Source organism: Inquilinus limosus (assembly GCF_002195995.1).
In the GTDB taxonomy this organism is placed as follows: domain Bacteria; phylum Pseudomonadota; class Alphaproteobacteria; order DSM-16000; family Inquilinaceae; genus Inquilinus; species Inquilinus limosus_C.
The window spans coordinates 1-56,887 of record NZ_NHON01000033.1 but is presented as its reverse complement, the minus strand read 5'-3'; the positions used below and the strand labels follow the sequence as shown (position 1 = coordinate 56,887).

The following is a 56,887-nucleotide window of genomic DNA, read 5'->3' as shown; positions in this document are numbered from 1 at the left end:
CACCGCCGACGACGTCAAATGGTCGATCGAGCAGATCGCCGCCGAGAACTCGACCGCCTATATGCGCACCCAGTTCCAGGGCATCGAGCGCATCGAGATCCCCGATCCGCAGACCGTCCGCCTGGTGACGAAGACGCCGACGGCGACGCTGCCGACCTGGTTCGCCAACTACAACACCTTCGTGCTGTCGCGGAACTCGACCGCGCGCGAGCCGATCGGCGCTGGCCCCTTCCGCCTGACCGGGCAAGAGCGCGGCACCTCGCTCGAGCTCACCGCCTTCGACAAGTTCTACAAGCCCGGCTTCCCCAGGCTGAAGGGGATCAAGTTCACCGTCTATGCGGACGAGAACCTGCGCATCGCCGCCCTGCAGAGCGGCGATGTCGACATGATCGAATACGTCCCCTGGCAGTCGATGGCCACGGTCGAATCCGACCCGCGGCTGAGGCTCGACGCGGTCGAGGGGCCGTTCATGTGCGTGCTGTTCAACGCCACCCGGCCGCCCTTCGACGACCCGCGCGTGCGCCAGGCGGTCGCCTTCGCCGTGAAGCGGGAGGACATCGTCAAGGCGGCCTTCTTCGGCCGCGGCAAGCCGATGGCGGGGCTGCCGATCACCGCCGGCACGCCCTGGTATGACGAGACGCTGGCCAATGGCTGGGCCTATGACCCGGCCCGCGCCAAGGCGCTGCTGGCCGAGGCCGGGCATCCTGACGGATTCCAGACCACGCTGATGGCCACCGCCCAGTACGGCATGCACAAGGACACCGCCGAGGTGGTACAGCAGCACCTGGCCGCGATCGGCATCCAGTGCGAGCTGCAACTGCCGGACTGGTCGACCCGCGTCGCCCGCGGCACCAAGGGCCAGTACGACATCTGCATCCACGGCCTGTCCGCCGACAACAACGATCCCGACGGGCTGACCGGGGTGATCGACACCTCGCTGGCGCCGACCCATGGCCGCTCCTTCGGGCTGAAGGCGCCGAGGACCGTCGAGGCGCTGGCGCGCGGCCGGGCCGAGTTCGACCAGGCCAAGCGCGTCGAGATCTACAAGGAGATGCAGCGCGCCGCCCTCGAGGAGGTGCCGCTGGCCGGCCTGGCCTGGCGGTCGCAGGGCTACGGCCTGGACCGGCGCATCACCGGCTTCACCAACCTGCCCGGCGCGCTCACCGGCTTCTCCGGCGCCACGCTGGAGGAGACCAGCTTCGCATGATCGCCGGGCTCCTCCGCCGCATCGCCACCTCGCTGGCGCTGGCCTGGATCGTGGCCACGATCGTGTTCCTGGCGCTGCACATGGTGCCTGGCGACCCGGCGGAGCTGCTGCTGTCGACCGGCGGCGTCGCGCCCGATCCGGGCGCGGTGGCCGAGCTGCGCGAGCGGCTGGGCCTCGACCGGCCGCTGTCCGACCAGTATTTCGAGTTCCTGTCCGGCCTGCCGCGGGGCGACCTCGGCAACTCCCTGGTCGACGACTATCCGGTGGCGCAGGAGATCGCGCTGCGCCTGCCGCGCACGCTGGAGCTGATCGGCGCCGGCGCGCTGCTGGCCGTGATCTTCGGCATCCCGGCCGGCACCTACGCGGCCACGCATCGCGGCGGCACCTTCGATCGCATCGCCTCCGGCCTCGCGGCGCTGCTGCTGGCCGTCCCGGTCTTCGTGGTCGGCACCCTGCTGATCCTGGTGCTGGCCCAGGCGCTGCGGATCATGCCGGCCGGCGGCTTCGTGCCGCTGGCCCAGGACCCGCTGCAGCACCTGACCCTGCTGGCCCTGCCGGCGATCGCCATCGCCAAGGGCCTGACCGCGATCGTGTTCCGGATGACGCGGTCCTCGGTGCTGGACGCCCTGTCACGCGACTATGTCCGCACCGCCCGGGCCAAGGGCCTGTCCCCAGCCCGCGTGCTGGTGCGCCATGTCGTGCGCAACGCGCTGAGCCCGGTGCTGACCGTGCTGGGCCTGCAGATGGGCACGATGCTCGGCGGCACGGTGCTGGTCGAATACGTCTTCAACTGGCCCGGCCTGTCGACGCCGCTGCTGCACGCGGTCGAGGCGCGCGACTACCCGATGGTGGTTGGCATCGTCCTCACCGTCTCGGGCCTGTTCCTGCTGATCAACCTGGCGATGGACCTGCTCTACGCCGTCCTCGACCCGCGGATCCGCGCAGCATGAAGCGCCTGTGGATCCCAGGCGCGCTGGTCGCCGCCGTCATCCTGCTGGCCCTGCTGGCGCCGTGGCTCGGCCTGGCGGACCCGGTCAAGCAGGATATCGCCCAGCGCCTGTCCGGGCCGATGCCGGGGTCGCCGCTGGGGCGTGACGAGTTCGGCCGCGACGTCCTGTCCCGCCTGATCTGGGGCGCGCGCACCAGCCTGGGCGTCGCCTTCGCCGCCGCCGCCATCGCCGGCATCGTCGGCACCCTGCTCGGGCTGGTCGGCGGCTGGTTCCGCGGCCTCGGCGAGCTGCTGGCGGTGCGCAGCATGGACGTCATCCTGTGCTTCCCGCCGGTGCTGCTGGCGCTGCTGGTCGTCACCCTGCTCGGCCCCGGCGCCGGCACGCTGATCCTGGTGCTGTCGGTGCTGTACCTGCCCGGCTTCGCCCGGGTGACCTATGCCGAGGTGCTGTCGGCCCGCAGCCACGACTATGTCGAGGCGGTGCGGGCGCTGGGCGCGCCGACCGGCCGCATCCTGCTGCGCACCGTGCTGCCGAACATCGCCGGGCCGGTGCTGGTGCAGCTGTCGCTGGCCGTCGCCGCCGCGGTGGTGCTGGAGAGCGGCCTGTCCTTCCTCGGCCTCGGCGTGGTGCCCCCTGCCCCGTCCTGGGGCCTGATGATCCGCGGCGCCCGCGCCACCATGGAGCAGGCGCCGCTGCTGCTGTTGTGGCCCTGCGCGGCGCTGAGCGTGACCATCCTGGCGATGAACCTGCTGTGCGACGCGCTGCGCGACGCGGTCGACCCGCGCACGCCGGCCGCCCGCCCCCGGCCGCGGCTGATCGACCGGGTGCTGCCCGGGCTGCTGCCGCCGCCGGCGCGGACCGACGCGGTGCTGGATCTGCAGGGCCTGACCGTCGAGATCGCCACCCCGCGCGGCACCATCCGGCCGGTCGAGGATGTGTCGCTGTCGGTCCGCCCCGGCGAGACCATGGCCATCGTCGGCGAGAGCGGCTCCGGCAAGTCCGTCACCGCCACCGCCCTGATGGGCCTGCTGCCGCCGGCGGCCCGGCCGGTGGCCGGTGCCGCCTGGTTCGGCGACCGCGACCTGCTGCGGCTGGACGAGCCGAGCCTGCGGGCCCTGCGCGGCGGCGCCATGGCCATGGTGTTCCAGGACCCGATGAGCAGCCTGAACCCGGTGCATCGGGTCGGCGACCAGGTGGCCGAGGCGATCCGCGCCCATCGCCCGATGCCGGCCGCGAAGGCACGGGCCGAGGCCTTGGCCCTGTTCCGCCGCGTCGGCATCGCCGACCCGGAGCGACGGCTGGACGCCTGGCCGCATGAGCTGTCGGGCGGCATGCGCCAGCGCGTGATGATCGCCATGGCCTTGGCCAACCGGCCGGGCCTGCTGATCGCCGACGAGCCGACCACCGCGCTGGACGTCACCGTCCAGGCCCAGATCCTGGACCTGCTGGCCGAGTTGCAACGCGAGACCGGGACGGCGATGATCTTCATCACCCACAGCCTGGGCGTGGTCGCCGAGATCGCCGACCGGGTCACGGTGATGTATGCCGGGCAGGTGGTCGAGCAGGGCGACGCCGCCGCGGTCTTCGCGGCGCCGCTGCACCCCTACACCCGCGCCCTGCTGGCGGCGACGCCGGACGGCGACGGCCAGCCCGCCGGCATCCCCGGCGTGGTGCCCCAGCCCCATGCCTTCCCGGCGGGCTGCCGCTTCGCGCCGCGCTGCGGCCATGCCGCCGCGGCCTGCGCCGCGGCGCCGGTCCCGCTCGACGAGGCACGGGACGGCCGGCTGACGCGCTGCATCCGCTGGTCGGAGCTGTCGAACGGAGCGGAGTGCGCGGCATGATCCCCCCATCGGCGACGCCGCTGGTCGAGGCCAAGGGCCTGTCCAAGATCTTCCACACTGGCGGCCTGTTCCGGCGCGGCCGCTTCGTCCAGGCCGTGCGCGGGGTGGATGCCGGCGTGGCCCGGGGCGAGGCGCTGGGCGTGGTTGGCGAGAGCGGCTCCGGCAAGAGCACGCTGGGCCGGATGATGCTCGGCCTGATGCCGGCCAGCGCCGGGACGGTCAGCTTCGACGGCCGGCCGCTGGGTCGCCCCTCCGGCCGCGACTGGCGGGCGCTGCGCCGGCGCATGCAGATCGTGTTCCAGGACCCGTATGGCAGCCTGGACCCGCGCCGCCGGGTCGGCGCGCAGATCGCCGACGGCCTAGCCATCCACCGGGTCGGCACCACGGCGGAACGTGCCGGCCGCGTCGCGCAGCTGCTCGAGCGCGTCGGCCTCGACCCCAGCCACGCGCAGCGCTATCCGCACGAATTCTCCGGCGGCCAGCGCCAGCGCATCGGCCTGGCCCGGGCCCTGGCCAGCGGGCCGGACTTCCTGGTGGCGGACGAGCCGGTCTCGGCGCTGGACGTCTCGATCCAGGCCCAGATCGTGCAGCTGCTGGGCGAGCTGCGGCGCGACCTGGGCCTGGCCCTGCTGTTCATCAGCCACGACCTGCCGGTGGTGCGGCATCTCTGCGACCGGGTGATCGTGATGTATCTCGGCCGGGTGATGGAGGAAGGCCCGGCCGAGGCGGTCTTCACCAGCCCGGCCCACCCCTATACCCGGGCCTTGATCTCGGCGACGCCGCAGCTGCATCCGGACCGCCGCGCCGACCGCATCCTGCTGGCCGGCGACCCGCCGAGCCCGTCCAACCCGCCCTCCGGCTGCGTCTTCCGCACCCGCTGCGCCCATGCGCGGCCGGCCTGCGCGGAGGCGGTGCCGGAGCTGCGCCCCCACGGCGAAGCCCGCCGTGTCGCCTGCATCCGGGCCGAGGAGATCGCCTGAATGACGATCCGGCCCGACCACCGACCTGCCGACAAGGAGTAGAGCTTTGGCCGCGAAGACGGAACCGAAGGTGCATATGGGCACCATCACGGGCGGCGAGGCCCGCGAGACCCTGGCGCAGAACCCGGTGATCCTGCTGCCGATGGGCAGCCATGAGGACCAGGGCCCGCACGCGCCGATGGGCGACTATCTGCTGGCCGAGAAGATCGCCGAGCTGGCCGCCATCCGCGCCAGCGAGCGCGGCGTCCGGACCCTGGTGGCGCCGGTGCTGCCCTATGGCGGCGTCGACTGGTTCGGCCCGATGATCGGCGGCATCGCCCTGAGCCAGGCGACGCTGACCAGCGTCATCGCCGACATGGTCGGGTCGCTGCACAGGAACGGCCTGACCCGCATCGTCGTCATCAACGGCCATGGCGGCAATGTCGGGCCGATCGCCGAGGTGGCGCGCGGCCTGTACCTCCGCGACGGCACGGTGCTGCCCAGCCTGTATCTGTGGCGCATCGGCTACGGCCTGCTGCCCGGCATCGTCGGGGCCGAGAACTCGGCCAAGGTCTCCGGCCACGGCGCCGACCCGCTGACCAGCATCGGGCTGCACCTGTTCCCGGAGCTGATGCGCCCGGAGATGATGCCGACGGAGCGGCCGGCGAAGCGCGACCCGGTGCTGGACCTGCCCTTCACCGGGCTGGGCACCGCCAGCTTCGAGGGCGCCGAGGTCGGCCTGCCGAACCAGTATGACGAGGTCTACACGCTCGGCGTCGGCAAGGGCGACCCGCGCCTGTGCTCGGCCGAGACCGGCGCGGCGCTGACCGAGAAGCTGACCGAGATCTGCGCCCGCTTCGTCGCGCATTTCGCCGGCAAGGTCCCGGCCTGAGGCACCCCCGGCCGGTGCGCCGCGCCGGCCGGGCCAAGATCAATGTCGCCCCGGACGGGGCCAACAAAGGGGGCTTCCAGATGCTGACGCGCCGTCTCCTGCTCCAGACCGGGGTCGCGACCCTCGCGGCCCCGGCGATCCTCCGGGCCCAGTCGCCCGCCGGCCAGATCCGGCTGATGTCCTATGCCGACGGCACCTTCCAGGACAATTACATCAAGACCGTCATCGAGCCGTTCCAGCAGGCCTTCCCGGGCGTGCAGGTCGTCTACGCGCCGGGCGGCAGCTCGGCCGAGATGCTGGGCAACATCCGCGCCCAGAAGGCGGACCCGCAGATCGACGTCATCATCCTGGACGTCACCGCCTCGAACATCGGCAACGCCGAGGGCCTGTTCGACAAGCTGACCCCGGCCGAGGTGCCGTCGCTGGAGGAGCTGCTGCCCGAGGCCCGCGCCGCCGGCGGCGAGTTCGGCCCGGCCGTGACCTTCGACCATCTGGTGCTGGTCACCGATGCCCAGAACCTGAAGCCACCGCTCGCCAGCCTCGCCGACCTGTGGCGGCCGGACCTCAAGGGGCAGCTGGCGATCAGCGCGCCGCCGAACATCCAGGGCCTGGCCTTGACCGTGATGGTCGAGAAGATGCTGGGCGGCGACTACCGGCAGTCGGTCGATGCGGCGATCAAGAAGCTGGCCGAGCTGGCGCCGTCGGTGAACACCTGGAACCCCAACCCCGACGGCTACTCCCTGATCCAGAACGGCATCGTCCGCGTCGCCACCGGCTGGAACGCGCGGTCGCAGCGCCGGATCGACGAGACCCAGGGCAAGCTCGGCGCGCTGCTGCCGCCGGAGGGCTCGGTGTTCCAGATCAACACCATCAACCTCACCGCCGGGTCGAAGAACCGCGCCGCGGCCGTCGCCTTCATCAACCACGCTTTGTCGCAGCAGGCCCAGAAGGCCTTCACCGAGCAGGTGTTCTACGCCCCGACCAACGCCAAGGCGCAGATCGACCCCAAGGTGCTGGCCCGAACCGCCGCCGGGTCGGAGAACCGCAGCCGCATGATCGACGTCGACTGGGCCGAGATCGTCAAGGTGCGCGACAAGTGGAACAACCGCTGGCGCCGCGAAGTGATCTCGGCCGGGTGATCCGATGAGCTATCTCCAGCTGCAGGGCCTGGCCAAGCACTATGGCAGCTTCGTCGCGGTCGACGACGTCTCGCTGACCGTCGGCCGGGGCGAGGCGGTGGCGCTGCTCGGCCCGTCCGGCTGCGGCAAGACCACGACGCTGCGGATGCTGGCCGGGCTGATCGCGCCGGATGGCGGCAGCATCCGGGTCGACGGCGCCGACATCACCCGCGAGCCGGCGCATCGCCGCAACATGGGCTATGTCTTCCAGTCCTACGCGCTGTTCCCGCATCTCAGCGTCGCCCGCAATGTCGGCTTCGGACTGGAGGAGCGGCGCGTGCCCCGCGCCGAGGCCGCCGCCCGGGTCGAGGAGGCGCTGTCCATGGTCCGCCTCGGCGCGCTGGGCGGGCGCCGGCCGCGCGAGCTGTCGGGCGGCCAGCAGCAGCGCGTGGCCCTGGCCCGGGCGCTGGTGATCCGGCCGTCGGTGCTGCTGCTCGACGAATCCCTGTCCAACCTCGACGCCAAGCTGCGCGACGCGATGCGCCACGAGATCCGTGACATCCAGCGGTCGCTCGGCATCACCACGCTGTTCGTCACCCATGACCAGGTCGAGGCGCTGACGATGTGCGACCGGATCGCGGTGATGAATCGCGGCCGGGTCGAGCAAGTGGGGGCGCCGGAAGACATCTATGAGCGGCCGGCGACCCGCTTCGTCGCCGATTTCGTCGGCCGCGCCAACATCCTGCCGGCGACCCGCGGCGCCGACGGGCGCCTCGCCCTGTGGGGCACGGCGCTGCCGGTCGCGGCGCCGCCGGCCGGCGAGATCGACATCTTCGTGCGGCCGCAACGCATCCGCTTAGCCTCGGTCTCCGAGCCGGCGGCGGAGGGCGTGGCACGGATCCGCGGCCAGGTCTCGCACAGCGTCTTCATCGGCGACCGGATCGAGGTGGTGGTCGAGGGCGCCGGCGGCCAGCTGAGCGTCGAGATGCCGTCCGGCCAGCGCCCGCCGGCCGAGGGCATGGAGGTCGCGGCGATCTGGCCGGCCGAGGACACGCTGGTGTTCCCACGCGAGGCGCCATGACCGACGTCCCGCACCCCCTTGCCGCCGAGCGCCCGACCCTGCCGCGCGGCTGGCGCCTGCCGCTGCCCCTGCTGGTGCTGCCGGCGGCGCTGTTCGTGCTGCTCGTCTATCTCTGGCCGACGCTCGGCCTGTTCCGCACCGCCTTCAACGAGGTCGGGCCGACCGGCGCGATGGTCGAGGCCTGGTCGCTGCAGACCACGAAGGACATCTTCGCGGACTCCTTCACGGCCGAGCTGACCCTGAATTCCCTCTGGCTATCGCTGGTGGCGACCGCCCTGGCGCTGGCGCTGTCCTACCCGGTGTCGCTGTTCCTGTTCCGCACCAAGTCGCGCTTCCGCGGCCTCTTGGCCGTGGTCGCGATCATGCCGATGCTGGTCTCCGGCGTGGTGCGCATCTTCGGCTGGCTCGCCATCCTCGGCGACCGCGGCCTGGTCAACGGCATCGCCCAATGGCTGGGCCTGATCAGCACGCCGATGCGTCTGGTGTTCAACTGGACCGGCGTCACCATCGGCTTGGCCGAGAGCATCATGCCCTACATGATCCTGGCGCTGCTGGCCGGGTTCGGCCGCCTGGACCGGACGCTGGAGGAGGCTGCGCGCAGCCTGGGCGCGACGCCGCTGCGCTGCTTCCTGCGCGTCACCCTGCCGCTGAGCCTGCCCGCCATCGCGCTGGCCGCCGGGCTGGGCTTCGTGCTGTCGATGTCGTCCTACATCACGCCCAGGCTGATGGGCGGCGGCCGCATCTTCGTGCTGGCGACCGAGATCTACGAGCAGGCGACCACCAACACCAACTGGCCGGTGGCCGCGGTGCTGGCGATCTACACCCTGGTGCTGCTGCTGGCCCTGGCCGTGGTGGCCCGGCTGGCGGCACGGAGGCTGCAGCGATGAACGGCGCCGGCCGCGTCCTCTCCACCCTCGCCGGCATCGTCTACGCCATGATCCTGGCGCCCATCGTCGTGGTGGTGGCGCTGGCCTTTTCCGCCGATGACTTCATCGTCTTCCCGCCCTCGGGCTATTCGTTCCGCTGGTTCCAGGCGCTGGCCGGCAACGGGCCGCTCCTGGACGCGCTGCTGCTGAGCGCGCAGATCGCCTGCGTGGTCACGGCGCTGTCGCTGCTGCTGGGCGTGCCGGCGGCCCTGGCGCTGAACAAGGGCGGCTTCCCGGGGCGCGAGACGCTGCAGGGCTTCTTCCTGGCGCCGCTGCTGCTGCCGACGCTGATCATCGGCCTGGCGCTGCTGCTGTTCTTCACGCCGCTGCGCCTGACCGCCACCCTGCCCGGCCTAGTGCTGGGCCATATGATCGTGACCGTGCCCTTCGTCATCCGGATGATGACGACCGCCTTCTCCACCCTGCCGGACGACATCGAGGCCGCGGCGGCCACGCTGGGCGCCACGCCCTGGCGGGTGGTGCGCCGGGTCACCCTGCCGCTGGCCGCGCCCGGCCTGGTCGCCTGCGGGGCCTTGTCCTTCCTGCTGTCCTTCGACGAGACCGTGATCTCGCTGTTCATCGCCGGGCCGCGCGCCTCGACCCTGCCGGTCGAGATGGTGCGCTATGTCGAAGGCCGCACCGACCCGCTGGTCGCGGCCCTGTCGGTCGTGCTGATCGCCGCGACCCTTCTCGTCGTCATTCTGGTCGAACGTCTCGTCGGCGTCGCGCGCGCCGTCGGCAACTAGGGAAAGCCACATGCCCGATTACCGCATCGCCCCCATGCCGCAGCAGATTCCGCCCGCTTTGGTGGAGAAGCTGCGCCGGGTCGAGACCGCCACCATCGGCCATTCCCAGCATTGGGGCTTCATGGACCGGGGCATCCAGCCGCTGCTGCGCGGCAAGCGCATCGCCGGCGCCGCCGTCACCCTCGCCATCCCGGGCCAGGATTCGACCCTGCTGCACCACACGCTGGGCCTGCTGCGGCCGGGCGACATCCTGGTGGTCGACCGGCTGGGCGACGACAAGCACGCCTGCTGGGGCGGCGGCGTCACCATCGCGGCCAAGGCCGCCGGCGCGGTCGGCGGCATCGTCGACGGGCCGTGCACCGACCTGGCCGAGATCGAGGATTCGGACTTCCCGATGTGGTGCCGCGGCATGTCGCCGATCACCACCCGCCTCTACAATCTGGGCGGCACGCTGAACCTGCCGATCTCCTGCGGCAACGTCCCGGTCAAGGCCGGCGACGTGATCCTGGCCGATGAATCGGGCGTGCTGGTGCTGCCGGCGGACCAGGCCGAGGCGATCGCCGACGCGGCGCTGGTGCGGCAGGAGCGCGGCGAGCGCAGCCAGGAGCGGGTCAAGGCCGGCGAAAAGCTGGGCGACATCTCCGGCGCCAGCCGTATGGTTCTCGAAGCCCTGAACCAGGCGAGCTGAGGCCAGCATCGTGACCGACTCTCGCGCCCCGCGCGTTACCGACTTCGCCTGCGAGAAGCGGCCGGCCACCGGCTCGCGCGGCATGGTCGTCACCAACCATCCGCTGGCTTCCGCGGCGGGGTCGGAGATGCTGCTGGCCGGCGGCAACGCCGTCGATGCGGCGGTCGCTTCCCTGTTCACGCTGACCGTGGTCGAGCCGATGATGGTCGGCGTGCTCGGCGGCGGCGTCGCCCATCTCCGGCTGGCGGATGGGCGGCACCTGGTGCTGGACGGGCTGTCGACCGCGCCGGGCCGCGGCGGCGCCACCATGTACGAGCCGCTGTCCGACGAGATCGGCAAGGCCCGGCTGGTCCGCGACCGCGAGAACGAGGTCGGTCCCAAGGCGGTGGCCGTGCCCGGCGCGCTGGCCGGCTGGTGCGAGGCGCTGGCCCGGTTCGGCACGCTGCCGCTGGCCGATGTGCTGGCGCCCGCCATCCGCCTGGCCGAGCGCGGCTTCATCGCCAGCCCCTATCTGTCGGACGGCATCGCCGACTGCGCCAAGGACCTGGCCCGGGACCCCGGCCTGTCGGCCCTGTTCCTGCCCGGCGGCCAGCCGCTGCGGCCGGGCGACCGGCTGGTGCAGGGCGACTATGCCGCCAGCCTGCGGCTGATCGCCGAGCGCGGGGCCGCCGCCCTGTATGACGGGCCGCTGGGCGCCGCGCTGACCGGGTTCATGGCGGCCAAGGGCGGGCTGATCGACCAGGCCGACCTCGCCGCCTTCCGGGTGATCGAGCGGGCGCCGGTGCGCGGCACCTATCGCGGCTTCGAGATCCTGGGGCCGCCGCCGCCCTCCTCCTCCGGCGTGCACATCGTGCAGATGCTGAACATCCTGGAGGGCTACGACATCGGCGGGCTGGGCTTCGGCTCGGCCGACGCGGTGCACCTGCTGGCCGAGGCGCTGAAGATCGCCTTCGCCGACCGCGCCGTCGCCACCGCCGACCCGGCCTTCGTCACCGTGCCGGTCGACCGCCTGATCGCCAAGGCCTATGCCGAGGAGCGCCGGTCGCGCATCGACCTGCGCCAGACCCAGGCCTGGACCGCCGGGCTGACGGGCGGGGAATCGGCCAACACCACCCATGTCACGGTGGCGGATGCGGCGGGCAACGTCGTCGCCACCACCCAGACCATCAACGGCCTGTTCGGCGCCTGCACCCAGATCCCCGGCACCGGCATGCTGACCAACAACTACATGTACAATTTCGACCCGCATCCCGGCCGCGCCTTGTCGATCGCGCCGGGCAAGCGGGTGTTCACCTCGATGGCGCCGATGATGGCGCTGCGCGACGGCAAGCTGGCCTTCGCCCTGGGCCTGCCCGGCGGCCTGCGAATCTTCCCGTCGGCGCTGCAGGCCATCGTCAACCTGATCGACCACGGCATGACCCTGCAGGAGGCGGTCGAGGCCCCGCGGGTCTGGACCGAGGGCGGCGTGCTGGAGCTCGAGCAGGCCTTCCCCGATGCCGTGGCCGAGGACCTGGCCGCCCGAGGCCACCAGATCATGCGCATGCCCCGCATCGCCGGCGGCATGAACGCGATCGGCTTCGCCGCCGACGGCACCCTGACCGGCGCCGCCTGCTGGCGCGCCGACGGCACGCCCGTCGCCATCTCCGGCGGCCTGGCCCGTGCCGGCGTCCGCTTCACCATCTGACCGCAACCCGACTGGAAGCCCGACCGTGACCGAAACCGTCGTCGTCCTGGACCCGATCAGCGAGGACAGCGTCACCCGCCTCCGCGCCCTGCTGCCGCCCGGCCTCGTCCTCACCCATGGCACCGCCCGCGGCGACGATCACCTGAAGGAGATCATCGCCACGGCCGAATACGCCATCGCCGGCCAGGTCGGCGTCAGTGGCGAGGTGCTGCGCGCCGCGCCCCGGCTCAAGCTGCTGCACAAATGGGGAGTCGGGGTCGACAACCTCGACCTCGACACGGCGCGTGAGCTCAACATCCGGGTGGCCCGCACCACCGGCAGCAACGCCGTGCCGGTGGCGGAGTTCACGCTGGGCCTGACGCTGGCGGCGCTGCGCTGCATCGCCTTCGGCCATGCCGAGCTGAAGAAGGGCCATTGGCGCACCGCCACGGCGATGCCGATGCAGACCTTCATGCTGTCGGGCAAGACCGTCGGCATCATCGGCTTCGGCGCCATCGGCCAGGCCTTCGCCCGGATCCTGAAGGGCTTCGGCTGCACCATCCTCTATTCCAAGCGCACGCCGCTCTCCGCCGCCGAGGAGGCCGATCTCGGCGCCCGCTTCGCCACGGTGCCGGAGATCCTGGCCCAGGCCGACGTGATCACGCTGAACTGCCCGCTGACGCCGGAGACGAAGAACCTGATCGACCACAAGGCGCTGGCGGCGATGAAGAAGACCGCCGTGCTGGTCAACGCCGCGCGCGGCGGCGTGGTGGTCGAGGACGACCTGATCGAGGCGCTGCGGTCGCGCACCATCCACGCCGCAGCCATGGATGTCTACGAGATCGAGCCGCTGCCGCCGGACAGCCCGCTGCTGACGCTGGACAACCTGGTGGTGACGCCGCATCTGGCGGCGATCGCGGCCGACAACTTCGTCAAGACGGTGAACCAGATGTTCGACAACATCGCCTGCGTCGCCCGCGGCGAGCCGGTGCCGGAGCGCGACCTGGTGGTGTGAGCTGCTGCGGATGAAGCGATACTCTCCGGGTAAGCTTCTGGGGTTGTGAACAGGCCCCATATCTCAACCTTCATTGTCATTGCCGGGCTTGACCCGGCAAACCAGGGGCCACCGAGAACCACTCTGGAAAGCCCCTGGATCCTCGGGTCAAGCCCGAGGATAACAATAAAATGGAAAGGGGGCGGGCCGCTTCCGGCGGCCCTGCCCCGCCTCCTCTATGCCGCGGCCCGGCCGGCGTGCCGCACCAGGAACATCGGGCCGACGCGGATGCCGGTGCGGCCCTCCTCGTCCCGCGCCGCCAGCTCCAGCGTCTCGCCCTCATAGAGGATCCCGTGCATGCGCCAGCTGCCGTCCGGCAGCTGCTCGCAGTCATGGGTGCAGAAATACTCGATCAGGCATTTCAGCCTGCCGTCGGCATAGAACAGGTATGTCGGGTTGAAGTCCGGGCCGTAGACGCCGAGATGCGGCGCCAGCTCGGCCGGCGTGTCCTCCTGCACGGTGTTGCGCCGGGTCCAGGCCTTGCCCTTCCAGCCCAGCACGCCGTCGGCGCCGAAGGTCAGGTCGAGATGCGGATACTCCGCCTCCTCGCCATAGATCCGGCCGTCGATGGTGAAGGCGTCGCCGCCGCGCCATTTCAGCTCCAGCGGCACGCCCTCGCCCATCAGGTACAGCCGGCCGTCCTTCTCCCGCAGCTCGACGCTCTCACTGCCGTCCGCGGCCTGGTAGAGGCCCGGCATCGCCGCCAGATGGGCCGCGGTCAGCGGCGGGTGCTTGGCCGGTGGAGCCGGCGACCGTCCCATCCTGCGCGATGCCAGGGCCAGCCGTAGCGCCCGCCGCGCCAACCGGGTGCCGATCTGGTTGGTGAAATCGAGGGTGCTGAAGGTCAGCACCGCCAGCCCGGCCTGAGGCAGCGCCACGAACTGGGTGGCATAGCCGTAGACGGCGCCGCCATGGCCGACCGAGGTCCAGCCGTCGAGGTCGGCAATGCCGAAGCCCAGTCCGTAGCCCCGGCTGCCGCTGTGGCCGGCGGCCGGCCGGCCCACCACCGTCCACATCTGCCTCAGCCCGGCGGGCGACACGACGGACCGCCCGTCGGGGGTGAAGCCGCCGCGCAGCATGCAGGACGCGAACTTCGCCATGTCGGGCGCGGTGGAGACGATGGCCCCGGCCGGCGAGCCACCCAGGTCGAACACCGGCGCCGGGAAGTCGCGGTCGACATCCCACATCCAGGCCGGGGCCAGCCGGCCCATCAGTCCGGGCGTCAGCGACGCGCTGCTCTCTGCCATGCCCAGCGGCTCGAAGATATGGCGGGCGACGTAGTCGGCATAGCCCATGCCGCTGACCCGCTCCAGCACCGCGCCGACTACGGCGATGGCGGCGTTGGAATAGTGCACGATCCCGACGCTGGGATCCTCCTTCAGCACCGAGGTCTTCAGCCCCTCGACCGTCACTGCCAGCCCCGGCCGCCGGTCGTCGAGGTAGTGGCCGTCCTTCGGCTCGCGCACCAGGCCCGAGGTGTGGCTCATCAGCTTGCGCAGCGACACCTGGGAACCGTACGGGCCGCTCTCGCGCCCGGCGAAGGGGTTCACGGGGCGGAAGCCGGGAATATAGGCGGACACGTCGGCGTCGATGTCGACCAGCCCCTTCTCGGCCAGTTGCATGATGCCGATCGCGGTGAACATCTTGGTCAGCGACCCGATGCGGAACAGCGAATGCCCGTCCAGACGGTGGCCGAGATCGGGCCGCACCACATGGCCGGTGGCCAGGAGGCCGTCGCGGTCGACCACGGCGTAGGAGATCGAGGGGAGGGCCTTGTCGCCGACCTCATGCGCGATGGCTTCCTCCAGGCCGGCGGCCAGGGCACGGTCGTCCATTTCGATGTCTCCTCTCAGGTCCGGAGGCGGGGGTCGAGGATGTCGCGCAGGGCATCGCCCAGCAGGCTCCAGGACAGCACGAACAGGAAGATCGCGGTGCCGGGGAAGACCAGCGTGTACCAGTAGCGGAACGGGCTGTCGCCGCGGCCGACGATCCAGTTGCGGGAGTAGCTGATCAGCTGGCCCCAGTCGGCATAGCCCGGCTCGACCCCGACGCCGAGGAAGCTGAGGGCCGAGGCGGTCAGCACCATCGACCCCGTCATCATCGTGGCCAGCACCAGCACCGGGAAGAAGGCGTTCGGCAGGATGTGCCGCAGCAGCAGCCGGGCGTCGCGCGTGCCGTATGACCGCGCTGCCTTGACGTAGTCCAGCTCCTTCACCCGCAGGATCTCGCTGCGGATGACGCGGGCGTAGTTCATCCAGCCGAAGGCGGTCAGCGCCATCGTCATCGGCCCGATGCCCTTGCCCAGGAGCGTGGTCAGCACCATCGCCGCGATCAGGAACGGCACGGCCAGGAAGACGTCGACGATGCGCATCAGCACCTCGTCCACCATGCCGCCGTAGAAGGCGGCGATCGCCCCCACCACGGCGCCGATCAGGGTCGAGATCAGGACGACGCCCAGGCCGATCTTGAAGGCGGTGCGGGTGCCCCAGACCAGGCCGTAATAGATGTCGAACTGCCCCTCGGTGGTGCCCAGCAGGGCCCGGGCGGAGGGCGGCTGCGGCGTGGCGCGGAAGCCGCTGCGCGGGATCTCGTAGGGCGAGGTCTGGTACGGCTCCGGCGGCGCGATCACCGGGGCCAGCGCGGCAACGGCCACGAAGCCCACGAGGACCAGGATGCCCAGCAGCGACAGCGGGTTGCGCAGCAGATACCCGACGACCCTCATGCCAGCCTCACCCGCGGGTCGAACAGGGGGTACAGCAGGTCCACCACCAGGTTGAGTGCCACCAGCACCAGCGAGAAGTAGAGGGCGAAGCCCAGCACGGCCGGGAAGTCCAGGTTGGCGGCCGCGTTCGCGGCGAACTGGCCGAGGCCGTGATAGTCGAAGATCGTTTCGGTGATGACGACGCCGCCCAGCATCGCCGCCACCTCCATCCCCGCGACGGTGACCACCGGCAGCAGGGCGTTGCGCCGGGCGTGCCGGTTCTGCACCACCCGCTCGCTGAGGCCCTTGGCCCGGGCGGTGCGGACATAGTCCTGGCGCAGCGATTCCAGCATCGAGGTGCGCATGATCCGGGTCATCGACGCCAGGTTGACGTAGCTGAGGGACACCACCGGCAGGATCAGGTGGCGCAGCGCGTCGAGGAAGACCGGCAGGTTACCGTTCAACAGGGCGTCGACCGTGTTCAGCCCGGTCCAGCGCCGGAAGCCGTCGCCGCCGACCTCGACCAGCGCCCATTGGCTGAGACGGCCCGGCGGGAACCAGCCGAGCGACCCGTAGAACACCATCAGCATCACGAGGCCGAAGACGAAGACCGGGAACGACCAGCCGAGCACGGTGAACAGCCGGATGCCGTGGTCGACCGGCTTGTTCAGGTGCACGCCGGCCCGGCTGCCCAGCCAGATCGCGCCCAGGATGCCGGGCACGAAGGCGAACAGCACCAGCTCCAGCGTCGCCGGGAAGAGCGAGACCAGCGCCTCGGCCACCGGCATCCGGGCCGTCTCCGACCAGCCGAGATTGCCCTGCAGGATGTTGGTGATCCAGTGGCCATACTGCTCGTGGAACGGGTCGTTCAGCCCGTATTTCTCGATCAGCGCCTGCACCTGCGCCGCACCGCCCTTCAGCGCGTCCGGGCTGCCGACATAGGTGATCACGCGCTGGGTGGGCGTCAGCATCATCTGCATCGCGAAGATCATCAAGGTCAGCGCGAAGAAGACGATCGGGACGAAGGACAGGCGTCGGATCGCATAGGCCAGCATGGGCAATCCCGGACAGTGGCAGGGGTCGAGCGGCACCGGGGCGGGGCGCGGCCGGCGCCCSCCCCGGCGGCCGGCCTATTTCTCTTTCTTCGAGATGGGATAGAAGTCCCAGGCACCGTACTCGATCATGTTGTGGACATAGCCGTCGACCCAGTCGCGGGTGACGATGAAGCCGTACTCCTCCCACAGGAACTGGGTGGTGGCGTATTCGTGGCTCATGTCCTGCAGCTTGGCGTAGATCTTCTCCCGCTCCGTCGGGTCGACCGTGGTCCAGGCCTGCTTCAGCAGCGGGTCGAACTTGTCGCGCATCAGCTGGCGATAGCCCTCGCCGACCATGCCGCCGACCAGGCCGGTGCTGGACAGGTAGTAGGTCGCGGCGCCCAGCGGCCCGCCCGGATCGGAATAGTCGGGCCCCCAGCCCATGATCGCCATCGGCGCGCTGGGGTCGGCGCCGCCATAGACCTTGTCGGCGAAGGTGGCGGCCTGCAGCTGCTGGATCTTCAGCCGGAACTTCGGATTGATCCGGGCCAGGTTCTGCTGCAGCACCGACAGCGCCGAATGATAGGCGGTGTTGCCCTCGCTCATATAGGCGGTCAGCTCGAAGCCGTTCTCCCAGACCTGGCCGCCCCAGGCCTTCTTGAAGTGCTCCGCCGCCTTTTCGGGATCGAAGGAATAGACCGGGCTGTCGGGCCGGTAGCCCATGATGCCGCGCACGGTGGGCCCGCGCAGCTGCACGGTCTTGCCCAGCAGGACGTCGTCCAACAGCAGCTGGTAGTCCTGGGCGTAGTTGAATCCCTTGCGCACGTCGATGTCGCTGAAGAAGTCGGGCGGGATGCCCTTGCCGTCCAGCTTGCCGCTGCCGATCGCCGGGTTGTCCACGGCGGTGACCGGCCAAATGTAGAAGATCGAGCGGCCGAACACCTGGGGCAGGCCCTCGGTCACCTTGATGCCGGGCTTCGCCGCCACCTCGTCCAGGAACTCCACCGGCGTGGTCACCACATCAGCGTCGCCGGCCTCGAGCTGCAAGAGGCGCGTGGTCCATTCCGGCACCGAGCGCAGCACCACGCGCTCCAGCTGGGCCGGGCCCTGCCAGTAGCCGTTGAACCGCTTCATGGTGATCTTCTTCTCGGACCGGTCCCAGGCCTCGACCATGAAGGGGCCGCTGCCGTTCTCGACCTCGAACAGCTTGTCCTCGCCCAGCTCGGGCTTGTGGAACGCCTTCCATGTGCCGGCGGCGCCGTCCCAGTCGCCCTGGTCGCGGGCCCATTCCTGGTCGATGATCGAGGTGGCGAAGGGCAGCGCCATGATGCCCAGCGTGGCCGGGAACGGCGCGTCCAGCACGATCGTCACCCGGTCGCCGTCGACTTTGATCTTCTGCGACAGCGCGTCATGCACCTTGGCCAGGCCGGCGGCATCGACCTCGGCGAAGGTCTTCACCCCGGCCAGGTCCATGGCCCAGGCCTCGATGTTCGGATACTTGCCGGCGGTGATCATCTCGGTCACCGCATTGGCCATCCAGCTGTCGCCCTGCAGGATCGCGCGCATCAGCGAATACTTGACGTCCTCGGCCGTCAGCTCGCCATAGCCGGGGACGATCGCCGCCTTCTCCTGGTCGGTCAGCTCGTCATACAGCTTCCAGGTGATCGCGCCATCCGCGCCCTTCACCCCGACCCGGTGGGTGTGGACGCCCTTGCGGATCGGGAAGGTGTAGCTGATCGACCCGTTCTCGCCCGGCTTGATCAGCCCGTTCTCCAGCGACGGCACCTCGGTCGACAGGGCCGGCACGAACTCCGAGATCTCGCTGCCCTTGTAGTTCAGCAGCCGCATATAGGTGTTGATCGAGACATAGGTGTTGGGCGTGTCGGCCATATAGGCCGGATCCAGCGTCCGGATGTCGCTGGTCCACAGATAGACCAGGGTGTTCGGGTTCTTCAGCTCGGCCTGCGCCGCGCCGGACAGGGCCAGCAAGGCGATGCCGAGGCCGGGTCCGATCCAGTTTTTCATCGAGAAGCCTCCTGCTGCCGGGCGTTTCGCCCTTATGGGGTCGCCTGGAACGGCGATCTGCGGGAAGTGTGACCGAGGCACGGCGAGAAGGCCATACCGAATACGCCCAAATTTCCCGCTTTCGAAAAAACTTTAGCGCATCGGAATATAACCCCAGGTCATGGGCGGCGCCTCTCAGGCCTCCGCGCGGACGAAATGCCGGTCGGACACCTGCAGCATCGGCAAGAGCACCGGCTCGTAATCAGGGGCGCGCACGGCGCTCGGGATCTCGTCGGCCAGTAGCAGGCGGTTCTCCGGCCGCTGCCGCGGATCGGCGACGGGGACGGAGGACAGGAGCTTGCGGGTGTAGCTGTGGCGCGGCTTGCCGAACACCTCGCGCCGGCTGCCGATCTCGACGATCTGGCCGAGATACATCACCGCCACGCGATGGGCCATCCGCTCGACCACCGCCATGTCGTGCGAGATGAACAGGACGGAGATCCCGGTCTCCGCCTGCAGGTCCATCAGCAGGTTGATGACCTGCGCCTGGATGGTGACGTCGAGCGACGCCACCGCCTCGTCGGCGATCACCAGCCTGGGCCGGGTGCTGAGCGCCCGGGCGATGCAGATGCGCTGGCGCTGGCCGCCGGAGAAGGCGTGCGGGTGCCGCCGCGCATGCTCGGGCGACAGCCCTACCCGCTGCAGCAGCTCGGCGACGCGGGCCTGGACCTCGGCGCGCGACAGGCCGCCATGCACCAGCATCGGGTCGGCGATCGCCTGCCCCACGGTCATGCGCGGGTTCAGCGAGCTGAAAGGGTCCTGGAACACCATCTGCACCTGGCGGCGCAGGGCCTGGATCGCGCGCGCCGGCTGGCCCAGCGTCTCGCGCCCCTCGAACCGGATCGAGCCGGAGACCGGCCGGTCCAGCTGCAGGATGCTGCGGCCGATGGTGGACTTGCCGCAGCCGCTCTCCCCCACCAGGGCCAGCGTCTCGCCCGGGAATATCTCGAAGGACACGTTCTCGACCGCGTGGACGCGGCCGGTCACCTTGCCGAAGACGCCGGAGCGCAGGTCGAAGCGGGTGGTCAGGTTCTCGACCGCCAGCAGCGGGGCGCGGCTCATGCCGGCACCTCGACACGCGCGGCGTCCTGCCTCTCGGCCGGGCCGGAGGCGTCGACCGCCTCGACCAGCGGGAACCGCTCCGGCTCGTCCTTGCCGTCCATGCTGCCCAGGCGCGGCACCGCGGCCAGCAGGGCTCGGGTATAGGCGTGGCGCGGCGTCTCGAACACCTCGTAGACGGTTCCGGTCTCCACGATCTCCCCCTTCAGCATGACGCAGATGCGGTCCGCCATCTCGGCCACCACGCCCATGTCATGGGTGATGAACAGCACCGACATCCCGATCTCGCGCTGCAGCGCCCGCACCAGGTCCAGGATCTGGGCCTGGATGGTGACGTCCAGCGCCGTGGTCGGCTCGTCCAGGATCATCAGCGACGGGCGGCAGCACAGCGCCATGGCGATCATCACCCGCTGGCGCATGCCGCCCGACAGGTGGTGCGGATACTGGTCCAGCCGCTTCTCCGCCTCCGGCACCCGCACCAGCTTCAGCGCGTTGAGCGCGATGGCGCGCGCCTCCGCCGCGCTCTTGCCCTGGTGGCGCATGATCGCCTCGCTGATCTGGAAGCCGATGCTGAACACGGGGTTCAGGCTGGCCATCGGGTCCTGGAACACCATCGAGATGTCGGATCCGCGGACGCTCCGCATCCGCTTCTGCGGCAGCCGGGCCAGGTCCACCACCTCGCCGCCGCGCAGGCGCATGCGCACCGAGCCGCCGGTCAGCTTCGCGCCGTCATATTCGGCCAGCCGCATGATGGTCATCGCGGTGACCGACTTGCCGCTGCCCGATTCCCCGACCAGCGCCAGCGTCTCGCCCCGCCCGATATGGAACGAGACGCCCTTCACCGCCCGCAGGGTCTCGCCCCCGCCCAGGGAGAACGATACCTGGAGAGTCTCGACCTCGAGCACGCGATCGTCCTGCATGGCGGCTCCGATGCTGGGACAAGAAGAAATTTCCTATACGCTAAAAAATACCGTATGCAACAATGGTCGCCCTCACAAGCACCAATGAACCCGCCGGGAGGAAAAGCCATGCGCCTCTACATCTCCGCCGACATCGAAGGCATCGTCGGCGTCGTCACCCGCGACCATACGAGCCCCGAGGGCTTCGAGTACGACCGGGCCCGCGACTGGATGACCGACACGGTGGTCGCCGCCTGCGAAGCGGCGCAGGAGGCCGGGGCGACCGAGATCGTGATCAGCGATTCCCACGGCAATGGCGAGAGCCTGAAGATCGACAGGCTGCCGGAGAGCGTGCAGCTGGTGCGCAGCTGGCCGCGGCCCCTGACCATGATGCAGGGGATCGAGGTCGGGGCGTTCGCCGGCGCGCTGCTGATCGGCTACCATGCGGGCGGCAGCAACCCCTCCGGCGTGCTGGCGCACACGTTGACCGGCGGCTTTCAGGAGGTTCGGGTCAACGGCCAGGTGCTGAACGAGGCCGGGCTGAACGCCGCCATCGCCGGCCATTACAGCGTGCCGGTGATCTACGCTTCGGGCGACGACGTGGCGACCGCCGAGATCCGCGACATCCTCGGCGACATCGAGACGACGACGGTGAAATGGGCGCACGGCACGCGCTCGGCCCGCACCCTGACGCCGGCGGCGGCCCATAAGGCGGTGCGGGACGGGGTGAAGCGGTCGATCGCCCGCATCGGCGAGGCCAGGCCGTTCCGGCTGAAGGGCCCCCTCGCGCTCGAGATCCGCTTCCGCGACCGCCAGAAGGTCGAGCACCTGGCCTATCTGCGCTTCATCACCCAGGTCGACACCTACACCATCCGCTACGAGGCGGAGGATGCGGTCGACATGTCGAAGTTCCTGATGTTCCTGCTCGGCTGAAGCGAGGCGGTGAGGTGTTGCGAAGAGCTCGACCCGAACTGAATTCACCCCGCCTTCAGGTCGTCGGGAACAGGGACAGCAGCGTCCCCTCCAGGTCCGGCTCGGGGCTGGAGCACACGGCCAGGATCATGGCGTCGCCCTCGCCCACCGAGATGTAGGCATGGCCCATGGTGCTGTCGATGTAGATGCTGCCGCCCTTTTCCAGCCGTACCGGAGCGTAGTGGTCGGTGTGCACCTCGATCGCGCCCTCGAGCACGTAGATGAACTCCTCCCCCGAATGCCGCACCAGCGGCCCGAACTCCGCAATGCTGCGGGTCTTCACCCGGCCGACATCCGGCACCATCCGCTTCCGCTGCAGCTCGGTGCAGAGATACAGGTAGTCGTAGTTCGGCGTGACCTGCAGCAGCCCCTCCCCCGGCCGGCTGATCGACCGCCGGGCCATCGCCGCCCCCGAGGCAGCCGGCGTCGACAGCAGCTCGGCCAGGTTGATGCCCAGACCCTCGCTGATCTGCAGCAGCTTGTCGTAGGTCAGCGACATCTGGTCGTTCTCGACCTTCGACAGGGTCGAGACCGCCACCCCGGTCCGCCGGCTGACCTCCTGCAGCGTCCAGCCATGCCGGCGCCGCAGCGCCTTCAGGCATTCCCCAAGCTTGGGCTGATTGGACATGCGCGGACCCGGACCGGTGAAAGGTCGGCCAGCCTATGTCGGGTGTGAGGTTATCGCAAGAACCACGAATTTTCCGATCCGATAAACTATTTGACATAAACACTATCGCCTCGCAGTCTGCCGCCAAAGGGAGGCTGCCGGATGGGCGTCGTCGACATCGTTGTGATCGGAGGGGGCATCGCCGGCGCGTCGCTGGCCCGGGCCGCCGCGGACGGCCGCCGGGTGCTGCTGCTGGAGCGCGAGAGCCAGCCCGGCACCCACTCCAGCGGCCGATCCGCCGCGCTGTTCTCCGAGACCTACGGCAACGCCGTGGTGCGCGCCCTGTCGACCGGCAGCCGCGAGTTCCTGCGCGCCCCGCCGGAGGATTTCGCCGGCTTCGTCCTGACCCGCCCGCGCGGCGCCATGCATGTCGGCCGGCCGGGCCAGGAGGCGGCGATCCGCGCGGAGGCGGAGGCGCTGGCGGCCCTGGTGCCGAGCGTGCGCGAGGTCGGCGCCGCCGACGCCCTGGCCCGGGTGCCGGTGCTGCGGCCGGACCGGGTGGCCGGCGCGGTGTTCGAGCCGGAGGCGCTGGACATCGACACCAACGGCATGCTGCAGGGGTCGCTGCGCGGCCTGCGCCGGCAGGGCGGCGAGATCCGCACCGGGGCCGAGGTGACGGCGCTGGCGCCACTGCCGGGCGGCGGCTGGCGCGTCGAGACCACGGCCGGGACGGTCGAGGCCGGCATCGTGGTCAACGCCGCCGGGGCCTGGGCCGATGCGATCGCCGCCCTGGCCGGGGTCGCGCCCGTGGGGCTGGTGCCGAAGCGGCGCACCGCCGTCCTGTTCGAGGCGCCGGGCCATGACGTCGACGGCTGGCCGCTGGTGGTCGACCTGGACGAGACCTTCTACATCAAGCCGGATGCCGGCAAGCTGCTGGGCTCCCCCGCCGACGAGACGCCGAGCCCGCCCTGCGACGCGCAGCCGGAGGAGATCGACGTCGCCGTCGCGGTCGACCGGATCGAAGGCGCGACCACGCTCGAGATCCGGCGCCTGAGCCATCGCTGGGCCGGGCTGCGCAGCTTCGTCGCCGACCGGACGCCGGTGCTGGGCTTCGACCCCGACGCGCCGGGCTTCTTCTGGTGCGCCGGCCAGGGCGGCTACGGCTTCCAGACCGCGCCGGCCATGGCCCGGCTGGGCGCGGCGCTGCTGCGCGGCGACCCGGTGCCCGAGGATCTGGCGCGGCTGGGCGTCACCGCCGCCGCCCTTGCCCCCGGCCGGTTCCGGACCGGCCCCGACCCGAAGGAGGCGCAACCGTGAAGATCTTCATCGCCGCCCTGATCACCGAGACCAACACCTTCTCGCCGCTGCCGACCGGCGCCGCCGGCTTCTACGCGCCGGAGACCTACCGGCGGCGCGACGCCAGCCTGGACGACACGGCGGCCGAGACGATCTGCCAGAAGACCTGGCGCCGCCTGGCCGAATGCGACGGGCATGAGGTGGTCGAGAGCGTCACCGCCATCGCCCAGCCGGCCGGCACCACCATCCGGTCGCTCTACGAAAGCCTGCGCGACGATATCCTGGAGGATCTGCGCCAGGCCGGGCCGGTCGACGTCGTGCTGCTGCTGATGCACGGCGCCATGGTGGCCGACGGCTATGACGATTGCGAGGGCGACACCGCGGCGCGGGTGCGCGCCATCGTCGGCCCGGACGTGCCGGTCGGGATGGAGCTGGACCTGCACTGCCACCTGACCGACCGGATGATCGAGGCCTGCACCGCGATCATCGGCTTCAAGGAATACCCGCACACCGACATGGAGCCGCGGGCGGAGGAGCTGTACGCGCTGTGCCTGCGCGCCAAGCGCGGCGAGATCCGGCCGGTGATGGCGCTGCATGACTGCCGCATGATCGGCATGTGGCGCACCCCGGTGGAGCCGATGCGCGGCTTCGTCGACCGCATGCAGGCGCTGGAGGGAAGCGACGGCATCCTGTCGGTCACCTTCGGCCACGGCTTCCCCTGGGGTGATGTCGAGGATGTCGGCGCGCGCATGCTGGTGGTGGCCGATGGCGACCGCGACCGGGCGCAGCGCCTAGCCGAGGAGCTGAGCCGGGAGATCTGGGAGTTGCGCCACGCCACGGCGACGCCGCACGACACGGTGGACGAGGCGCTGGACCATGCGCTGGCGGCGCCGCGCGGCCCGGTGGTGCTGGCCGACGTGGCCGACAATGCCGGCGGCGGCGCGCCCGGCGACAGCACCTTCATCCTGCGCCGGATCATCGATCGCGGTATCGGCAACGTGGTCAGTGGCTGCTACTGGGACCCGCAGGCGGTGGCGCTGTGCGAGGAGGCCGGCGAAGGCGCGACCTTCGACCTGCGCATCGGCGGCAAATGCGGCCCGGCCTCGGGCGACCCGGTCGACCTGCGCGTCACGGTCAAGCGGGTGCTGCCGGAGTTGCACCAGACCGGGCTGAGCGAGGATTGGGCGCCGCTGGGCCGTGGCGTCTGGGTGCAGGCGGCGAACGGGGTCGACCTGGTGCTGGTGACGCTGCGCAGCCAGACCTTCGCCCCCGACGCCTTCACCGCCTTCGGCATCGACCCGGCGCGCAAGGCGATCGTGGTGGTGAAGTCGACCCAGCATTTCCATGCCGGCTTCGCCCCGATCGCGGCCGAGATCCGCTACGTCACCACGCCGGGCGCCATCCCGCCCAGCTATGGCGACATCGCCTACACCAAGCGCCGCCTGCCCTTCTGGCCGCGGGTCGAGGATCCGTTCGCCTGACGCGGCCAGGCCGCCGCTTGACAGGGGAAATCGGGATCTCTCAGAGTTCAAAAAATTAGCGTTTAAGAAAAATTTGCCGCGCGCCCGAAACCGGGCCGCGGCGACGCGCAAGCAGGGAGAGCATGATGGCGAAGCTGACGCTGCGGCTGGCCGCCGCAGCCGCACTGGTGATGTCGGCGGGGGTCGCGCCGGCCGCGGCGAAGACGCTGGTCTACTGCTCGGAGGCCAGCCCCGAGAGCTTCAACCCGATGTTCGCCAGCGCCGATTCCACCATGGATGCGGTGGCGCGGACGATCTATGACCGGCTGGTCCGGTTCAAGCCCGGCACCACCGAGGTCGAGCCGTCGCTGGCCGAGCGCTGGGAGGTGTCGGATGACGGCCGCACCTACACCTTCCACCTGCGGCCGGGCGTGGCGTTCGAGCCGAACGCCGCCTTCACCCCGACCCGGCCGCTGACCGCCGACGACGTCGTCTACTCCTTCGACCGGCAATGGCGGGCCGACAACCCGTTCCACGCCCTCGGCGGCTCCGGCTACCAGTATTTCGAGGCGCTGGGCCTGGGGCCGATGCTGCAGTCGATCGACAAGGTCGACGACCTGACCGTGCGCTTCACCCTGAAGGCGCCGAACGCCACCTTCCTGGCGACCGTCGCCCTCGACTTCGCGTCGATCCAGTCGCTGGAGATGGCGCAGGCGATGGTCGCCAAGGGCACGCCGGAGGTGCTGGACCAGACGCCGGTCGGCACCGGCCCCTTCGTGTTCCAGGCCTATGACCCGGATTCCCGCATCCGCTTCAAGGCGAACCCGCATTACTGGGACGGCAAGCCGCCGATCGACAATCTGGTGTTCGACATCACGCCCGATGCGACCGTCCGCGTGTCCAAGCTACAGGCCGGGGAATGCCAGATCACGACCCAGCCCCTGGCCACGGCGGTGCCGCAGCTGAAGCAGGACCCGAACATCCAGGTGCTGCAGCGGCCGGGTGACAATCTCGGCTATCTCGGCTTCAACCTCGCGAAGAAGCCGCTGGGCGATGTCCGCGTGCGGCGCGCTTTGGCCATGGCGATCAACCGGCCGGCGATCGTCGACGCCGTGTACCAGGGCGCCGGCACGCTGGTGAACTCCGCCCTGTCCCCGGTCGAATGGGGCGCCGCCAAGGACCTCAAGGGCTATCCCTACGACCCCAAGGCGGCCAAGGCGCTGCTGGCCGAGGCCGGATACCCGGACGGCTTCTCCCTGTCGCTGTGGGCCATGCCGGTGTCCCGCCCCTACAACCCCGATGCCCGCCGCATGGCCGAGATGATCCAGGCCGACTGGGCCGCGGTCGGGGTGAAGGCCGAGATCGTCAGCATGGAATGGGGCGCCTATCTCACCCGCACCCAGGCGGGCGAGCACGACGCCCTGCTGCTGGGCGGCACCAGCGACAATGGCGACCCGGACAACACCCTGACCTTCGTCCTGGCCTGCAGCGACCAGAACCGCATGAAGTGGTGCGACAAGACGTTCGACGACCTCTTGAACCAGGCGCGGGCCAGCACCGACCAGGCCAAGCGGACGGAGCTCTACGTCAAGGCCCAGCACATCGTCGAGGAGCAGGTGCCGCTGGTGCCGATCGCCAGCTCGATCGTCTCGATGCCGATCCGCAAGGGCGTGCTGAACTATGTGCTGGACCCGTTCGGGCGCCAGAGCTTCGCCAAGCTCGACCTGGCGGAGTGACGCGGCGATGTCCGGAGATCTGCAGGCGCGGCTGCAGGGCATCCTCGATGCCTTCGTGGCCCAGGGCATCGTCGGCGCCTCGGCCGCCGTGACGGCGCGCGGCGGCGCCCCCGTCACCGCCACGGCCGGCCTGGCCGACCGCGAGCGCGGTATCCCGATCGGCCCCGCGCATCTGTTCAAGAACGGCAGCTGCACCAAGACCTTCGTCGCCGCCACGCTGATGCGGCTGGCCCGGGCCGGCGCGCTGCGGCTGGACGAGCCGGCGGCGCGCTGGCTGCCGGACCTGCCGAAGGGCGACCGGATCCGCGTGCGCGACCTGGTCAACCACCGCAGCGGCCTGCCGGAGTTCGAGTTCGACATGCCGATGACGCCCGGCCGCCGCTGGACGCCGCGGGAGATCGTCGAGCTGGCGTTCCGGGCGCGGCCGCAGGACGAGCCGCACCGGGTCGCCAGCTACAGCAACACCGGCTATGTCCTGGCCGGCCTGGTGATCGAGGCCGCGACGGGCGACAGCCTGGCCGGCCAGGTCCGCCATGAGGTGCTGCGGCCGCTCGGGCTGGCCGACAGCTTCTGTGCCGCCGGCGAGGCCTTTCCGGAGGAGCGGCTGGCGCGGGGCTACTATCACCGCCCGCCGCCGGCCGGCGCGGCCCTGTCGCTGGAGCAGGGCGGCGAGATGTGGGCCCTGGACGGGATCCTGCCCTATGCGGACGAACTGCAGGACTCCACCGCGCTGTTCCCCTTCACCGGCGCCTATGCCGCCGGCGACATGGTGTCGACGCCGCGGGACATGGCGCTATTCCTGGACGGGCTGTTCGGCGGCCGCCTGTTCGAGGCCGAATGGCTGGCGCAGATGGCCGATGACCGCTGGCCGGTCGGCTTCCCCGGCACCCGGATGCGGGAGACGGGGGCCGGGCTGTTCCTGTCGGCCTATGCCGGCCGGCAGACCTTCGGCCACCAGGGCAGCATCCCCGGCTACGTCTCGGTGATGCAGCACCATCGCGACAGCGGCACCAGCGCCGTGCTGCTGACCAACACCGGATCCGGCAACCGGCTGAGCTTCCAGGCCTCCGGCCTGCACGAGGCCTTCGACCGGATCCTGGAGGCGGCGCTGGCCTGAGAGACCGTTTGAAAATGCGCCTGGCGTGGCCGTCCGACGGCGGCGCTCAGCCCGGCTTCCGCCACTCCATGACGTAGCAATAGGGCGCGCGCCGGTGCCGCTCCGCCGTGGCGGGGTCGGCGCCGGCCGCGGCCTGCGGCTCGGCGAAATGGGTCAGCACCAGCCCCTGACCCAGCAGGGCCGCCATGTAGCGGCTGAGCGGACGGTGCCAGTTGTGGATGCGGATGCCGCGCCAGCTGGTCCAGTACATCCGCTCCTCGAGATAGCGGTCGACCGGGAAATGCCGCGGCCGGCCGGCCTCGTCGCGGACCCAATGGGCCTGCTCGCCGGCGGCGGTGGCGAAGCTGGACAGGTTGGCGATCAGCAGCGTGCCGCCCGGACGCAGCACCCGCGCCATCTCCGCCGCCGCGGCGTCGAGGTCGGGGATGTCGATCAGCGTCAGGTAGCTGACCACCAGGTCGAAGGCGCCGGCGTCGAAGGGCAGCCGCTCGGCCCGGCCCTCGTGATAGTCACCCTCGGGATCCAACTCGCGCGCCCGCTGCAGCAGCGCCGCGGTCGGGTCGAGGCCGACCGGCCGGACGCCGTGGCCGCGCAGCATGCGGCAGAACCGGCCCTCGCCGCAGCCGACATCGAGCGCCGTGGCGAAGCCGCGCCCCGCCACCCGGTCGATCATCACCGGGTCGAGCACGAAGCGCCGCGTGAAGTCGCCGTGGTCGCCCATATCGGCGATCCAGGCGCCCGCGGATTCGTCCCAGCCATTGTCCATGCTGAAGCCCCTCCTCCCTGATGCGCGCCGCACTCTACCGGCAGGCGGCAACCGCGTCAGGCGGGAACCTCGATCTCCTACGGAGCAGCCAGCCGCCGCATCACGACGTCGAGCGCCGGCCACGGCGGCCCCCGGCGTATGGTCCTGAGGAGTTCGCGGCCCACGCGTCGCCCGTTCGGGAATTGGTCGCCTGCATCCCACCGCCACGCCGCGACCATCGCGAGAACGAGGGCACGGCACTCGCCGAGAAGGCCTTTATCCGCGTCCGGATAGTGCTCGGCGACCTCTTCGGGCACATGGGCGAGGTCGAATTCGACCGGCCCGTGGCAACACGTCTCCAGGTCGATGAACAGCGGCCCGTTCTTCGTGCCGAGCACGTTGCCCGGGTGCGGCTCGCCGTGCAGCAACTGCTCCGTGACGCTGCGGTCGGCGATCGTTCGTCTCAGGCTGCTGAGCGTGCTGCCGAGAAGCTCACGGTCCGCGTCGGCGAGCGCCGGAGTTCGGTCGCGGTTCGCCACCAGCCGCTGAGCGTCCGCGACCCGATCCGTGAAGTGCGGCGTGGCGATGTCGAGCTTGCGCATGCCGGCATGCAGCCGCGTGAGCGCCTTCGCGTAGTCGGCCGGCGTGACCCCTTGAGCCGCCACAGATTCGTAGTAGGTCCACAGCGTCACCACGAAGCCGTCTCGCTCATAGGCGCGCAGCGCCGCGCGCGGCTCGAGCGCAGCCACCGGACTCCCTGTCTCGGCAAGCCGTTGGGCAAGCTCGATTTCGAACTGCGCCACCTGATGCGCCCGAGGCGCCACCCGGGCCAGGACGTCACAAGGCCGCAGGCGCAGGGCGAGCTTGTTCGAATTCTGCAGAACGACCGCGTCGTCGACCGTCAGGCCAAGCGCCGAGGCGATCGACATGGCCGCGGCCACCGCACGCGAAACCTCAGCTGCCTGCAAGGGAAGGCTCCGTCCGTCTGCACCGACTTCAGTGAGGATTACTCCGCGCGGGCCGGCCTCACATCCGGATGATGATGTCGACCTCCGGCGGCCGGGTGCCCTGCGGCGACACCACCACCCGGTCGCCGATGCGCTGGAAGCCCAGCGTCACCCGGTGCGGGCCGACCGGCAGCGCCTCGACCGTCAGGCTCTCGATGCCGATCGGCAGCCGCGGGCGGTCGACGGTGATGCGGCTGCGCAGGCCGTCGACCCGGAGGCCGAGGCAGCCCTGCAGCATCATGAACACCGCGCCCGAGGCCCAGGCCTGCGGCAGGCAGGCGACCGGATAGGCGATCGGCTTCTCGCCGCGAACCCGCGGGAAGCCGCAGAACAGCTCCGGCAGCCGCATGTCGAAATTCACCGCGGTCTCGAACAGCCCGCTGAGCAGCCGGACCACGCCGTCGCGTTCGCCGTAGCGGGCCAGGCCGGCGGCGCACAGCGCCCCGTCATGCGGCCAGACCGAGCCGTTGTGGTAGGACATCGGGTTGAAGTTGGCCTCGCCGCGCGCCAGCGTCCGGATGCCCCAGCCGGACTCGAACGGCGTGTCCAGCAGCTGGCGCGTGACGCTGGCCGCCCGGTCCGGCGCCGGCAGGCCACAATACAGCAGGTGCCCGGCGTTGGAGGCGCGCACCCGGCAGGGCTCGCCGTGGCCGTCCAGCGCCAGGGCGTAGAAGCCCTGGTCCTCCATCCAGAACCGGTCCTCGACCGCGACGCGCAACGCCTCGGCCCGCACCCGCCAGCGCGTCGCCTCGTCATCCAGCCCGCGCTGCGCCGCGAAGTCGCCCATGGTGCGGAGGGCGGCGAAGGCATAGCCCTGCACCTCGACCAGCGCGATTGGTCCGTCCGGGAAGCGGCCATCGGCGTGGAACACGGAATCGTGGCTGTCCTTCCAGCCCTGGTTCGCCAGCCCCTTCTCCGAGCTGCGGGCATAGTCGAGGAAGCCGCCGCTGTTGCCGTCGCACCGCCGCTCGACCCAGGCGATGGCGCGTAGCAGTGCCGGCCACAGCTCGTCGATCAGCGCCATGTCGCCGGTGCGGCTGGCATAGGCGCCGGCCAGCATGACGAAGAGCGGCGTGGTGTCGACGCCGCCGTAGTATTCGGCGAAGGGCAGCTCGCCCAGCGCGACCATCTCGCCGCGCCGCGCCTCATGCATGATCTTGCCGGGCTGGGCGTCCTTGAAGGCCGACTCCTCCCGCGCCTGGCGGGACGCCAGAAAGCGCAGCACGCCCTGCGCCAGCGCCGGGCTCAGCCACAGCGTCTGCAGCGCGGTGATGATCGCATCGCGGCCGAAGGTGGTGGAGAACCAGGGGATGCCGGCATAGGGGTACGGCCCGGTCGGCAGCTCGGTGACCAGCAGCGACAGGTCGGCGCGCGACTTGTCGACCCAGTCGTTGAACAGGCGGCCGGAGCTGCGCAGCACCGTGCCGTGGCGCGACAGGGTCCGCATCCGCCGGCGCGCCCGGGCGCAGGCCCGGCGGAACCGGGTCCGGCCCGGCGCCTCCCCCGCCTCGTCCGGCCCGACCTCGACATGGAGGTCGACGGCGCCATGGCCCGGCAGCCGGAACCGGAACTCCGCCGTGCCGCCGTCGAGGCGCTGCGGCGTCTCGGAGAAGCGGATCACGGCCCGGCGGCCGACCCTGTCGAGGCCGGTATAGCCCAGCACCACCGTGTCGCCGCTGACCTCCGGCTTCGCCAGCCGGCCGCGCTGCAGCCTCGTGGCGCCGCGCACCTCGAACATGTCGCGGAAATCGGCACCGAAATGGATCGCGACCGGGACCTGGACCTCGCTTTGGCCGAAATTCTCAACCCGGACCTGCTGGTACAGCCGGCCGTCCCACAGCAGCATCGACCGCTGCAGGTGGATCGCGCCCTCGGGCAGCCCCTCATCGCCCAGCGGCGACGGCGTCCGGTTGGTGGCATGGCTGGTGAAGACGGCATTGTCCTGGCTCAGCCCCGCCCCCAGCAGCGACGGCAGCCGGCCGCCGAGCAGGATGACGGAGCGCGACAGGATGCGGGTGTCGTTGTGGAACAGCCCGTCATCATCGCCGGCGATGTTGCCGAGCGCGTCGGCCACCAGGAAGGTGTCGCCATGCTTCAGCGAGTACATCCGCAGCGGCACGCGCCGGGCCGAGAGGTCGGGCGGCGGCGCCGGATCCGGAACGGGATCCTCGGGGACCAGCTCGGGCCGGCTCATTCCGCCGCCACCAGGGTCGGGACCACGCCGCCGTCGCCGGCCAGGCGGCCGTACAGATCGAGATAGCGCTCGGCCATCACCCGGCTGGAGAAGCGCCGCTCGAACGCGCTTCGGATCGCGCCGCGGTCCAACTCCGGCAGGCGGGCCACCGCCTCGACCGCCTCGTCCATCGAGCGGACGATGAAGCCGGTCTCGCCGCTGTCGACCACCTCCGGCACCGAGCCGCAATTCCAGGCGACGACCGGCGTGCCGCAGGCCATCGCCTCGATCATCACCAGGCCGAAGGGCTCGGGCCAGTCGATCGGGAACAGGAGACCGGCGGCGTTGCCCAGGAATGCCGCCTTGTCGGCGTCGCCGATCTCGCCGATGAACTCGACCAGCGGGTCGGCCAGCAGCGGCTCGATCGCGTCCTTGAAATACACCCGGTCGGCATCGTCGACCTTGGCGGCGATGCGCAGCCGCCGGCCCGAGCGGCGGGCGATCTCGATCGCCCGGTCCGGCCGCTTCTCCGGCGAGATCCGGCCCAGGAAGGCCAGGTAGCCGCCGCGCGGCACGGGCGGCGGCAGGAACAGGTCCTCGGCCATGCCGTGATGCACCGTGGCCACCCAGCCGGCATCCGCCAGCGGCGCCCGCTGCGACTCCGAGATCGAGACCAGCGGATAGTCCGGAAAGCGGCGATAGGCCTCGGGCAGGTCCTTCAGGTCCAGCCGCCCGTGCAGCGTGGTGACGGTGCGGTGGGCGATGTCCTCGAACATCGGGAAATGGATCAGGTCGACATGGAAATGGAGGATGTCGAACTCGCCCGCCCGCCGTCGCACCTCGTGCAGCATCGTCAGATGCGCGGCGTAGTCGGATTTCAGCGGGCTGGGGTCCAGCCGGAACGCCTGGTCGCGCATCGGCACCAGCCCGGCCCTTGTGTGCGCGTCGGCGCTGGAGAACAGGGTGACGTCATGGCCGAGGTCGACGAGCGCGTCGGACAGATGGGCGACGATCCGCTCCGTCCCGCCGTACAGCCTGGGCGGCACGGCTTCGTAGAGCGGGGCGATCTGGGCGATTTTCATCGTCAAGCCTGGCAATGGAGGAACGGCGGTGAACAGCGGTCGCCGCAACCGGAATGCGGTGCGGCGCGGCCCGTTGCGGGCGGCGTGGACGGGATGGCGGAAGGAGACCGTGCGCGGCTAGAGCCGCGCGTCCGCCCTCCCCTTCCCGGTGGACGGCCGGGGCGCCCCGGACACGGGCCATTCGACCTGGCCCCGGCGGGTGACCCGGCTGGGCGGATAGGCCTCGCGCAGGACGTCGGCGACGACGGTGTTGGCGAAATCCGGCGACGCTTCCGGATGGGCGCGGCGGACGACCTCCAGCGCCGTCTCACAGGCGCTCCACTCATCCGCCCCGGCCTCGCGGCTGGAGCGGTAGGCGGCGAGCACGCGCAGGCTGATCGACGAGGCGGATCGGCTCATGCAGTTGGTCCTTTCCCTGTCAGGCCCCGTTGCCGGGACGAGCGATGCCGGGCCTCGCCGCGCCGCCCCGACCGCCGGGTCCGGGCTCGCCGCGTGGCTCGATGGTGAGGTCCACGGGTCGGCAACCGGCGAGGGGGCGGTCTTGTTCCGCGGCTGGGACGAATTTCGCACCGGGGCGGCCAGAAAAAATTTCCGCCCGCGATGTCGGGGTGAGCCATCGGCCTACGTCCTTGGCTCAGAACCGGCGTCGTTCGGCCGGTCCGGCTTCACCCAGGAGACCTCATCATGCAAGGCCAGTCCGCTTCCCAGGCGATCAAGCCGTACCTGTTCTTCGACGGGCGCTGCGACGAGGCGCTCGAATTCTACACCCGCACCCTCGGCGCCAAGGTCGAGCAGCTGTTCCGCTTCAAGGATGCCCCACCGCCGCCACCCGATGCGCAGCCGCCGGAAGGCTGCGGCCCGATGACGCCCGACATGGCCGAGAAGGTGATGCATGCCTGCTTCACCATCGGCGGCGCCGCGGTGATGGCGTCGGACGGCATGTGCCAGGGCAAGCCGGAGTTCAAGGGCATCTCCCTGGCCCTCGATCTCCCGACCGACGCCGCGGCGGAGAAGGCTTTCGCGGCCTTGTCCGAGGGCGGCCAGGTGCAGATGCCGATGGGCCCGACCTTCTTCGCCTCGCGCTTCGGCATGGTCGCGGACCGCTTCGGCGTGTCCTGGATGGTCACCTCCCCGGCCCCTGCCCGGGCCTGACGGGACGGTACGACCGGACGGCGGGCGGCAGCGTTGCGGTCATCGATCGTTGACGCCCGCGCCGGCCCGGTCTAGTCCGGGCCGCGGCTGGGACGCCCGTCCCGCCCGCGGCTCCGGTTGCCTCCATGCGGCTCCGGGCCAGTTCTTTCCCGACCAGAACCGCTTGGAGTTCCCATGAGCCAGGAATCGAATGGCGATCCCGGCCTGCTGCTGTTCACCTCCCTCTGCATCGGCCTGCGCGACTGGGCGCAGACCGGCTCGGGCCCCGGTCCGCGGCAGCGGCTGAACTGGAAGCACGCGACCGACCTGCTGCGCCAGGGCCTGGACGCCGAGGCCGAGGCCGAGATGCGGCGCGCCGACCCGCTGACACCGGCCGAGGAAGACGAGGCCCGCCGCTTCGACCTCCGCGCCTTCGACAAGGCGTTGGTGGCGGCGAATGACGAGCGCGGCTGGATCGACTAGCCGTTTTCGGCGCACCCGCTAGACTGCCTCCCAACGGAGGCAGATCGGGAGGGGACGCCATGGTCAGCGCACCGAGCTATGTCAGCGGCACCGCCGACGCGCCGCTGCTGGGCGAGACCATCGGCCAGGCGCTGGACCGCGCCGCCGCGCGCTGGCCCGACCGGCCGGCGCTGATCGACCGGGCCCAGGGCCTGCGCTGGAGCTGGCGCGACCTCGCCGGCCACGCCGACGCCTTCGCCGCCGGCCTGCTGGCGCTGGGCCTCTCGCCCGGCGACCGCATCGGCATCTGGTCGCTGAACCGCGCGGAATGGGCGCTGACCCAGTTCGCCGCCGCCAAGGCCGGGCTGATCCTGGTCACGGTCAACCCGGCCTACCGGCTGGCCGAGCTGGAATACGCGCTGAACCTGGTCGGCTGCGCCGCCCTGGTCACCGCCACCGCGTTCAAGACCAGCGACTATCTCGGCATGCTGAACACCCTGGCGCCGGAGCTGGCGACGGCCGAGCCCGGGCGGCTTCATGCGGCGAAGCTGCCAGCGCTGCGCGCCGTGATCCAGATCGGCGGCGCCTCGCCCGGCACCGTCCCGTTCGACAGCGTCGCCGGCCTGGGCGGTGCTGCGGAGCGGGAGCGGCTGGCGGCGTTGTCCGGTGCGCTGCAATTCGACGACCCGGCCAACATCCAGTTCACCAGCGGCACCACCGGGTCGCCCAAGGGCGTGACGCTGACCCATCACAACATCCTGAACAACGGCCTGTTCGTCGGCCGCGGCCAGGCGCTGGGCGAGCAGGACCGGATCTGCATCCCGGTGCCGCTGTACCATTGCTTCGGCATGGTGATGGGCAACCTGGCCGCCGTCACCCACGGCGCCGCCATGGTCTATCCGGGCGAGGGCTTCGACCCGCTGGCGACGCTGGCCACGGTGGCGGAGGAGCGCTGCACCGCCCTCTACGGCGTGCCGACCATGTTCATCGCCATGCTCGACCACCCGCGCTTCGCCGAGTTCGGCCTCGGCAGCCTGCGCACCGGCATCATGGCCGGCTCCCCCTGCCCGATCGAGGTGATGAAGCGGGTGGCCAGCCAGATGAACATCGGCGAGATCACCATCTGCTACGGCATGACCGAGACCAGCCCGGTCAGCTTCCAGAGCGCGGTCGACGACCCGCTGGAGCGGCGGGTGTCGACCGTCGGCCGGATCCACCCGCATCTCGAGGTCAAGATCGTCGATCCTGAGGGCCGGATCGTGCCGCGCGGCGAGCGCGGCGAGCTGTGCACCCGCGGCTATTCGGTGATGCGGGGATACTGGGACCAGCCGGACAGGACGGCCGAGGTGGTCGATGCCGCCGGCTGGATGCATTCCGGCGACCTGGCGGTGCTGGACGCCGAGGGGTTCTGCAACATCGTCGGCCGGATCAAGGACTTGGTGATCCGCGGCGGCGAGAACGTGTATCCGCGCGAGGTCGAGGAATACCTGTACCGCCACCCGAAGATCCAGGACGTGCAGGTGTTCGGCGTGCCGGACCCGAAATACGGCGAGGAGCTGTGCGCCTGGATCCGCATCCGCGAGGGCGAGGCGCTGACGGCCGAGGAGGTGCGCGGCTTCTGCGACGGCCAGATCGCGCATCAGAAGATCCCGCGCTACATCCGCTTCGTCGACGCCTTCCCGATGACCGTGACCGGCAAGATCCAGAAGTTCCGCATGCGCGAGGCGATGGAGGAGGAGCTGGGCATCAGGGCGGTGGAGACGGCGTGAGGCGGGGCCGGTTCTCCCCCTCACCCTCCCATTCGCCAACGCGAATGGGCCCCTCCCTCTCCCCAAGGAGAGGGAAAAAACCACCTCTCCCCCGGGGAGAGGTCGAAACCGCGCAGCGGTTTCGGGTGAGGGGGTGGCTCCGGCCCCTCCAACCTGACGCCCCTACCCCGCCCGCGGCACCCGGCCCTCGATCGGGTAGGCCGGGTCGTTGTAGCCGGGGCTCGACGGGTGGCCGGTGACGACCAGCCGGTTCACCAGCGCCTCGTCCTCCGCCGTGAAGGCGTAGTCCAGCGCTCCCACATAATCCGCCCATTGCGCCTCGGTCCGCGGCCCGGCGATCGGCGCGGTGACGATGCGGTTGTTCAGGAGCCAGGCCACCGCGAACTGGCCCGGGGTGATGCCGCGGCCGCGCGCATGCTCGGCCAGCTCGGCGGCGATCGCCAGGCTCTCCGGCCGCCACTCGGTCTCCAGGATGCGCTTGTCCTGGCGGCCGGCGCGGGTGTCCCCGCCGGGCGTCGAGCCGGGCTTGTACTTGCCGGTCAGCACGCCGCGGGCCAGCGGGCTGTACGGCACCACGCCGAGCCCGAAATAGGTGCAGGCGGCCAGGTGCTCGGTCTCCGGCATCCGGTTCAGGAGATTGTAGTAGGGCTGGCTGACCACCGGCCGCTCGATCCCCGCCTGGTCGCACAGCCGGCAGATCTCCGCCACCCGCCAGGACCGGTAGTTCGACACGCCGAAATAGCGGATCTTGCCGTGGCGGATCAGGTCGGCCAGCGCCGACACCGTCTCCTGCAGCGGCGTCGCCGGATCCTCCTTGTGCAGGTAGAGGATGTCGATCGCGTCGGTGCCCAGCCGGCGCAGGCTGGCGTCGACCGCCTCGAAGGCGCGGCGGCGCGACAGGCCGCGGTCGTTCGGGCCGTCGCCGGTCGGGTTGGCCAGCTTGGTCGCCAGCACCCACCAGGAGCGGTGCGTCGCGATCGCCCGGCCGACGATCTCCTCCGACCGGCCCTCGGTGTAGACGTCGGCGGTGTCGATGAAGTTGATCCCCGCCTCCCGCGCCTGGTCGGTGATGCGGGTTGCGGTCGGCTCGTCGGTCGGGCCGCCGAACATCATGGTGCCGAGGCACAGCGGCGACACCTTCAGCCCGCTGCGCCCGAGGTTGCGGTAGTCCATCGGCCTTCTCCTGTCTGCAAGAGCCTTCTGCCCGTCCCGTTCCGTCATTGCGAGGAGGCGAAGCCGACGAAGCAATCCAGGGGCCGGCGCGCACCGGCCCCTGGATTGCTTCGCTGCGCTCGCAATGACGGCGTAGAACTCTGGAAACCCGATCATCGCCCGAAACCGCGTCCCGGCGCTGCCCGTCGATCGCAGGGCAGCCGTGCCGCAGGGCCGCAGCCGATCGGCCGGCGGACAGGCTATCCTGACTCGGCCAAACACGGGAGGAGCGCGAACGGGCGGCATGCCGCCGAACAGGAGACGACAGCGCTGAGCCCCTCCCTGATCCGTGCCGCCATCGCCGTGTCGCCGCGCGGCCTCAGCCTCGGCGAGGGCCTGCGTGCCGCCGCCTCCTGCGCCGTGGTGGTCGCCGTCGCCGGGCTGCTGCAGGCGCCGATCCTGGCCTGGGCGGCGATCGCCGCCTTCTGGACCTGCCTGGCCGATCCCGGCGGGCCGAACGCGGACCGGCTGCGCGCGCTTTCCGGCTTCGCCCTCTTGTCCACCGCATTCGTCATCGCCGGCGCCGCGGCCGCGTCGCAGGGCTGGGGCTGGGCCGCGGCCGCCGTGTTCCCCTGCGCCCTGATCGGCGCCATGGCCGGGGCCTATGGCGCGCCAGCGCGGCAGATCGGCACGCTGGCCACCGTGGTCTGCGTCACCGCCGCCGACCATCCCACCGCCTCCCCCGCCGGCCTGGCCGAGTTCGCCGCCGTCCATCTGGCCGGCTGCCTGTGGGCCATGCTGCTGGCCCTGTCGATCTGGCGCATCCATCCGTTCCGGCCGGCGCGCAGCACCCTGGCGGCGACCTATCGCGGCCTGGCCGCCATGGCCGCGGGCCTGGCCCGTCTCGAGCCCGGATCGGCGCCGCTGGCCTGGGCCCGGCACGCCCAGCGCTACCGCCCGGCGGTCCGCGCCGCGATCGAGAGCGCGCGGGCGGCGCTGGGCCGGGCGATGCGCGGCCGCGGCCTGGGCGACTACGCCGAGCGGCTGCTGGTGGCGCTGGACATCGCCGAGCGGATCTTCGGCCAGCTGATCGCCCTGTCGGACCTGCGCCAGCATGCCGGCCCGGCCGGGGACCGGCGGCGGCTGGAGGAGCGCCAGGCCCTGCGCCGGCTGGCGCTGACCCTGTACCGCCGCGCCCGCTCCTTCGACACCGGTCCCGGCGAGATCGCCGGGCCGCAGCGGTCGCTGGACCGGCTGGCCCTGCTGGCGGGGCGGATGGAGGGGCCGGTCGCGGCCGGGCTGGCCCGGATCGTCGAGGAGATCCGCGCCACCGGCAGCGCCCGCCCAGCCCCGGGATGGGATCAGGCGGCCGCCGCCTCCCGCGGCATCGCGGCCCGGCTGGCGCCGCTGCGGGCGCATCTGAACCCGCGGTCGGAGATCCTGCGCCACGCCCTGCGCGCCGCCGTCGCCACCACCGCGGCGGTGCTGCTGAGCCATGCGCTGGGCTTCGCCTATTCCTACTGGATGGCGATCGCGACCGTGCTGGTGCTGCAGCCCTCGGTGGCGACCACCTGGCCGCGGGCGCTGGAGCGGGCGGTCGGCAGCGTGCTGGGCGGCGTGCTGGCGGCGCTGCTGGGCCTGGTGCTGCACACGCCCCTGGCCATCACCGCCGCGGTGTTCCCGCTGGCGGTCGCGACCATGGCCGTGCGCTCGGTCAATTACGGCCTGTTCGTCTTCTTCCTGACCCCGCTGTTCGTGCTGGTGGTCGAGCTGTCGCAGCCGGGCGCGAGCGAATGGGCCCTGGCCGGGACGCGGGCGCTGAACAATGTGCTGGGCAGCGTCATCGGCCTGCTCGGCGGCCTGCTGCTGTGGCCGAGCCGCGAGGGCCGGCAGCTGCGCCCGGCCCTCGCGGCAGCGATCGAGGCCAATGGCCGCTACGCCGCCCTGGCCTTCGCGCCCGGCCGCGACGAGGCGGCGGTCGAGGCGGCGCGGCGGGCCGCCGGCCTGGCCAGCGGCAATGCCGAGGCGGTGCATGGCCGCACCCTGCTGGAGGCGTGGTGGCAGCGCGACGCGCTGGACGCGGCGCTGAGCATCGCCGTCCTGGCGCGCCAGCTGGCCGGCGCCGCCACCGCCGCCTGGCTGCACCGGCCGGAGGCCGGGGACGGCGATGCGGAATTCGGACGCTGGGTCGGCGCCGAGACCGCCGCTTTGGCGGGAGCGCTGCGCCAGGGCACCGCCCTGCCCGCCGCCCTGCCGCCGCCGGACGGCGCGGCCGAAGTCCCGGAGCGGTCACGCCTGCTGCAGGAAATCCTGCTGCTGCGCGCCGCGGCGGAGCATCTGGTGCCGGGGTAGTGGGGCGTGGCCTTCGCCGACGAAGTCTGAGAAGGGCGGGAAGCGGACGATCTCCGCTGGTGCCGCACTCGACTAGCCCACCCTTCTTGAGCATGATCGGGTGTCAGACCGGGGGAAACACAATGCCAAAATTGCCAGGGTTGCTGCTGTGCTTTCTTGCATTGTCATCGCAAGCTGCTGCAGAAGATCATACTTTTGCGGATGTGTGGAGTAGCCTGCCAGCAAAGTGGAAAAAATCAGAGAATTGGGAGTGTCTGCAGAGATCTGCATATTTTGTTCATAATAGCACCGGACTGCCTGTTGGCCGATCAGCCGACTACAAAAGGACCGGCGAATATTATTTGCAGACCATCATCAATTTAAGAGAAAAAGGCATCTCGTTCCAAACATTCGGGGGCTCGGATTCAATTGGAGGCTATGAGGCGATAACAAGCGTCTCGTATGCCAGAGAGAAAAACTATATTTATGCGATTACTGATACTGGGCAGGGTCACGTAGGGATGTGGACTGTCGACTTGTCAACAGGCCTCGCAGTCCACCTCTTTGTCGAACCATATGGCGAGACCACGCTATTCTATTACCAATGTACCCCAAGCCCATAAAGAATGGGATCCGTCGAAGCCTGCAAAGGGTCGAGTGCCGTCTCAACCTGGCGTCCCGATCGAGCGCCAAGGCCACAGAACACTGCGCAGAGCAGGCGGCCGAGATCGACATGCGCAGCAAGCGGATGACCGAGCGGCAGCAGGAGAGGGCGTCGCCGGAGTCGCCGGTCGAGTTCGGCCTGATCCAGTCGCGCCTGTCCCGGTCGATCCGGCTGTCGGCCGCGATGGCCGAGCGGATCCGCGTCGACTATCTGATGCGGCGGGGCGAGCGCGAGGCGTCGGGCGAGCAGCAGCGCCGGCGCCAACGCCGGGAGCAGGCCGTCGAGGCCGTCGTCAAGGCGACCGCGACCCCCGCGGATGGCGAGGGCGCCGAGCATCTGCGCCTGGTGGTGCGGGAGACGCTGGTCGAGGACGAGATCCTGGACGTGCAGCTCGACACGCTGTCGGAGGAGGCGTTCGTGCAGGCGGTGTGCCGCAAGCTCGGCCGCCCGCCGCCCTCGATCCCGCTGCCGCAGGGCCGGGCCGATGAGACGACGACCGTCGATGCCGCAATCGAGGCCGCCGAAGCTGTGCCTGCCGAGGATTGGCCCCGTCCGATGGACGAGCCCGCTGCGGGCTTGCCCATGCCGGCGCCGTCGAAACCGGACAGCAGCTAGCCGCCCCGGGCTTCTTCACATCGTCATTGCGAGGAGGCGAAGCCGACGAAGCAATCCATCGTCCCGCACGAGTTGCTGCATGGATTGCTTCGCTGCGCTCGCAATGACGGTGTGGGTTGAAGAGAAGCGGCCCCAAGAGGTCAGAACTGCTCCTTTTGCCTCTCCCGCTTGCGGGAGAGGCCGGAGGCGCTCGGCACCTCCGGGTGAGGGGGTTTTGTCGAGGTCGAGGCCCGCCCTCACCCGCCACGCGGGACCTTTTCACAACACCTGCACCCTCGCCGTCATTGCGAGGAGGCGAAGCCGACGAATCCATCCAGGGGTGGGCGGGATACTCAAAGTCAAGGGAGAGCGGCGCTGACGGCCGCTGTGGGTAAGCTGCCAGCCTACGCCTGACTCTTGAAGGTCGCTGCGGCAGGCAGCTTACCCACAGCTCCATTGAGCAAGGCTGAATCTGCTGGTCATAGCGGCTGACCATGCATTGAGAGCGGCTTCTTCAGCCTCCGAAACGATCAACGAATTAATGAACATCCACAGCAATGACGGTGTTGGGAACTCTGGAAAGGTCTCGTAAGCGGGAGAGGCAAAAGGAATAGGCCGTGACTCTCGCCAACCCACCAGTATCCCTATCTGTAGCCCGGATCCCGGTACACTTCCTGGCCGCCGACATAGGTCGCCAGCGCCTTCATGTCCTGGATCCTCTCGACCGGGACGGTCAGGAAGTCGTCGGTCAGGATGACGAAATCGGCCAGCTTGCCGGGCTCGATCGAGCCGCGATGGTCGTCCTCGCCGATCAGCCTGGCGAAATTGATGGTGTCGAGCCGCAGCAGCAGGGTCCGCGAGGCGATCTTCTGGTCGGCGCCGTAGACGCCGTCGGAAATCGTGTCGCGGCTGGCGAAATGATACAGCTCCCAGAAGGGATTGAACGGGATCACCGGCGAATCCGTGCCGCCCGCCACCAGCAGGCCGGCGTCGAGGAAGGTCTTCACCGGCGTCACCTCGTCGGCGATGTCCTCGCCCCAGTACCGCTTCAGTACCGGGGCGGCCAGGTAGAGATGGTCCTGGGCCGAGACCATCAGCTTCATCGCCTGCATCCGCTTCACCAGGTCGGGCCGCACGACGAAGGCATGCTCGATGGCCCAGCGCTTGCCGGCGATGGGCGTGTCGGCATCGGCCTTCTCATAGGCGGTCAGCACCTCGTCCACCGCCGCGTCGCCCACCGCATGGGTGGTGGGGCGCCAGCCCTGGCGGTTGATCTCCCTCACCACCGCCTCATAGGCGGAGGGCGGGGACACGGTCAGGCCGGCATAGGTGCCGCCCTTGCCGTAGGGCTCCTGATACGGCCGGGACAGGTGGCCGCCCTCGAAGCCGCCATCGACGATCAGCTTGATGCCGCCGATGCGGACGAAATCGTCGCCCTCGTCCTGTTTGACGCCCCATCGGGCGATGGCGTCGTCGACCTGCTGCGGCGTGCGGAAGCCGAAGCCCGGCATGTAGACGGTGTAGCGCAGCGTCAGGGCGTGGTCCGTTGCCGCCTGGCGCCACAGCCGCAGCGCCTCCAGCATGTCGCCCTTGTAGGAGCCGGGGATGCGCACGGCGGTGATGCCGTAGGCGTTCAAGGCCCGCTGGGTGGCGACGATGTCGTCCATCGCCAGCGGCTTCGGCGCCGGCAGCGGCACCAGCGCCTTGGCGGTGTCGAAGATCTCGCCGGTCAGGGCGCCGTCCTTGTCGCGGCTGATCTGCCCGCCGGCCGGCACCGGCGTGTCGGGGGTGATGTTGAACCGCTTCAGCGCCCCGGCACTGAGGATGATCGAGTGGCCGCCGCGCACCAGCACCACCGGGTTGTTCGGCGCCGCCTCGTCGAGCTCGGCCGCCGTCGGCAGGCGCTGCTCCTTCAGCTGGGCCTCATGCCAGTCGGAGTTGGAGACCAGCAGTGTGCCCGGCTGCGCCGCGGCGGCGCCGTTGGCGACGATGGTCAGCAGCTCCTGCAGGCTGCGCGCATGCGACAGGTCGATGCCGCCGCCCCCACCCTCATTGTGGAAATGGCCGTCGGCCAGGCCGGGGCTGACGAAACGGCCGTGGAGGTCGACCACCCGGGTGCCTTGCCCGGCATGGCGGCGGACCTCGTCGTCGCTGCCGACCGCCAGGAACCGGCCGCCCGACACCGCGAAGGCCTGGACCACCGAGTCGCCGGCATCGGCCGTATAGACCTTACCGTTGAGGTAGACCGTGTCCGCCATCTCGGCGGCCCGCGCCGCCAGGGGCAGCGCGACCGCAAGGCAGAAGGCCGTTGCGAGGAGTCTCAGGCGCACGGCAATTCCCCCCGGCGATTTGTTTTAGGCTTAAACCATTCGCCCGTTGCCGCACCCTGTCAAGCCCGCTCCGGCACCCGGCCGTGCCCGGGCGCCGGCCGGGAAGGCCCGCCTTGTCCGATGTCACGCCGCCGCGTCGGCCTTGTCCGTGTCCAGGAAGGCGTCCAGCGCGGCGATGTCCCGCTTCTCTCCCGCCATGTCGGCGGCCAGGCGCTCATACAGCCCGGCCATGCCCTCGTAGATCAGCCGGGCCGGGTCGTCGGGGCCAAGGAAGTCGGCGATCTCGCGCATCTCCGCCACCCAGCGATAGGCCTTGGCGTACATGTCCGGCAGGCCCTTGCCGAACCGGGCCAGCAGCTGCGGCTGGCTGGCCGCCAGCTCGGCGTGCAGCGCCGGCCCGGCGCCGTTCCGCTCCGCCCCCAGGATCATGGCGGCGGCCAGGCCGGTCAGGCCCTTGGTGATGCCGGCATAGCTCATCTTCAGGGCCGAGGCGGCGCCGACCGGCCCGTCCAGCACCTGGAGGCGCAGGCCGAGGTCGCGCAGCACGCCGAGCCGCGCCGCGTCCGGCCCGGCCAGGTACAGCACCGGCCCGGATCCGCCGGGCACGGGCGGGCCGCCGATGATGCCGCCATCGGCGAAGCCGGCGCCGGTCGGCGCGACGATGGTGGCGACCGCCTGCACCGTCGCGACATTGACGGCGTTGCAGTCGACATAGACCGGCTTGCGCGGCGCGGCGCGCAGGGCCGGCGCCAGCCGCCCGGCCAGGCCCAGCGCCTCGGCCGGGGGCACGATCGACAGGATGATGTCGGCGGCGGCGACCGCGGCCTCGTCGGCCGCCTGCATGCCTGCGGCCCTGGCGCGGGCGACGGTGGCGGCGCTGCGGCCGTCGAGCAGGGTCGGAACGGCGGCGCCATGCTCGGCCAGGCGCCGGGCGACGCCGCTGCCCATCGCCCCGGGGGCGATGACGGCGATGGTCGGTTGCATCGGATGTCCTTTCGCTCCGCCGGCGGCCGCCCCTTCCGGGCCCCGGCCGGGGGATCATGGCGCGATCCGGCGAGGACGGGAAGCCGGGCAAGTAGCTGTGGGTCGTGGCCTTTCGCCTCTATTAAATTCCGCTTAGATCGCAATTGCCAAGATGGATAGGAAACTTCGCCTTGAAGGCAAAGAGAACGGCCTGCACACACTCGTAGATGTCGAGATTGATTGTCCCGGCCGCGACCTCTCTACCGCCATGCTCGTCATCCCAACGAGAGACGTCGAATGCAGCTTCACCCCAGATAGCGGCGGGTCGGTCCATATCGTCGCCCGCCTGAAATGGGATCAGATGCGTCGCATCGGTTTTGACGTGCTTAGTCCCATTGCAAACTGCACGAACCAGATCGAAGGCGAGAGGCTCGGCTGTCCGGATCGCCGTCTCAATACTTGTCTCGCCCGCTTTCTTGAGGTGATCCTTAACATGGAATGCCGCGATGCAAGCGAGATAGGCGTGCCGTCGTGATCGGCGCATGCTTTTGAATTCAATGATAGTCGGCACTACGATTTCGTCGACATACTCGGCGGGCGTCATAGGCTTAGATCGCCCGCCGGAACCGCAGCACCCGGCTGCGGTTCAGCGCCAGCCGGGCGGTGTCGCCGTCGAAGGCCAGGCCGATGCGCAGCGGCCAGGCGCCCTCGCGCCCCTCGGCCAGCAGCCGGCCGCCGCCCAGCGGCAGCAGCGGCGCCGACATCCGGACCGGGCCGGCGCCGATCACCAGCCGCTCGCCGGCGATGGTGACGCCGGCATGGAACTCCGGGCAGCGCCATTCGCCCTGCACCCGGTCCAGCACGCCGTCCGGCGCGACCGGGCGGAAGCGGCGCGCGGCATGGCCGATCTCGCCCTCCACCACCGCGCCCGTCCAGCGCAGCCGCATCGGGAAATGGGCGGAGAGCGAGACCGACCAGCCATCCTCGCCGGGATACAGCGTCTCGCCGGTGCCGAGGAAGCTGGCGACGCCGTCCTTCAGCTCCAGCCACTCCGGCCCCTGCTCCGCGACATACAGCCCGTCCGGGATCGAGGTGCCGCGCTGCGGCAGGTCCTCGCCCAGCAGCGCCGCCATCAGTGTCAGCGCCGTGCCGTGCGAGACCGTGTCCTCGCGGTTCGAGACCACGGCGGCGCCGACGCCCTGCTCCGGATCCAGCAGGAAGTGGGTCTTGTAGCCGAGCAGCGAGCCGCCATGCCCGACCAGCCGGCGCGCGCCGAGCCGTGTCCAGGCGAGGCCGAGGCCATAGCCGGTCGGCCGGCCGTCGGCGAGGGGACGGGGGGCGCCGAGCCGGGCCAGCACGCCCTGCCCCGGGCCGCGATCGGACAGCACCGCCTGCTGCCAGCGCACCAGGTCGTGCAGGCTGCCGGTGAGGCAGCCCGAGGCCGAGAGGTGCCGGCCGGAGGTGGCGAGCTGCCAGGCGCCGGTGCCGTCCTTCCAGTAGCCGGGGGCGAGGCCGCGGATCGGGTCGACCCAGGTCTCCGGCACCCGGAAGCCGATGCCGAGCGGCCCGGCGATGCGGTCGCGCACCAGATCGGCGAAGGCGGTGCCGCGCCGCAGCAGCGCCGCGTCGAGCAGCCGGTAGCCGGTGTTGGAATAGGAGATCTCGTGCCCCGACGGGAAGTTGAGGCCGGTCAGGCGGTACAGGACCTCCAGGCTCTCCTCCCGCCCCACCGCCGCACCCTGCGGCACGCCGAGCAGCGACAGGGTCTCGCCGAGATCCGGCAGGCCGCCGGTCATGTCGAGCGCCCTTCCGGCGGTGACCGCCGCCAGGTCGCCGCGCAGGGAGGGCAGCAGCCCGCCGAGCGGGTCGTCCAGGCCGATGCCGCCATGGCTGAGGGCCAGCGCCGCGAAGACGTGCTTGGTGACCGAGGCGTAGCGCACCACCGTGTCGCCGGAGAAGGCGCTGCCGCCGGCCAGGCTGTCGACGCCGCCGCAGGCCTCGACCCGCAGCTCGCGCGCGTCGAACACGGCGACGCCGCCGCCGGGTTCGCCCGGCCCCCACGCCGCGGCGATCCCGGCCGCCGCCTCCGCCGCCGCCGACCAGCGCAGCTCTCCACCCGTCATCGCATCGCCTCCCGTCTCGCCGGATTCGGCCGCGGCCGTCCGATCACACTCCCTTATAGGCAGGATCACCGGATTTGGCTTCCGCGATCGGCGATCCGTTCCTACGCTCGGCGACGAGTCGCGGAGATCGCGCGGCGGAGTGGGAGGATCGAGGTGCCGGAAGCCGATCGCGAGGCGCTGTACCGCAAGGTGAGCCTGCGCCTGATCCCCTTCATGATCCTGCTGTACCTGGTCAGCTTCCTCGACCGGGTGAATGTCGGCTTCGCCGCCCTGACCATGAACGCCGACCTGGGCATCACGCCCTATGTCTTCGGCTGGGGCGCCGGGACCTTCTTCTTCGGCTACTTCCTGTTCGAGGTGCCGAGCAACGTGATCCTGGAGAAGGTCGGGGCGCGGCTGTGGATCTGCCGGATCATGGTGACCTGGGGGCTGATCTCGGCCGCCATGGCCTTCGTCCAGGGGATCTGGGGCTACACCATCCTGCGCTTCCTCCTGGGCGCTGCCGAGGCCGGGTTCCTGCCGGGCATGATCCTGTACCTGACCTACTGGTTCCCGGCGGCGCGGCGGGCCCGCTTCGTCGCCCTGTTCATGGCCGCGGTGCCGCTGGCAAGCGCCGTCGGCGCCCCGGTCTCCGGCCTGATCCTCGACAGCACCCATCTCTGGTTCGGCCTCAAGGGCTGGCAGTGGCTGTTCATCATCGAGGGGCTGCCGGCCTGCCTGCTGGGCCTGCTGGTGCTGGCCTGGCTGCCGGACGGGCCTGCCAAGGCGCCCTGGCTCGACGACACCGAACGCGCCGCGATCGCCGCCGACCTGGCCCGCGACCGCGCCGCCGCGGCGCATCCGCCGCTGCACGCGCTGTGGCCGGCCCTGGCCGACATCCGCGTGATCCTGCTGGGCCTGGTCTATTTCGGCATCGTCATCGGGCTCTACGGCATCGGCCTGTGGCTGCCGCAGATCGTCAAGGGCATGGGCTTCACCACGCTGCAGACCGGCTGGATCATCGCCCTGCCCTATCTGGTCAGCGCCGGCGCCATGCTGGTCTGGGGCCGCCACAGCGACCAGACCGGCGAACGCGTGCTGCATGTCGCCCTGCCGGCGCTGGTCAGCGCCATCGGCTTCGCCGGCAGCATCGCCGCCTCATCGAACATCCTGTCGCTGGTGTTCCTCGGCGTCGCCGCGATCGGCATCTACGCCACGCTCGGGCCGTTCTGGACGATGCCGCCGGTGTTCCTGGGCGGCACCGCGGCGGCCGGCGGCATCGCCCTGATCAACTCGATCGGCAATCTCGGCGGCTTCGTCGGGCCCTATGCGGTCGGCTGGATCAAGGAATCGACCGGCAGCTTCACCGCCGGCATGGCCCTGCTGGCCGCCAGCCTGGCCGCCGCCGCGGCGATCGCCCTCGTCGTCGGCCGATATCTCCGCGGCGCCCCGGCGCCGTCATGGACGGGCAAGGCATAGTGCCCGCCCCGGTCAAGGAGCCTCCCCGTGCCCTCTCCCTCTCCGCAGATCCGCCTCTGGGGCCGGGTCAATTCGGTCAATGTGCAGAAGGTGCTCTGGTGCTGCCAGGAGCTCGACCTGGCCTATGAGCGGATCGACGCCGGCATGCAGTTCGGCGTGAACACCGCGCCCGAATACCTGGCGAAGAACCCGAACGGCAAGGTGCCGCTGCTGATGGACGGCGACTACGTGCTGTGGGAGTCCAACGCCATCATCCGCTACCTGGCCCAGCAATATGGCGCGGGCGGAACCCTGTATCCGCCGGACCCGAGGATCCGCGGCGGGGTCGACCGCTGGCTGGACTGGAGCCTGTCGACCCTGCAGCCGGCCGAGCGGCCGGTGTTCTGGGGCCTCGTCCGCACCCCGCCGGCGGAGCGCGACGGGACGGCGATCCAGGAAGCGGTCGACGCCGTGGCGGCGCTGTGGGGCATTGTCGACCGCCACCTGGCCGGCCGGCGCTTCCTGGAGGGCGAGGTCTTCACCCTGGCCGACATCGTGCTGGGCGCCTATGCCCGGCGCTGGTTCGGGGTCGAGGGCGTGGCCAAGCCGGAGCTGCCGCAGCTGGAGCGCTGGCACGCCCGGCTGGCGGAGCGCGAGGGCTATCGCCGCTTCGTCGCGCCGCCGCTGAGCTGAGCGGAGCGCCGGCCATTCCGCTGCGCCCCGTTTCGGCCTAAGCTCCGGTGTCCCTCACCGCCGCCGACGATGCCGAACCGAGACCGCCTCCGCCCCGCCCGCCTGCTGATGCTGATGGCCGGGCTGCTCTGGGCGGCGGCGGCCCACTCAGCGGCGGCGGCGTCGATGACGTTCAAGCGCCAGGGACCGGCGCAGGACTGCGCCACCTGCTTCTGGATCCTGGCCGAGGGTGAGATCGACCGCAGCACCCCGGGACGGTTCGAGGCCTTCCTGGCGCGCACCCCGGATCCGCCGCGGCTGGTTCGGCTCAACTCCCATGGCGGGCTGATCGTCTACGGCACGCGGCTGGGACAGATGTTCCGCGAGGGCGGGTTCGACACCGTGGTCGGGCGGGTCAAGATCCGTCACGTCGACGGCCGGGCCGAGACCCAGTTCTCCAACTGCTTCTCCGCCTGCACCCTGGCCTTTCTCGGCGGCGTCCGGCGCCGCGTGGACGGCGGCGACTTCGGCATCCATCGCCCGGCGGTGGACCAGGCCCGGGTCGGCCGGGCCGTCGATGCCGAGGAGATCCGGCAGGCGATGCGGCTGTCGGGCTATCTCATCGCCGCCTATGTGGCGCAGATGGGGGTCGATCCCGAGTTCATCACCCGCAGCTTCGCGGGGCCGGACATCCGCCTGCTGGACCATGACGACCTGGTCCGGCTGAAGGTCGTGACCGATAGACCGGGCAAGCCGGGCTGAACCGCCGGCTTGCGGTTTCCCGGCATGGCCGGTATCCAGGTATCGTATTTCAAGACTGGCATTGTTCCGGGCCGAGATGAACGCCGCCGACCACATCGACTACCTCAAATCCATCAACCAGACCTTCCACGAGCAGATCAAGATCGCCGACCAGAAGGCGGCCTATATCTTCACCTTCCTGATCGCGCTGGTGGCCTGGTCGCCGGAGATGCGGTCGGTCTTCACCTGGACCCGAAGCGTTCCTTTCCCCTCGGCGAAATGGATCCTGTGCCTGGTGCTGGTGGCGGCATTGGCCGCCGGGCTGGTCTGCGTGGCGCTGGTGCTGCTGCCGCGCAAGCGCAACGGCGGCGCCTGCCTGTACTGGGCGGCCTGGCCGCAGGCCGGCGAGCGGCTGGAACATGCCGCCCGCCGCACGGAGCCCGGCTTCATCGCCGCGGAATACACCGCCAATGCCCGCAACCTGGCAGCGATCTGCCAGGCCAAGTACCGCTATGTCGCTTACGCGTTCCGGTGCCTCGCCGTGGTCATCCTCTGCTATGTGCTGCTGATGGCGGTGGGTTAGAGGTACTTCCCCTCCATGATCGCCAGCGTGTAGTCGCGATAGCTCATGCCGAGTTCCTCGGCCCGGGCCAGGCGGCGCAGGGCGATCTCGCGCGGCGGCGTCTTCCAGGCGGCGGCATGCGCCTTCTTCCAGCAGAAGTGCCGCCAGGACGGCGCGGAATCCGGATGCTCCTCCTCCAGCGGCGGGCCGCCGTTGTGGCCGAGGCCGAAGAGGAGCTGCGATGGAATTGAATCTCTCATATCCGGGATCATATCTCTCACAGGAGAGAAAGCCACTCCCTTCCACGTCATGGCGGGCCCCGAAGGGGCGTGGCCATCCGGGCCGCTCGCACCGGCCCTGGATGGCCACGTCGCTGCGCTCCTCGCCATGACGGCAGGGCGACGGGCGCCGGACTTAATCTTGCATCGCGATTGACAGGAACCGGCCGGCTCGTATCCTGAGAGGAACAACACGATAGTCTTCTTGCCCGCGGGGCAAGAGCGGCAATGAAGCCCCATCCGCAAGCCGGCGACGGCAGGCGATGGGGTTTTGTGCGTTCAGGGGGCTTTTTTGCGTTCACAGGGGCAGGACGTGCGGGCGAGCTACGCGATCGGTCTTCTCTATTCGACCACCGGGCCCTACGGCGCCATCGGGCGGGACGCGCTGGACGGCGCGCTGATGGCGCTGGAGGAGGTCAACGCCGATGAGGGATTCGGCTTCACCCTCTCCCCCGTCACGGCCAACCCCGAGGGGGTGATCGACCGCTATCACGCGCTGTGCGAGGCGGCGATCCGCGAGGGCGGCTGCCGCCAGATCGTCGGCACCATCACCTCGCTGTCGCGCAAGGAGGTGCTGCCGACGATCGAGAAGCACGACGCGCTGCTCTGGTACATCTGCCCCTATGAGGGCTTCGAGAGCAGCGAGGCCGTGATCTACACCGGCGCCGCCCCGAACCAGCACATCGTGCCGCTGTTCCAGCATGTGCTGCCGCGCTGGGGCACCCGCGCCGTCCTGCTGGGCTCGAACTACATCTGGGGCTGGGAGGTCAACCGCGTGGCGCGCGAGCTGATCGGCGCCTGCGGCGGCGAGGTGCTGGCCGAGCGCTACCTGCCGATCGGCAGCGAGGATGTCGGAAGGCTGGTGCAGGAGGTGCGGGAGAAGCGGCCCGACTTCATCCTGAACAACCTGATCGGCCCGTCCAGCTACGCCTTCTTCCGGGCCTATCAGGCGCTGGCGGAAAGCGACCCGACCTTCGGCCCGGACCGCTGCCCGATCGTCAGCTGCAACCTGACCGAATGCGAGTTGGGGCTGATCGGCCCGGCCGGCATCGGCCATCTCAGCAGCGCGATCTATTTCGGGGGTGTCGACACCGCCGAGAACCGCAGCTTCCGCGACCGGGCGCGGGCGCGCTTCGGTGCCGGCCGGCGCAACTCGGCCTTCCTCGCCGGGGGCTATGCCGCGGTGCGGATGCTGGCCGAGGCGATCCGCGAGGCCGGCACCGACGCGCCGGAGGCGCTGCGGCCGGTGCTGCACGCCCGCCGCTTCGCCACGCCGCTGGGGCCGCTCGGCATCGACCCACGCACCAACCACGCGGCGCTGACGCCCTGCCTGGGCCGGATCGGCGCCGATGGCGGCTTCGAGATCCTGGACCGCGCCGCGGCGCCGGTGGCGCCGGACCCGTATCTGGTCGAGTTCGACGCCGCGGCCCTGGCCCGGCGGGTGCTCAAGCCCGGCGCGGCGCCGCGGCTGAAGCGGGTGAAGTGAGCATGCGCCGCGTCCCCACCCCCAATTTCCGCGGCCGCAGCGCCGTGGTGCTGCATCGGCCCCACCTCGCCACCGATGCGGTGCTGCGCCAGCTTGAGCGGCTGGGCATCGCCGCCCGCCCGGCCTGGCCGGCGCTGGCCGATTCCGACCTGGCCGCCGACTTCGTGCTGTTCGACGCCGATACCGCGCATGACGGCCAGTTCCCTTGGGCCGCCGGCGCACCGCCGATGCCCCTGGTCGCCCTGATCGGGTCGGAGGCGCCAGGGCGGCTGGACTGGGTTCTGGCCCAGGGCGCCACCGGCCATCTGCTGAAGCCGGTCGCCTCCGGCGGCGTGTTCAGCGCCCTGGTGATCGCCGAGCACGGTTTCGCCGAGCGCCGCGACCGCGAGGCCCGGATCGCCGACCTGGAGACCCGGCTGCGGCTGCGCCCCGTGGTGGTGCGCGCCATCCTGACGCTGATGGCGCAGCGGGGGCTGAGCGAGGCCGACGCCTTCCGCGAGATCCGCAGCGCCGCGATGCAGCGCCGCCGCAGCATCGAGGAGCATTGCCTCGACCTCGCCGCCGGCCCGACCGACCCGGCCGCCGGCCGGCGCGGGGGCTGAGCCGTGGCGATCCTGAAGCAGCTGCTGCGCCGCAAGCTGGCCCTGTTCGGGCTGGTCGTGATCCTGGTGGTGGTGGCCGCGGCGCTGCTCGCCCCCTGGATCGTGCCCTTCTCGCCCGACGAGCAGCTGTTCGACGGGCTGACGCTGGAAGGCGCGCCCCTGCCCCCGGACGGCCGGTTCTGGATGGGCACCGACCTGCTGGGCCGGGACATGTTCTCGCGCCTGGTCTACGGCGCCCAGACCTCGCTGATCATCGGCGTGGTCGCCAATGGCGCGGCGGTGCTGATCGGCACCTTCTTCGGCGTCGTCGCCGGCTTCGTCGGCGGCTGGCTGGGGGCGGCGATGATGCGCTTCACCGACCTGATGATGGCCTTCCCGGCGCTGCTGCTGGCGATCGTGCTGGCCGCGATCTTCAAGCCGTCGCTGTGGATCGTGGCCCTGGTCATCGCCATGGTGAACTGGGTGCAGATCGCCCGCATCATCTACACCGAGACCCGGTCGATCGCGGAGCGCGACTTCATCGAGGCGGAATGGGGCCTCGGCGCCTCCCGCGGCCGCATCCTGCTGCGCCATGTGCTGCCGCATCTGCTGTCCACCACCATCGTCTGGGGCACGCTGGGCATCGCCACCACGGTGCTGCTGGAGGCGACCTTGTCCTTCCTCGGCATCGGCGTGCAGCCGCCGACGCCGAGCTGGGGCAACATCATCTTCGAGAACCAGACCTACTTCTCGACCGCGCCCTGGCTGGTATTCATCCCCGGTGCCGCCATCATCCTGCTGGCCCTGGCCTTCAACCTGGTCGGCGACGCGCTGCGCGACATCCTGGACCCGACGCAGAAGGGCCGGCACTGATGGGCGCCTATCTGCTCCGCCGCCTGGTCCAGGCCGTGCTGATCCTGCTGGGCGTCAGCCTGGTGACCTTCATCCTGCTGTACCTGCTGCCGGCCGATCCGGCGCGGCAGATCGCCGGGCGCAGCGCGACGCCGGAGGTGGTGGCCAACATCCGCGCCCAGCTCGGCCTCGACCTGCCGTTCCACGAGCAGTATCTGCGCTATCTCGGTGCCCTGCTGCAGGGCGATCTCGGCCGCTCCTACCTGCAGCGGACCGAGGTGGCGACGCTGATCATGAGCCGGCTGCCGGCCAGCCTGCTGCTGATGGTCGGCGCCATCGTCTGCGAGCTGGCGCTGGGCCTGACCATGGGCGTGATCGCGGCGCTGCGGCGCAACACCGCCGCCGACCATGCGCTGATGCTGACCTCCTTCATCGGCGTCTCGGCGCCGCAATTCGTGGTCGGCATGCTGCTGCTGTATGTCTTCGGCTGGCAGCTGGCCTGGTTCCCGCTCAGCGGCTACGGCACCTTCGCGCATCTTGTCCTGCCCTCGCTGACGCTCGGGCTGCTGGGCGCCGGCTGGTACTCGCGGATGATGCGGTCGGCGATGCTGGACGTGCTGCGCCAGGACTACATGCGCACCGCCCGGGCCAAGGGCTTAGGCGCCTGGCGCGTGGTGCTGGCGCATGCCCTGCCCAATGCCCTGCTGCCGATCATCGCCATGATCGGCATCGATATCGGCCTGTTCATGAGCGGCATCGTCGTCGTCGAATCCGTGTTCGGCTGGCCCGGCATCGGCCAGCTGACCTGGCAGGCGATCCAGCGCATCGACATCCCGATCATCATGGGCGTGACGCTGGTCTCGGCCGTCGCCATCGTGCTGGGCAACCTGCTGGCCGACCTGATCGCCCCGTTCATCGACCCGAGGATCAAGCTGCGGTGACGGACAACCGCACCGAACAAGAGGAGATTTCATGCTGAAGTCGTTGCTGCTCGCCGGTGCCGCCGCCCTCACTTTGGCCCTCGCGTCGCCCGCGATGGCCCAGGACATCAAGCCGGGCGGCACCATGACCGTCACCTACAAGGACGACGTGTCGACCCTCGACCCCGCCATCGGCTATGACTGGCAGAACTGGTCGATGATCAAGAGCCTGTTCGACGGGCTGATGGACTACAAGCCCGGCACCACCGAGCTGGTGCCGGACCTGGCCGAGAGCTTCGAGGTCTCGGCCGACGGCCTGACCTACACCTTCAAGCTGCGGCACGGGGTCAAGTTCCACAACGGCCGCGAGCTGAAGGCCGCCGACGTCAAATACTCGCTGGACCGCGTGGTGCAGCCAGAGACGCAGAGCCCCGGCGCCGGCTTCTTCGACTCGATCCAGGGCTTCGAGGACGTCTCCAAGGGCAAGGCCAAGGAGCTGAGCGGCATCGAGACGCCGGACGACTACACCGTCGTCTTCCGCCTGACCCGGCCGGACGCACCCTTCCTGCACAAGATGGCGCTGAACTTCTCTCATGTTGTCCCGAAGGAAGAGGTCGAGAAATACGGTGCTGACTTCGGCAAGCACCCGGTCGGCACCGGCGCCTTCAAGATGACCGAATGGACGCTGGGCCAGCGCATCGTGTTCGAGCGCAACCCCGACTATTTCCACAAGGGACTGCCGCATCTCGACAAGATCGTGTTCGAGGTGGGCCAGGAGCCGGTGGTCGCCCTGCTGCGGCTGCAGCGCGGCGAGGTCGACATCGCCGGCGACGGCATCCCGCCGGCCAAGTTCCTCGAGGTCACCCAGGACCCGGCCTATAAGGGCCTGATCATCCAGGGCAGCCAGCTGCACACCGGCTACATCACCATGAACGTCAAGGCCAAGCCCTTCGACGACGTGCGGGTGCGCCAGGCGGTCAACATGGCGATCAACAAGGACCGCATCATCCGCATCATCAACGGCCGCGCCAAGCCGGCGAACCAGCCGCTGCCACCGTCGATGCCGGGCTATGCCGCCGACTACAAGGGCTATGCCTATGATGTCGAGGGCGCCAAGAAGCTGATGGCCGAAGCCGGCCAGGGCAGCGGCTTCACCACCGACCTCTACGTCGCCAACACCGACCCGCAGCCGCGCATCGCCCAGGCGATCCAGCAGGACCTGGCCCAGATCGGCATCAAGGCCGAGATCAAGGCCCTCGCCCAGGCCAACGTCATCGCCGCCGGCGGCGACGAGAAGCAGTCGACCATGATCTGGTCGGGCGGCATGGCCTGGATCGCCGACTTCCCGGACCCGTCGAACTTCTACGGCCCGATCCTGGGCTGCGGCGGCGCGGTGCCCGGCGGCTGGAACTGGTCCTGGTACTGCAACGAGGATCTCGACAAGCGCGCGGCCGAGGCGGATGCGATCGCCGACCCGGCCAAGACGGCGGAGCGCGAGGCCAAGTGGCGGGACATCTTCCTCGACGTCATGAAGGACGCGCCCTGGGCGCCGGTGTTCAACGAGCAGCGCTACACCATCCGCTCCGAACGGATGGGCGGCGACGACGCCCTGTTCGTCGACCCGGTCCACATCCCGGTCAACTACGACAACGTGTACACCAAAGATGCCCAGTAATCCCCATCACCACCACCACACCATCCATGGCGCGCACCACCATTTCGGCTGGAATCGTGACTTCCCGCCGGCGGCCACGGTCGCGCCGGGGACGACGCTGGAGTTCGACTGCCTGGACAGCTCGGCCGGGCAGTTGACTCCCTCCAGCACGGTCGCGGATGTGGCGACGCTCGATTTCGGCAAGGTCAACCCGGTCACCGGGCCGATCCTGGTCGACGGGGCCGAGCCGGGCGACGCGCTGAAGATCACGCTCGACCAGTATGCGCCCTCGGGCTTCGGCTGGACCGCCAACATCCCCGGCTTCGGCCTGCTGGCGGACCAGTTCAAGGACCCGGCGCTGCATGTCTGGCGCTATGAGGCCGATACGTTGGCGCCGGCCCTGTTCTCGACCCTGGCGAAGGTGCCGCTGAAGCCCTTCGCAGGGACCATCGGGGTGGCGCCGGCCGAGCCCGGGCTGCATTCGGTGGTGCCGCCGCGGCGGGTCGGCGGCAATCTCGACATCCGCGACCTGGCGGCCGGGGCGACGCTGTGGCTGCCGGTCGAGGTGGCGGGGGCGCTGTTCTCGATCGGCGACACCCATGCGGCGCAGGGCGACGGCGAGGTCTGCGGCACCGCCATCGAGAGCCCGATGAAGGTGACGCTGAAGCTGGACCTGGTGAAGGGCGCCAACCTCCGGATGCCGCGCTTCTCGACGCCCGGCCCGGTGACGCGCCATCTCGACGCCAGGGGCTATGAGGTGACGACCGGGGTCGGCCCCGATCTGATGGAGGGGGCGCGCATCGCCGTCGCCGAGATGGTCGAGCTCCTGTGCCGCACCCGCGGCATGGCCGCGGTCGACGCCTACATGCTGTGCTCGGTCTGCGGCGACCTGCGCATCAGCGAGATCGTCGACCAGCCGAACTGGGTGGTGTCGTTCTACTTCCCGCGTGTCGTGTTCGAGTGATGCGACGCTCTTCCCTTTCCGCCCACTCCCTAATGAGTCCCCCCTCCCCTCGCGGGAGGGGGKTAGGGGGAGGGGGTTCGAGCCGATAGAGCCGGCTTGAGGTTTACGGATGGTCGAAAGCCGCTCGGCAGAAGTCCCGTGCCC

General features: G+C 70.4%; 50 protein-coding genes (1 of these 50 cut by a window edge). 32 read left to right on the top strand and 18 right to left on the bottom strand.

Annotated features, from left to right (window positions below; translation table 11 throughout):
* The 12 genes from BWR60_RS18390 to BWR60_RS18335 form a co-directional block, all read left to right on the top strand.
* Positions 1-1,207, top strand: partial view of an ABC transporter substrate-binding protein gene (locus BWR60_RS18390; RefSeq protein WP_088152473.1) — the 3' portion only. Its footprint begins 332 nt before the window's first position; only the last 1,207 of its 1,539 coding nucleotides appear in the window; its start codon lies beyond the left edge, outside the window; it ends in the stop codon at positions 1,205-1,207.
* A complete protein-coding gene (locus BWR60_RS18385) occupies positions 1,204-2,157 on the top strand; it encodes an ABC transporter permease (RefSeq protein ID WP_179221831.1) in 954 nt (317 codons plus the stop codon). The genes BWR60_RS18390 and BWR60_RS18385 overlap by 4 nt, the downstream gene beginning before the upstream one ends.
* On the top strand, positions 2,154-3,998 hold the full coding sequence (locus BWR60_RS18380; RefSeq protein WP_088152472.1) for a dipeptide/oligopeptide/nickel ABC transporter permease/ATP-binding protein: 1,845 nt from the start codon (positions 2,154-2,156) through the stop codon (positions 3,996-3,998). Before BWR60_RS18385 ends, BWR60_RS18380 begins: the two co-directional genes overlap by 4 nt.
* Positions 3,995-4,978, top strand: a complete 984-nt coding sequence (locus BWR60_RS18375; RefSeq protein ID WP_088152496.1) for an ABC transporter ATP-binding protein — start codon at positions 3,995-3,997, stop codon at positions 4,976-4,978. The genes BWR60_RS18380 and BWR60_RS18375 overlap by 4 nt, the downstream gene beginning before the upstream one ends.
* Before the next feature lie 46 nt (positions 4,979-5,024).
* Positions 5,025-5,849, top strand: coding sequence for a creatininase family protein (locus BWR60_RS18370; RefSeq protein ID WP_230983096.1), 825 nt, complete (start codon positions 5,025-5,027; stop codon positions 5,847-5,849).
* Between the two features lie 80 nt (positions 5,850-5,929).
* Positions 5,930-6,988, top strand: a complete 1,059-nt coding sequence (locus BWR60_RS18365) for an extracellular solute-binding protein (RefSeq protein WP_088152494.1) — start codon at positions 5,930-5,932, stop codon at positions 6,986-6,988.
* 4 nt (positions 6,989-6,992) lie between these two features.
* A complete protein-coding gene (locus BWR60_RS18360) occupies positions 6,993-8,048 on the top strand; it encodes an ABC transporter ATP-binding protein (protein WP_088152471.1) in 1,056 nt (351 codons plus the stop codon).
* Complete coding sequence (locus tag BWR60_RS18355; RefSeq protein ID WP_088152470.1) at positions 8,045-8,935, top strand: ABC transporter permease; 891 nt, start codon at positions 8,045-8,047, stop codon at positions 8,933-8,935. Before BWR60_RS18360 ends, BWR60_RS18355 begins: the two co-directional genes overlap by 4 nt.
* Entirely contained in the window at positions 8,932-9,720 is a 789-nt protein-coding gene (locus tag BWR60_RS18350) for an ABC transporter permease (RefSeq protein ID WP_088152469.1), read from the top strand. Before BWR60_RS18355 ends, BWR60_RS18350 begins: the two co-directional genes overlap by 4 nt.
* Positions 9,721-9,730: 10 nt before the next feature.
* Positions 9,731-10,408 (top strand): RraA family protein, encoded by a 678-nt coding sequence (locus BWR60_RS18345; RefSeq protein ID WP_088152468.1) that lies wholly within the window; start codon positions 9,731-9,733, stop codon positions 10,406-10,408.
* A 10-nt stretch (positions 10,409-10,418) separates the two neighbouring features.
* Positions 10,419-12,092: a gamma-glutamyltransferase gene (ggt, locus tag BWR60_RS18340; RefSeq protein WP_343216410.1), complete on the top strand. Its 1,674-nt coding sequence runs from the start codon at positions 10,419-10,421 to the stop codon at positions 12,090-12,092.
* Positions 12,093-12,117: 25 nt separating this feature from the next.
* A complete protein-coding gene (locus BWR60_RS18335; protein ID WP_088152467.1) occupies positions 12,118-13,086 on the top strand; it encodes a 2-hydroxyacid dehydrogenase in 969 nt (322 codons plus the stop codon).
* A gap of 215 nt (positions 13,087-13,301) precedes the next feature.
* Here the strand turns inward: BWR60_RS18335 and BWR60_RS18330 are convergent, their stop codons facing one another.
* The 6 genes from BWR60_RS18330 to BWR60_RS38185 form a co-directional block, all read right to left on the bottom strand.
* Positions 13,302-14,960 carry a serine hydrolase domain-containing protein gene (locus tag BWR60_RS18330; RefSeq protein ID WP_088152466.1) on the bottom strand — a complete coding sequence of 553 codons (1,659 nt, stop codon included), beginning with the start codon at positions 14,958-14,960 and terminating at the stop codon, positions 13,302-13,304.
* 14 nt (positions 14,961-14,974) lie between these two features.
* Positions 14,975-15,847 (bottom strand): ABC transporter permease, encoded by an 873-nt coding sequence (locus tag BWR60_RS18325; RefSeq protein WP_088152465.1) that lies wholly within the window; start codon positions 15,845-15,847, stop codon positions 14,975-14,977.
* Entirely contained in the window at positions 15,844-16,881 is a 1,038-nt protein-coding gene (locus BWR60_RS18320) for an ABC transporter permease (protein WP_179221830.1), read from the bottom strand. The genes BWR60_RS18325 and BWR60_RS18320 overlap by 4 nt, the downstream gene beginning before the upstream one ends.
* Positions 16,882-16,956: 75 nt before the next feature.
* Positions 16,957-18,885 carry an ABC transporter substrate-binding protein gene (locus tag BWR60_RS18315; RefSeq protein ID WP_088152464.1) on the bottom strand — a complete coding sequence of 643 codons (1,929 nt, stop codon included), beginning with the start codon at positions 18,883-18,885 and terminating at the stop codon, positions 16,957-16,959.
* A gap of 174 nt (positions 18,886-19,059) precedes the next feature.
* Positions 19,060-19,986, bottom strand: a complete 927-nt coding sequence (locus BWR60_RS38190; protein WP_230983095.1) for an ABC transporter ATP-binding protein — start codon at positions 19,984-19,986, stop codon at positions 19,060-19,062.
* Positions 19,983-20,903, bottom strand: coding sequence for an ABC transporter ATP-binding protein (locus BWR60_RS38185; protein WP_230983094.1), 921 nt, complete (start codon positions 20,901-20,903; stop codon positions 19,983-19,985). Before BWR60_RS38185 ends, BWR60_RS38190 begins: the two co-directional genes overlap by 4 nt.
* Before the next feature lie 108 nt (positions 20,904-21,011).
* On the opposite strand from BWR60_RS38185, the gene BWR60_RS18305 reads away from it, so the two are divergent.
* On the top strand, positions 21,012-21,815 hold the full coding sequence (locus BWR60_RS18305) for a M55 family metallopeptidase (protein ID WP_179221829.1): 804 nt from the start codon (positions 21,012-21,014) through the stop codon (positions 21,813-21,815).
* Positions 21,816-21,870: 55 nt separating this feature from the next.
* Here the strand turns inward: BWR60_RS18305 and BWR60_RS18300 are convergent, their stop codons facing one another.
* Positions 21,871-22,482 (bottom strand): helix-turn-helix domain-containing protein, encoded by a 612-nt coding sequence (locus BWR60_RS18300; RefSeq protein WP_088152462.1) that lies wholly within the window; start codon positions 22,480-22,482, stop codon positions 21,871-21,873.
* A 141-nt stretch (positions 22,483-22,623) separates the two neighbouring features.
* Between BWR60_RS18300 and BWR60_RS18295 the strand changes: the two genes are divergently transcribed.
* The 4 genes from BWR60_RS18295 to BWR60_RS18280 all read left to right on the top strand — a co-directional run bounded on the left by BWR60_RS18295 (position 22,624) and on the right by BWR60_RS18280 (position 28,070).
* Positions 22,624-23,778 (top strand): NAD(P)/FAD-dependent oxidoreductase, encoded by a 1,155-nt coding sequence (locus BWR60_RS18295; RefSeq protein ID WP_088152461.1) that lies wholly within the window; start codon positions 22,624-22,626, stop codon positions 23,776-23,778.
* Positions 23,775-25,238 (top strand): M81 family metallopeptidase, encoded by a 1,464-nt coding sequence (locus BWR60_RS18290; protein WP_088152460.1) that lies wholly within the window; start codon positions 23,775-23,777, stop codon positions 25,236-25,238. Before BWR60_RS18295 ends, BWR60_RS18290 begins: the two co-directional genes overlap by 4 nt.
* Before the next feature lie 125 nt (positions 25,239-25,363).
* A complete protein-coding gene (locus BWR60_RS18285; RefSeq protein ID WP_088152459.1) occupies positions 25,364-26,953 on the top strand; it encodes an ABC transporter substrate-binding protein in 1,590 nt (529 codons plus the stop codon).
* Between the two features lie 7 nt (positions 26,954-26,960).
* Positions 26,961-28,070, top strand: coding sequence for a serine hydrolase domain-containing protein (locus BWR60_RS18280; protein ID WP_088152458.1), 1,110 nt, complete (start codon positions 26,961-26,963; stop codon positions 28,068-28,070).
* A 46-nt stretch (positions 28,071-28,116) separates the two neighbouring features.
* Here the strand turns inward: BWR60_RS18280 and BWR60_RS18275 are convergent, their stop codons facing one another.
* The 5 genes from BWR60_RS18275 to BWR60_RS18255 form a co-directional block, all read right to left on the bottom strand.
* The gene (locus BWR60_RS18275) at positions 28,117-28,836 is read right to left on the bottom strand and encodes a class I SAM-dependent methyltransferase (RefSeq protein WP_088152457.1); all 720 of its coding nucleotides are present in this window, start codon (positions 28,834-28,836) and stop codon (positions 28,117-28,119) included.
* Positions 28,837-28,913: 77 nt separating this feature from the next.
* Positions 28,914-29,744: an aminoglycoside phosphotransferase family protein gene (locus BWR60_RS18270; RefSeq protein WP_088152491.1), complete on the bottom strand. Its 831-nt coding sequence runs from the start codon at positions 29,742-29,744 to the stop codon at positions 28,914-28,916.
* A 97-nt stretch (positions 29,745-29,841) separates the two neighbouring features.
* Positions 29,842-32,016 carry an amylo-alpha-1,6-glucosidase gene (locus BWR60_RS18265; protein WP_088152456.1) on the bottom strand — a complete coding sequence of 725 codons (2,175 nt, stop codon included), beginning with the start codon at positions 32,014-32,016 and terminating at the stop codon, positions 29,842-29,844.
* The gene (locus BWR60_RS18260) at positions 32,013-33,077 is read right to left on the bottom strand and encodes a glycosyltransferase family 4 protein (protein WP_088152455.1); all 1,065 of its coding nucleotides are present in this window, start codon (positions 33,075-33,077) and stop codon (positions 32,013-32,015) included. The genes BWR60_RS18265 and BWR60_RS18260 overlap by 4 nt, the downstream gene beginning before the upstream one ends.
* Before the next feature lie 117 nt (positions 33,078-33,194).
* Positions 33,195-33,476 carry a hypothetical protein gene (locus BWR60_RS18255; protein ID WP_088152454.1) on the bottom strand — a complete coding sequence of 94 codons (282 nt, stop codon included), beginning with the start codon at positions 33,474-33,476 and terminating at the stop codon, positions 33,195-33,197.
* A gap of 285 nt (positions 33,477-33,761) precedes the next feature.
* On the opposite strand from BWR60_RS18255, the gene BWR60_RS18250 reads away from it, so the two are divergent.
* From BWR60_RS18250 to BWR60_RS18240, 3 genes are all read left to right on the top strand, one after another.
* On the top strand, positions 33,762-34,229 hold the full coding sequence (locus BWR60_RS18250; RefSeq protein WP_088152453.1) for a VOC family protein: 468 nt from the start codon (positions 33,762-33,764) through the stop codon (positions 34,227-34,229).
* Positions 34,230-34,403: 174 nt separating this feature from the next.
* Positions 34,404-34,691 (top strand): hypothetical protein, encoded by a 288-nt coding sequence (locus BWR60_RS18245; protein ID WP_034835312.1) that lies wholly within the window; start codon positions 34,404-34,406, stop codon positions 34,689-34,691.
* A gap of 59 nt (positions 34,692-34,750) precedes the next feature.
* Entirely contained in the window at positions 34,751-36,439 is a 1,689-nt protein-coding gene (locus tag BWR60_RS18240) for an AMP-binding protein (protein ID WP_088152452.1), read from the top strand.
* A 162-nt stretch (positions 36,440-36,601) separates the two neighbouring features.
* Here the strand turns inward: BWR60_RS18240 and BWR60_RS18235 are convergent, their stop codons facing one another.
* On the bottom strand, positions 36,602-37,612 hold the full coding sequence (locus tag BWR60_RS18235) for an aldo/keto reductase (protein ID WP_088152490.1): 1,011 nt from the start codon (positions 37,610-37,612) through the stop codon (positions 36,602-36,604).
* A gap of 342 nt (positions 37,613-37,954) precedes the next feature.
* On the opposite strand from BWR60_RS18235, the gene BWR60_RS18230 reads away from it, so the two are divergent.
* Positions 37,955-39,943, top strand: a complete 1,989-nt coding sequence (locus BWR60_RS18230; protein WP_144445661.1) for an FUSC family protein — start codon at positions 37,955-37,957, stop codon at positions 39,941-39,943.
* 712 nt (positions 39,944-40,655) lie between these two features.
* The gene (locus BWR60_RS18225) at positions 40,656-41,201 is read left to right on the top strand and encodes a hypothetical protein (RefSeq protein WP_088152450.1); all 546 of its coding nucleotides are present in this window, start codon (positions 40,656-40,658) and stop codon (positions 41,199-41,201) included.
* 623 nt (positions 41,202-41,824) lie between these two features.
* On the opposite strand, the gene BWR60_RS18220 is transcribed toward BWR60_RS18225, so the two are convergent.
* The 4 genes from BWR60_RS18220 to BWR60_RS18210 form a co-directional block, all read right to left on the bottom strand.
* Positions 41,825-43,510, bottom strand: coding sequence for an amidohydrolase (locus BWR60_RS18220; RefSeq protein WP_218823570.1), 1,686 nt, complete (start codon positions 43,508-43,510; stop codon positions 41,825-41,827).
* Between the two features lie 123 nt (positions 43,511-43,633).
* A complete protein-coding gene (locus BWR60_RS18215) occupies positions 43,634-44,494 on the bottom strand; it encodes a DUF1932 domain-containing protein (RefSeq protein ID WP_088152449.1) in 861 nt (286 codons plus the stop codon).
* 121 nt (positions 44,495-44,615) lie between these two features.
* Positions 44,616-45,077 (bottom strand): hypothetical protein, encoded by a 462-nt coding sequence (locus BWR60_RS36410; RefSeq protein WP_144445660.1) that lies wholly within the window; start codon positions 45,075-45,077, stop codon positions 44,616-44,618.
* Between the two features lie 4 nt (positions 45,078-45,081).
* Complete coding sequence (locus BWR60_RS18210) at positions 45,082-46,596, bottom strand: serine hydrolase domain-containing protein (protein ID WP_088152448.1); 1,515 nt, start codon at positions 46,594-46,596, stop codon at positions 45,082-45,084.
* Positions 46,597-46,749: 153 nt separating this feature from the next.
* Between BWR60_RS18210 and BWR60_RS18205 the strand changes: the two genes are divergently transcribed.
* The 4 genes from BWR60_RS18205 (at position 46,750) to BWR60_RS18190 (ending at position 50,029) form a co-directional block, all read left to right on the top strand.
* Positions 46,750-48,054, top strand: a complete 1,305-nt coding sequence (locus BWR60_RS18205; RefSeq protein ID WP_230983093.1) for an MFS transporter — start codon at positions 46,750-46,752, stop codon at positions 48,052-48,054.
* 27 nt (positions 48,055-48,081) lie between these two features.
* Positions 48,082-48,726 carry a glutathione S-transferase family protein gene (locus BWR60_RS18200; protein WP_088152447.1) on the top strand — a complete coding sequence of 215 codons (645 nt, stop codon included), beginning with the start codon at positions 48,082-48,084 and terminating at the stop codon, positions 48,724-48,726.
* A 69-nt stretch (positions 48,727-48,795) separates the two neighbouring features.
* On the top strand, positions 48,796-49,467 hold the full coding sequence (locus tag BWR60_RS18195; RefSeq protein WP_144445659.1) for a hypothetical protein: 672 nt from the start codon (positions 48,796-48,798) through the stop codon (positions 49,465-49,467).
* A gap of 76 nt (positions 49,468-49,543) precedes the next feature.
* The gene (locus BWR60_RS18190) at positions 49,544-50,029 is read left to right on the top strand and encodes a Pycsar system effector family protein (protein ID WP_144445658.1); all 486 of its coding nucleotides are present in this window, start codon (positions 49,544-49,546) and stop codon (positions 50,027-50,029) included.
* Here BWR60_RS18190 and BWR60_RS18185 read toward each other — a convergent pair.
* Positions 50,026-50,268 carry a hypothetical protein gene (locus BWR60_RS18185; RefSeq protein WP_088152444.1) on the bottom strand — a complete coding sequence of 81 codons (243 nt, stop codon included), beginning with the start codon at positions 50,266-50,268 and terminating at the stop codon, positions 50,026-50,028. The two genes, BWR60_RS18190 and BWR60_RS18185, sit on opposite strands and share 4 nt — an antisense overlap.
* 331 nt (positions 50,269-50,599) lie before the next feature.
* On the opposite strand from BWR60_RS18185, the gene BWR60_RS18180 reads away from it, so the two are divergent.
* From BWR60_RS18180 to BWR60_RS18155, 6 genes are read left to right on the top strand one after another with little or no spacing between them, the layout of a single operon-like run.
* Positions 50,600-51,772, top strand: a complete 1,173-nt coding sequence (locus BWR60_RS18180) for a transporter substrate-binding domain-containing protein (protein WP_088152443.1) — start codon at positions 50,600-50,602, stop codon at positions 51,770-51,772.
* Between the two features lie 2 nt (positions 51,773-51,774).
* Entirely contained in the window at positions 51,775-52,374 is a 600-nt protein-coding gene (locus tag BWR60_RS18175) for an ANTAR domain-containing response regulator (RefSeq protein WP_088152442.1), read from the top strand.
* A gap of 3 nt (positions 52,375-52,377) precedes the next feature.
* Complete coding sequence (locus tag BWR60_RS18170) at positions 52,378-53,226, top strand: ABC transporter permease (protein ID WP_179221827.1); 849 nt, start codon at positions 52,378-52,380, stop codon at positions 53,224-53,226.
* Positions 53,226-54,146 (top strand): ABC transporter permease, encoded by a 921-nt coding sequence (locus BWR60_RS18165; protein ID WP_088152441.1) that lies wholly within the window; start codon positions 53,226-53,228, stop codon positions 54,144-54,146. Before BWR60_RS18170 ends, BWR60_RS18165 begins: the two co-directional genes overlap by 1 nt.
* A gap of 31 nt (positions 54,147-54,177) precedes the next feature.
* Positions 54,178-55,800: an ABC transporter substrate-binding protein gene (locus BWR60_RS18160; RefSeq protein ID WP_230983092.1), complete on the top strand. Its 1,623-nt coding sequence runs from the start codon at positions 54,178-54,180 to the stop codon at positions 55,798-55,800.
* A complete protein-coding gene (locus BWR60_RS18155) occupies positions 55,790-56,743 on the top strand; it encodes an acetamidase/formamidase family protein (protein ID WP_088152440.1) in 954 nt (317 codons plus the stop codon). Before BWR60_RS18160 ends, BWR60_RS18155 begins: the two co-directional genes overlap by 11 nt.
* Positions 56,744-56,887: the final 144 nt, after the last annotated feature.

What these genes read in the sequence shown, in the direction of transcription:
- BWR60_RS18165 (WP_088152441.1), top strand. Translation starts at nt 53,226, where the DNA reads ATGGGCGCCTATCTGCTCCGCCGCCTGGTCCAGGCCGTGCTGATCCTG.
- BWR60_RS18255 (WP_088152454.1), bottom strand. Translation starts at nt 33,476, where the DNA reads ATGAGCCGATCCGCCTCGTCGATCAGCCTGCGCGTGCTCGCCGCCTAC.
- BWR60_RS18260 (WP_088152455.1), bottom strand. Translation starts at nt 33,077, where the DNA reads ATGAAAATCGCCCAGATCGCCCCGCTCTACGAAGCCGTGCCGCCCAGG.
- BWR60_RS18155 (WP_088152440.1), top strand. Translation starts at nt 55,790, where the DNA reads ATGCCCAGTAATCCCCATCACCACCACCACACCATCCATGGCGCGCAC.
- BWR60_RS18225 (WP_088152450.1), top strand. Translation starts at nt 40,656, where the DNA reads ATGCGCAGCAAGCGGATGACCGAGCGGCAGCAGGAGAGGGCGTCGCCG.
- BWR60_RS18365 (WP_088152494.1), top strand. Translation starts at nt 5,930, where the DNA reads ATGCTGACGCGCCGTCTCCTGCTCCAGACCGGGGTCGCGACCCTCGCG.
- BWR60_RS18250 (WP_088152453.1), top strand. Translation starts at nt 33,762, where the DNA reads ATGCAAGGCCAGTCCGCTTCCCAGGCGATCAAGCCGTACCTGTTCTTC.
- BWR60_RS38190 (WP_230983095.1), bottom strand. Translation starts at nt 19,986, where the DNA reads ATGAGCCGCGCCCCGCTGCTGGCGGTCGAGAACCTGACCACCCGCTTC.
- BWR60_RS18160 (WP_230983092.1), top strand. Translation starts at nt 54,178, where the DNA reads ATGCTGAAGTCGTTGCTGCTCGCCGGTGCCGCCGCCCTCACTTTGGCC.
- BWR60_RS18385 (WP_179221831.1), top strand. Translation starts at nt 1,204, where the DNA reads ATGATCGCCGGGCTCCTCCGCCGCATCGCCACCTCGCTGGCGCTGGCC.
- BWR60_RS18320 (WP_179221830.1), bottom strand. Translation starts at nt 16,881, where the DNA reads ATGCTGGCCTATGCGATCCGACGCCTGTCCTTCGTCCCGATCGTCTTC.
- BWR60_RS18360 (WP_088152471.1), top strand. Translation starts at nt 6,993, where the DNA reads ATGAGCTATCTCCAGCTGCAGGGCCTGGCCAAGCACTATGGCAGCTTC.
- BWR60_RS18240 (WP_088152452.1), top strand. Translation starts at nt 34,751, where the DNA reads ATGGTCAGCGCACCGAGCTATGTCAGCGGCACCGCCGACGCGCCGCTG.
- BWR60_RS18295 (WP_088152461.1), top strand. Translation starts at nt 22,624, where the DNA reads ATGGGCGTCGTCGACATCGTTGTGATCGGAGGGGGCATCGCCGGCGCG.
- BWR60_RS18330 (WP_088152466.1), bottom strand. Translation starts at nt 14,960, where the DNA reads ATGGACGACCGTGCCCTGGCCGCCGGCCTGGAGGAAGCCATCGCGCAT.
- BWR60_RS18185 (WP_088152444.1), bottom strand. Translation starts at nt 50,268, where the DNA reads ATGAGAGATTCAATTCCATCGCAGCTCCTCTTCGGCCTCGGCCACAAC.
- BWR60_RS18300 (WP_088152462.1), bottom strand. Translation starts at nt 22,482, where the DNA reads ATGTCCAATCAGCCCAAGCTTGGGGAATGCCTGAAGGCGCTGCGGCGC.
- BWR60_RS18235 (WP_088152490.1), bottom strand. Translation starts at nt 37,612, where the DNA reads ATGGACTACCGCAACCTCGGGCGCAGCGGGCTGAAGGTGTCGCCGCTG.
- BWR60_RS18285 (WP_088152459.1), top strand. Translation starts at nt 25,364, where the DNA reads ATGGCGAAGCTGACGCTGCGGCTGGCCGCCGCAGCCGCACTGGTGATG.
- BWR60_RS18355 (WP_088152470.1), top strand. Translation starts at nt 8,045, where the DNA reads ATGACCGACGTCCCGCACCCCCTTGCCGCCGAGCGCCCGACCCTGCCG.
- BWR60_RS18215 (WP_088152449.1), bottom strand. Translation starts at nt 44,494, where the DNA reads ATGCAACCGACCATCGCCGTCATCGCCCCCGGGGCGATGGGCAGCGGC.
- BWR60_RS18345 (WP_088152468.1), top strand. Translation starts at nt 9,731, where the DNA reads ATGCCCGATTACCGCATCGCCCCCATGCCGCAGCAGATTCCGCCCGCT.
- BWR60_RS18245 (WP_034835312.1), top strand. Translation starts at nt 34,404, where the DNA reads ATGAGCCAGGAATCGAATGGCGATCCCGGCCTGCTGCTGTTCACCTCC.
- BWR60_RS18210 (WP_088152448.1), bottom strand. Translation starts at nt 46,596, where the DNA reads ATGACGGGTGGAGAGCTGCGCTGGTCGGCGGCGGCGGAGGCGGCGGCC.
- BWR60_RS18190 (WP_144445658.1), top strand. Translation starts at nt 49,544, where the DNA reads ATGAACGCCGCCGACCACATCGACTACCTCAAATCCATCAACCAGACC.
- BWR60_RS18305 (WP_179221829.1), top strand. Translation starts at nt 21,012, where the DNA reads ATGCGCCTCTACATCTCCGCCGACATCGAAGGCATCGTCGGCGTCGTC.
- BWR60_RS36410 (WP_144445660.1), bottom strand. Translation starts at nt 45,077, where the DNA reads ATGACGCCCGCCGAGTATGTCGACGAAATCGTAGTGCCGACTATCATT.
- BWR60_RS18175 (WP_088152442.1), top strand. Translation starts at nt 51,775, where the DNA reads ATGCGCCGCGTCCCCACCCCCAATTTCCGCGGCCGCAGCGCCGTGGTG.
- BWR60_RS18375 (WP_088152496.1), top strand. Translation starts at nt 3,995, where the DNA reads ATGATCCCCCCATCGGCGACGCCGCTGGTCGAGGCCAAGGGCCTGTCC.
- BWR60_RS18275 (WP_088152457.1), bottom strand. Translation starts at nt 28,836, where the DNA reads ATGGACAATGGCTGGGACGAATCCGCGGGCGCCTGGATCGCCGATATG.
- BWR60_RS18350 (WP_088152469.1), top strand. Translation starts at nt 8,932, where the DNA reads ATGAACGGCGCCGGCCGCGTCCTCTCCACCCTCGCCGGCATCGTCTAC.
- BWR60_RS18265 (WP_088152456.1), bottom strand. Translation starts at nt 32,016, where the DNA reads ATGAGCCGGCCCGAGCTGGTCCCCGAGGATCCCGTTCCGGATCCGGCG.
- BWR60_RS18325 (WP_088152465.1), bottom strand. Translation starts at nt 15,847, where the DNA reads ATGAGGGTCGTCGGGTATCTGCTGCGCAACCCGCTGTCGCTGCTGGGC.
- BWR60_RS18195 (WP_144445659.1), top strand. Translation starts at nt 48,796, where the DNA reads ATGCCGAACCGAGACCGCCTCCGCCCCGCCCGCCTGCTGATGCTGATG.
- BWR60_RS18315 (WP_088152464.1), bottom strand. Translation starts at nt 18,885, where the DNA reads ATGAAAAACTGGATCGGACCCGGCCTCGGCATCGCCTTGCTGGCCCTG.
- BWR60_RS18380 (WP_088152472.1), top strand. Translation starts at nt 2,154, where the DNA reads ATGAAGCGCCTGTGGATCCCAGGCGCGCTGGTCGCCGCCGTCATCCTG.
- BWR60_RS18280 (WP_088152458.1), top strand. Translation starts at nt 26,961, where the DNA reads ATGTCCGGAGATCTGCAGGCGCGGCTGCAGGGCATCCTCGATGCCTTC.
- BWR60_RS18270 (WP_088152491.1), bottom strand. Translation starts at nt 29,744, where the DNA reads ATGTCGATCGCCTCGGCGCTTGGCCTGACGGTCGACGACGCGGTCGTT.
- BWR60_RS38185 (WP_230983094.1), bottom strand. Translation starts at nt 20,903, where the DNA reads ATGCAGGACGATCGCGTGCTCGAGGTCGAGACTCTCCAGGTATCGTTC.